This window comes from Nocardioides sp. DN36 (assembly GCF_055380375.1).
In genome coordinates this window covers 1,067,189-1,123,961 of sequence record NZ_AP043823.1, presented here as the reverse complement: position 1 = coordinate 1,123,961, position 56,773 = coordinate 1,067,189, and the positions used below count along the sequence as shown (strand labels likewise).

Genomic DNA, 56,773 nt, shown 5'->3' with positions numbered 1-56,773 from the left:
TGGGCAGCGCGGCCGCCGCCGCGGCCGGGACCTGGGTGCCGCCGGCCAGCGGAATCAGGGCCAGCCGGCCGTGCGTCTCCTTGCCGATCCGGGTGGTGTCGCTTCCGACCCACAATCCCTGGGGCGTGGCGAACAGCGCCTGGGCGCCGACGCCGCGGGCCCGGCCGGGGTTCCAGGAGAGCGGGAGCCCGTTGACGGGATCGAGAGCGGCGATGCCCTCCCGCGGCACGGCGCCCGGCCCGGCCTGGTCGCCCTGGAACGGGTTGTTCTCCCAGCGCATGTGGCCGCCGACGTAGATCGCGCTGCCGGTCACGGCGACGCCGTACGTCGTGTCGCCTCCGGTGTAGTCGGACCACGTGGGGTCGTCGCCGGTGCTGGCGACCTCCCAGCGGGAGACGGTGTCGCACAGGGTGCCGCTGCCCGCCCCTCCGGCGAACGCACCCGTCGCGCTGACGACGAAGTAGCTGCCGTCGGGCGAGAAGTCGACGTCCCGCGCGAACGTGTCGAACACCCCGGCGCAGGAGTTGTGCGGCCGGTCGTACCGGTCGGTGAACCAAGGCGCCACCGAGGTCGCGGCTCCACTGGTGTCGAGTACGGCGACCTGGGATCGGGTCTGGCCGCCGACCGAGGAGAAGTTGCCCACGGCCACGAGCCGGGACCCGTCGGGGCTGACGTCGAAGCGCTTGATGTTGGTCTGGCCACCGCCGTTGTTGTCGAGGTCGTACTTGCCGGCGAAGGGGACGTTGACCCCCGACAGCACGGCACCGGTGTCCGGGTCGAGCGCGGCCAGCGCGCCACGCGTGCTGGTGACGCCGCGCGACGCGACGCTCTTGAAGGCACCGCCGATGTAGACGCGCGAGCCCCGGGCGACCACCTCGTTGACGGCAGCGTTGGGGACCGCCTGGAAGCCGGAGACCACCGCTCCGGTGGCGGTCAGCTTGACCACCCGCTTGATCGCGGAGTTCCCGCCGACCGACGTGAACGCACCGCCCACGTAGATGGAGGTGCCGTCGGTGCTCAGCGAGTTGGCCTTGCCGCCGAGGTTGGGGTTGAAGGCGGTGTCGATCGCGCCGGTCGTCGCGTCGAAGGCGAAGATCCGGTTGCGCACCAGGTCGTCACCCTTGTTGGCGTACGTCCCGGCTGGACTCACGGAGGTGAACGTCCCGGCGGCGATGATCTTGTTGCCCACCTGGGTCATCGCGATCACCGCACCGTTCATGACGTGCGGGGTGTTGTCCGCCGGGTTCGCCGAGACCACCCGATCGCCGTGGTCGGCGTTCACGGCGCCGGCCGGCGAGACACCGTGCCCGAGCAGCAAGAGCGCTGAGGCCGTCACCGTTCCCAGGGCGCGGCGAAGCAGAGACGTGTGCATCAGGGTTCCCCCATCATCGCGCCTCGGGCTCGTGGCGGCCGGGGTGAGGCGTCGCGCGGACGTGTCCTCACGAACCTAGGCAGGCGGCGGCCGGTGGACATCACCGACGTTGGGGATCGATGCCGTGCTCAGGTGACGGGCAGGCCCGCGGCTCCGCTCGTCAGCCGCCCGCTCGGCTGGACCAGCAGTCGTCGTCCACCACGACCGGGGCGCTGCACGTGGTCAGCGTGTCCAGGTCGATGCGAGGGTGACCGGCAGTGGCCCTGTTCACCACGCGCAGGGTGTGCTGCCCGCTCCTGAACAGCCCCTGCCAGACCACGACCCGGTGCCTCGTCGTGGTGGCGTGGGTGTCGACGGTCTTGCGCAGCACACCGTCGACGTACACCGCCGCCTTGCCCCGGTCGGGCGCCTTCTCCATCACCAGCCCGATCGGCCCGCCGGCCCCGTCGAAGGTCGCCGTGAAGCTGTCCCCCGCCCGGGTGGTCCAGTGCGTCGATCCACCCGAGAAGCCGGAGAACCGGCTCGTGGACCAGGAGCCGTGGTAGCTGATGCCGGGCGAGCTGTCCTCACGAGTGCCGAACTCGCTGTCGGCGATGTTGCTGGTGGCCGTGTTCCCCGCACAGTCGGTGAGCCGGATGACCCACCGGTCCGGGATCCGCATCCAGTCCATGTCGTTCAAGCCCGTGCACGACGTGTCGCCGAGCCTTGGGGGCGACCTGGATGTAGCCGGTGTCGGGTCCGAGCACCGGGTCCTCGTCCTCCCCGCCGTAGTTCTCGTAGCTCTGCCAGGCCAGGGTCTGCGAGCAGATCCCCGAGGCGTCACTCGCTGTCCACGCCAAGAAGTCGTCGGCCTACCAGTACTCCCACCACGGGTCTGTCGAGTCCAGGCCGCCGTAGTCGGTGACGACCTGTGATCCGACCAGCGGTCGGGCCCAGGGGTCGAGCGACACCTTCGGCGGCGTCGTGTCGGCGGCTGCCGAAGCCGGAGCCGGGCTCAGCGGGCCGGCGCCCCCGAGCGCCACCGCCGGCGCGGTCAGGGCGACCAGTGCGGCCGCCGTGGTCATCATCGTGCGAAGTGTCTTCATGGCTCCCCCATCGGTACGACGGTCACCAGCAGCCGAAGTCGACGTGGTCGCCGCTGCAGGTGAGCAGCGTGTCCAGGTCGATCCGGGGGTGGCCCGCCGTCGCCTTGTTCACCACGCGCAGCGTGTGTGGTCCGCTCTTGAAGAGCCCCTGCCAGACCACCATCCGGTGCTGGGTCTTGCTGCTATGCGTGTTGACGACCTTGCGGAGGACGCCGTCGACGTACACCGCCGCCTTCCCCCGGTCGGGCGCCTTCTCCATCACCAGCCCGATCGGCCCGTCGGCACCGTCGAACGCCGCAGTGAACGCACTGCCCGCTGCGGTCGACCTGTGCGTCGTGCCGCCCGAGAACCCGGCGAACCTGCTCGTCGACCACGTTCCCCGGTAGCGGATGCCCGCGGAGTCGTCCTCACGCGTGCCGAAGCCCGCCCTGGCGATGCGGCTGACACCCTTGTTGCCCGCGCAGTCGCGGCTCCTGACCACGAACCGGTCCGGGATCCGCATCCAGTTCTCGGAGTTGGTGTCGAAGTCGTACCTGCGCGCGGTCGACTCGACGGGGTACTTCACCGTGTTCGGTCCGAGCACCGGGTCCACCGGCCCGCCGATGCTCTCGTAGCCCTGCCAGGCGACGCGCTGCCGGCAGATCCCGGACGGGTCGCTCGTGGCCCACTTCAGGAAGAACCCGCTCTGGAAGTAGCCGTAGTCGTAGTCGGTCAGGATCTGGGACCCCACCCGGTAGTGCGCCCAGCGGTCGAGCGTGACCGTCGGTGGTGTCGTGTCGGCTGCCGCTGAGGCGGCTGTCTGCCCGAACTGCGCCCCGACCGCGGACACGGTCAGGGCCATCAGTGCTGCGGTTGTTGCGGCGACGGCTCGCATCGACCTCATGTCTCACCCCGTCTGGTCGGTGGACCACAGCGCCTGCGTTGGCCCGAGTGACCGACACCCCCACGGCGTCGGTTCTCCTCGACGGTCGCCCCGCCGGTCGGCGCGCCCCCAGAGCAGAAGGTCATCGGGGGCGAGGACTTCCACGGCACGCCACGCGTCGGTGCATCCGGTCGTGGCACCCCGGCGCCTGCTCCCGTTCGCGGAGCGTTCGACAAATCGGCCGGTCCAGGTCATCCGGGGTCCCTACGTTTCCAGCACGGAAGAGGTTGCCGAGTGCAACTTGCTGATCGGTCCTGTCGACCACCTGAGAAAGGCCCACCTTGTACACGACCGCCGTTCGGGCGCGCGGTCTCACCAAGACCTTCGGCGACGTCATCGCCCTGGACGGTGTTGACCTCGACATCCCCGCCGGACAGATCCACGGCCTCGTCGGGCCCAACGGCGCCGGGAAGACCACGCTCCTGGGCCTCCTGCTCGGCCTCGCGTCGGCCGACGGAGGCACGCTCGAGCTCCTCGGGACCTCGATCGGCAGCGCACTCGCCGTGACCGGGGGCGTCGCGGGATTCGTAGACGGTCCGGGCCTCTACCCCACACTGACGGCACGCCAGAACCTCGCGGCCGTCGCCTCGCTGCGCGGCGGGCTCGGCGGACGTCAGGCCGAGGTCGACGAGCTGCTCGACCGGGTCGGGCTGCTGGAGGTGGCGGGCGACCCGGTCCGCGGGTTCTCCCTCGGGATGCGACAGCGTCTGGGGCTCGCCGTGGCCCTCCTCGGTGAGCCGCGGCTGCTGGTGCTCGACGAGCCGGCCAACGGCCTGGATCCCGCCGGCAAGCGGCAGGTCCACCGGATCCTGACCGACCTCGCCGAGGCCGGCGCGACCGTGCTCCTCTCCAGCCACCGGATGGACGACCTCGCCGAGCTCTGCCACGAGGTCACGCTGCTGTGCGCCGGGCGGACCGTGTTCTCCGGCCCGCTGCGCAAGCTGGCTGCCGAGAGCGGGGAGCTCGACTACCGGCTCCTCACCTCGGACCCCGAGGGCGCCCGCCGGATCGCTGTCGCGACGCCGTCACTCGAGCCCGTGGACGACCTCCGGTCAGCCACGAGGACGTACGACGACCGTCCCCTCGTCGTCCGCGGGTCCGAGGCGGCGGTGGACGACCTGGTCGTGCGCCTGGTCGTCGCGGGCATCGCGATCCGCGAGCTCGGACCGGTCGTGCCGCCGCTCGAGGCCGCGTTCCTCGCGCTGACCGGCGCCGCATCCGCCGGGCAGGAGGCCGTCCGATGACCGCCGTCGCCTCCCCCACCCCGGTGCAGCCGGTGGCCCTGCGCCGGGTCTGTCGCTTCGAGCTGGTCAAGCTCGCCTCGCAGTGGCGCCTCCGGCTCGTGCTCCTGGCCTGCCTGCTCGTCCCCGCCCTCTACACCGCCGTGGTCAGCCGGCAGACGTCGCTGCCCGCCGACGCCGTGTACGGCCGCTGGATGAACCAGTCCGGCTGGGCGGGCGCGCTGGTGGTCCTCGTCTTCATGGGCACCCTGGTGCTGCCCCTGCTCACCTGCCTCGTGGCGGGAGACGTCTTCGCGGTCGAGGACCGCACCGGCACCTGGCGACACCTCCTGGTCGCCGTGCGCTCGCCGCGTCGTATCTTCTGGGCGAAGGCGCTGGCCGCCCTCACCGTCACCCTGGCCCTGCTCGCCACCCTCGTGGTGTCATCGGTCGCCGGCGGCCTGGCCTCGATCGGGAGCCATCCCCTGCCCGGCCTCGACGGGCACCGCATGGGGTCCGGCGAGCTGGCCAGGACCACGCTGCTCGCCTGGCTGACCGTCCTGCCCCCGACGCTCGCCTTCTCGGCGGTGGGACTGCTCGGCTCGGTCGCCCTGGGGCGCTCCCCGCTGGGCCTGCTCATGCCGGTCGTGCTCGCCCTCGTGCTGGAGGGCGTCGCCCTGCTGCCGGTGCCGGTGGCGTTGCGGGTCGCACTGCCCCTGAACGCATTCCTGACCTACCGCGGCCTGCTCACGGAGCCGGCCCGGCCCGGCCCGATCTGGCTCGGCGTCGCCGTGAGCCTCTCCTGGGCGGCGCTCGCGACGTACCTCGCCCACCGGCTCTTCGTGCGTCGCGACTTCACCGGACCCGCCCACGACGGCTCGGGGCGCGGCTTCGTGGTGACGGGCCTGGCCCCGTTGGCCGGGCTGGTCGTGCTCACGGCCGGGGTGGTGGCCTCGACGACCGGAGCCACCGGCTCGGGCATCGACCGCGCCAAGCTCGAGACCGCGCTGGCGACCTCGTTCTCGCACCTCTACGTGCTGCAGACCGACGAGCTCCACCGGCCGGCGGTCAGCGAGCCACAGCTCCACACCGCGGCCCGGTGCGACAAGGGCGGAGGCCGGGTCGAGGACACCGGACCTGGGTCCGACTGGCGCTGCGTCGTCACCTGGACCCTGCCCGGGACGACCGCGACCGGCACCGCGACCTACCAGCTCGACGTGACCGCCGACGGGCGGTTCGTCGCGGACGGGGACGGCCCCAAGGAGGTCAACGGCAACTTCAGCGTCCGCACGCCCCGGGGCGACGCCCCGAACCCCTTGTGGCAGTTCGACGGCTTCGTCGACCTGCTCGACAACGCAACGAAAGGAACGCAATGAGTGTGACGCGCAACCGCGTGAAGCCCGCTCGTCGGCGCTTGTCCCGGAAGCTGCCGGTCGTCATCGCCGGCGGGTTGGCCCTCGCGGTCACCGGAGGCGTCGCCTACGGCACGACCGTCGGGTTCGGTGAGCACCAGGTCGGCACGGAGTACGCCGGCGGCCTGCAGATCTCCTCGAACCAGGCCCTGAAGCCGCTGGGTGATCGACTGATGACGCCGTACGGCAAGTTCATGGGCTCCACCGTCAGCCCCGACGGCCGGTTCCTGGCGGCCACCTCGACGGACCGTTCCGTGTCGCTCCAGGTCTTCGACCTGGCGTCGTACCGGCTGGTGTGGCGCGGCGGGACCGCCTCCGGCGTCGACATGCGCCTGTCGGACAACACCGTCGGCCAGGAGAGCCCGCTCTACTCCCCCGACGGCAAGTTCCTCTGGATGCCGAACGCGACCGGGCTGACCCGGTTCCCGGTCAACGCCGACGGCACCCTGGGGCCGGGCACCAGGGTCACGATCCCCACCGTGGGCGACCAGCAGGCGCTGACTGCCGGCCTGGCGTACTCCCCGGACGGCTCGACCCTGTACGCCGCCGTGAACGGCCAGAACAGTGTCGTCGCGATCGACCCGGCTGCCGGCACCGTCGAGCGCACCTGGGACGTGGGCGTGGCGCCGCGCCAGCTGACCTTCGTCGGCACGAAGCTCTACGTGAGCGACGAGGGCGGCCGCAGGGCGCGCTCGGGCGAGACCACCATGGACTCCTACGGCACCGCCGTCCCGGCCGATCCGGTGCGCGGCACCTCGACGACGGGCGTGCTCAGCACCATCGACACCGCCGACGTCACCGCCCCGGTGGGCGAGGTCGAGGTCGGCCTGCACCCGACCGCGATGCACGCCGAGGACGGCGTGCTCTACGTCGCCAACACCAACGACGACACGGTGTCCGTGGTCGACACCGCGACGGACGAGGTCGTCCAGACGATCGCGACCCAGCCGTGGCACGGCTCGAAGGTCGGGTACGCACCCGACGCCGTCACCGTCCAGGACGGCCGCCTGCTCGTCAGCCTCGGTCGCGCCAACGCCGTGGCGGTCTACCGGCTCGGGGAGAACGCCCTCGACCCGGTCAGCTACGTCGGCCTCCTCCCCACCGACTACTACCCCGAGGACGTCTTCCCCGTCGACGACCAGCTCGTCGTGGTCAACCGGCGCGGCATCGACGCCCGCGGTCCGCTGATCACCTCCAAGCAGGGCTACGGCACGACACCGGCGACCGGTCACGGCACGCACGGCACGACGGCCTCGCTGACCCGTTTCACGCTTCCCTCCGACGCGGCGATCAGGGACGACCACACCCCGACGGTCTTCGCCCAGAACGGCTGGGGCGACGCGGGCACCGACGTCAAGCACGCCAGTGGCAGCCGGGCCAGGCCTGTCCCGGTGCCCAAGCGCATCGGTGACCCGTCGACGATCAAGCACGTCTTCATGATCGTCAAGGAGAACCGGACCTACGACCAGGTCCACGGCGACATGCCCGAGGGCAACGGCGACCCGTCGCTGGCCCAGTTCGGCGAGCAGGTCACCCCAAACCTCCACGCGCTGTCCCGCCAGTTCGGCCTCTACGACAACACCTACGACATCGGCACCAACTCCGCCGAGGGCCACAACTGGATCATGCAGGCCGACGATCCCGAGTACACCGAGTCCAGCGCGGGCGAGTACGCCCGCAGCTACGACACCGAGGAGGACGTGCTCGGTCACCAGCGCTCCGGGTTCCTGTGGACCGCCGTCCAGGCGGCCGGCCACACGGCCAGGAACTACGGCGAGTTCATCTACACCGAGGGCAAGCCGGCCGGCACATGGCAGCAGTACTACTGCGCCGTCAAGAGCGTCGAGGAAGGCGGCGATCCGGCCCAGCTGACCTCTCCGGAGCTCAAGGGGAACTACGGCTCGGTGATCCCGTCGCTGAACGCGATCACCAATCCGCTGTCCCCGCCGTTCGACCTGACCATCCCGGACCTGTACCGCTACGAGATCTGGAAGCAGGAGTTCGAGCAGCAGGGCCCGGCCGACTTCAACATGATGTGGCTCTCCGACGACCACACCGGTGGCCCGGTGTCCGCGCGCGCGGAGGTCGCCAGCGGTGACCTCGCCGTCGGCAAGGTCGTCGACACGATCTCGCACAGCAAGTACTGGAAGAGCTCGGCGATCTTCGTGGTCGAGGACGACAGCCAGAACGGGGTCGACCACGTCGACGGTCACCGGGCCCCGATCCAGGTCATCAGCCCCTGGGCCGCGCACGGCAGGACCGTCTCGACGTACTACTCGCAGATCTCGATGGTCCGCACCATCGAGCAGATCCTCGGCGCCGAGCCGCTCAACCAGAAGGTCGCCGCGGCGACCCCGATGTTCGACGCCTTCCAGGGGAAGCCGGACGACACGCCCTTCACGGCGAAGCCGAACCGGATCCCGCTCACCGAGAACATCGCCACCCCTCCGGCGTGCGGGCTCGACACACCTGCCAACGGCGGCCCGGCGGCCAAGGCGGCGCCCACGCCGGCGGCGTACGTCTCCTACGCCGCGGCCTGGGAGCGGTGGGCCGACAAGCAGCACCTCAGCGGGAACCGGGCCCGACCCGACTTCGCCAACCCCGAGCAGATGAACCGCTTCACCTGGTACGACGCCCACCACTGGGACCTGCCCTACCCGGGCGACCCGAAGATCTACCTGCCCGGCGAGGTGCCCGGCGCGGCCCTGCCGGGCTCCGAGGCCGAGTGACCCAGCCCCGGGCCCGAACCGAAGGCGATCACGGGTCAGAGTGAAACAGCCCCTCACCTGCGGGTCCGCGGGTGAGGGGCTGTCTCTGCTGGTGGGCGATACTGGGTTCGAACCAGTGACCTCTTCGGTGTGAACGAAGCGCGCTACCACTGCGCCAATCGCCCCAGCTCGCACCGTGCGGGCGGGCCCGAGGTGCGGTCGCAGACTTTAGCGCATCACTTGCGTCCGCTCACATTCCGGGTCCTTGGTCCCTGTTGCGTCACGCCCCCGCGGGTGCACCGTCTTGGGGTCAAGACCGGTCACGGGGGCCGGTCGCGTGATCAAGGACGGGGCGAGAGCCGACGTGACCCAGCAGCCAATGTCTCGGACGCTCTCCCAGGAGCTGACCTTGCAGTGTGTCGACGCCCGCGGGCGGGGCATCGAGCTGAAGGCGAGCTTCGGGTACGACCCCTCCGACCCGTACGCCGTGTGGATCACGTTCCCCTCGTCCCAGGGCGACGTCCGCTGGGCGATGTGCCGCGACACCCTGCTCCGCGCACTCACCGACCCGGCCGGCCAGGGTGACCTGGAGATGTGGCCGAGCATCGACGAGGAGGGTCGGGCGGTGGTGGTCCTGGAGTTCCGCTCCCCCGGCGGCCAGCTGATCGCCCAGGCCCACACCCACGAGGTCTACCGCTTCCTCACCCGCACCCTCGCGGCCGTGCCGGCCGGCACCGAGAGCCAGCACCTCGACCTGGACGCCCTGGTGGCGGGCCTGTTGGCGCAGCCGCCGGCCTAACCGTCGACCTCAGAGACCGAGTAGCTCCGACTCGCGCTTCGACCACACGGCCGCCGCTTCCGCGGTGACCGGTCCGGGAGCGGGCAGCTCCAGGTCGTCCCAGGCGGACACGCCCTGCACGTCGCGCGTGGTCGAGACCAGGAAGACCTCGCTCGCCCGTCGCACCACCTCGATCGGCTCGTCCACCTCGACGCCGCCGTACCAGTCCAGCACCAGCGCACGGGTCACGCCGGCCAGGCACCCGCTGGCCAGCGTGGGCGTGCGCAGCTGGCCGTCCACCACGTAGAAGACGTTGGAGCCGGTGCCCTCGCACAGGTGGCCGGCCAGGTTGGCGAAGACGGCCTCAGTGGCGCCGCGTCGCTGCGCCTCGGCGAGGGCGACCACGTTCTCGGCGTACGACGTGGTCTTCAGGCCGGCGAGTGCGCCGCGCTCGTTGCGGGGCCAGGGCACGGTGGCCACCCGGGTCGTGGCCGGCCAGGTCGCCATCGCGTCCGCGACCACCACCAGGGTCGGCGGCTCGTCGCCCCGACCGGACCCCAGCGGCGCCGGTCCGCCCGTGTAGGTGATCCGGATCCGCCCCAGCGGGAGCTCCTGGCCGTCGAGGACGGCCGCGACCCCACGGCGTACGGCGTCGTCGTCGGGCTCGGGCAGGCCGAGGCCGGCCGCGGAACGCGCGAGCCGCTCGAGGTGGCGGGTCAGCGCGAACGGCAGCCCGTCCACGACCTTGATCGCCTCGAACACCCCGTCGCCCACGGTGAACCCGTGGTCGGTCACCCCCACCGCCGGGGCGCTCGGGTCGGACAGCAGCTCACCGTTGATCCACGCACGCATGGGGCTCACTCTAGGAGCCGGAAGCACCCCCGAACTGGGCCCGAACACGCCCACGGGGGGTCGATTTTGCACCCCCACAGGCATCGGCTACTGTTCTCACGTCGCCGCGGCCCGGGGAACCGGGAAGCGGAGAGACAAGCGGACGTAGCTCAGTTGGTAGAGCGCAACCTTGCCAAGGTTGAGGTCGCGAGTTCGAGCCTCGTCGTCCGCTCGGAGAGGTCTCTCTCACGGTTTGGCCTCCACGGTGGAGTGGCCGAGAGGCGAGGCAACGGACTGCAAATCCGTCTACACGGGTTCAAATCCCGTCTCCACCTCGAACGACATCGGTCCCACCTGTGGGATCGTTGTTGCTCAACGGGCGATTGGCGCAGTGGTAGCGCGCTTCCTTGACACGGAAGAGGTCACTGGTTCAAACCCAGTATCGCCCACCAGAGAAACCGCAGGTCAGACGACCTGCGGTTCTTCTTTTGCCCGGGACGCGCGCTCCTGTGCCCCGCGGACTCCCGGAGCTCCTCGCTGCGTGGTGAGCTCGCGACGAGGTCCTGCATGAGCGGGTCATGGGGGTCCCGGGCCGGCGTCGGTGCGCAGGATGCGGCCGGGGCGTCGGCGGCGGTGTCCTGGTCGGGGTGTAGGCGGTACACGTTCCTCGTCGAGGCGTGTACCGGGCGATGTTCGGGATGGGTCCGGGCGACCGTCCGGCCCCCTCGGCGGAGAGGACCTGGGAGTGGGCGGCGGCCGGTGCAGAGCGGGAACCTCCAGTGGCGTAGTGGTGCCCTGTTGCTTCTCGTGGCGACCTCCTGAGGGGTGCATTGTCGGCTGAGCGAAGGGGGCCGAGTCGTCGGCAAGCCGCGAGGCTCCGGTGTCGGCTCACAGGTCGAGGACCATGTCGTCGCGTGGTCGGCTGATGCAGATCAGAGCCTCGTCGGGCCCGGGCGGCTCCAGCGGTTCTGTGGTGTAGTCGACGGCTCCGGACATCAGAGATGTGACGCAGGTGTGGCACACGCCGCTGCGGCACGACCATCGGGTGGGCACATCGCACGCCTCCGCAAGCTCCAGCACGCTCGCAAACCCCGCGGACCAGCGCGTCGTCAGCCCGGTCCGCGCGAAGGTGACCGCCGGGCCGGTGCCGGGGGCGCCGGGCGGCTGATGGGCCGGGCGTGCGGGCGCCGCGACGACGCCGGGGTTGATCGACGAAACCGACCCGAACCGTTCGGTGCGGATCTTGCCCGGTCCCAGACCGGCGGCAACCAGCGCGTCGGTCATCTGGTCCATGAACGGTGTGGGTCCGCACAGGTAGACCGATGCGTTCCTCGGCAGCCCCAGGGCCGCGACCACGTCGGTGGACAGGCGGCCCGCCTCGAGTCCTGGCGGCAGCGGCGGCTGGTCGTCACTGAGAAAGAACCTGGACCTGGCTGTGGGCAGCAGCGCGAGCAGCTTCTCGACCTCGCCGGCGAACGCGAGGGTGTCACGGGTCTGGGTGGCGTGAATCCACCAGACGTCGCGACTGGTGCCGGTCTCAGCCAGCTCATGCAGCATGGCCAGGACGGGCGTCGCGCCGATGCCGGCTGAGATCAGCACGACCGGGTCGGGGCTGTCGTCGAGCACGAACTCGCCTCGCGGTGCCGCGACCTCGATCTCGTCCCCACGGAGGAGCTGGTCGTGCAGGTAGCTGCTGACCTGGCCGGCAGACTCCCGCTTGACGCTGATCCGATAGGTGGGCCCCCCACCTGTCGAGGGGCCGGAATCGTTGCCCGCTGCCATGACTGCCGAGAGTGAGTAGCTGCGTACCGGCGCTGGATCGCCGGCGCCGGTGACCCGGAGCGTCAGGTACTGGCCAGGTTTCGCCGGCGGGAGGGGCGCCCCGTCGACTGCGGCGAGGTAGAACGAGGAGACGAGCGGGGACTCGTGCACGACGTCTCGGACGACGAGCTTGCGGAAGCCGGGCCAGGCGGACCGGGTGCCGGCCGGCACGCCGCCCGGTGAGCGGGCACCGGGCCCGGCCTCGAGCATGTCGCGGAACGACCCGAGCCAGCCGGGGCTGAGTGCCGGGATATCGGCTGCGAGCTTCACCAGCTCCAGATCCGGGTTCGGCAGGTACAGCAGGGCGTCGACGGTGGCCACGCTCAGCTGGTGCCGTCCCCGTTCCAGCAGCGTGATCTCGTCGCCGGCGGCGACGTGCCCCTCTTGCAGAACCCGCAGGTAGAAGCCCGGGCGGCGGTGAGCGACCAGAAGCGCCGGCAGCTGTGGTTGACCGAGCCGCATCCCGACGCGGAAGCACGTCACCCGCGGCTGGGTGACCTCGAACTGGGCCTCCCCGATCGCGTACCGGTCGCCGATGCAGACCTCGTCGTCGGGCAGTCCGTCGACAGTGAAGTTCTCACCGAACGTGCCCGGCGGCAGGTGATCGACTTCGAAGTGCTTCTCCCAGTGGCGGTAGGAGTGGGACTGGTAGACCAGCACCGCGCGTTGCTCGCCGCCGTGACCGGCAAGGTCACCCTGCCCGTCGCCCTCGATGTTGAGCCGCCGCACCAGGCGACGTCCCTCCACCGGTTCCTTCCACACTCCGGTGCGTACGGTCCGACCGGACCAGTCGACGGGCTTCGGCAGGCCGACGTTCAGCGATACCAGCGAGACCATCGAGACTCCGTCTCCGGGCGGCCACTGCCCGCCCTCGTCGTGAGCATTCGTCCTCTCCCCCACAGCGCAGCCGACCGGCCGGTGCGTTGTCCAGACACCGCCGCAACGGCCAGAGGGAGCACGGCCACGGTCGACCTGACAGCAAGCACGGTGATGCCGGCGCTCACCGCTACGAGGACGGCGACGGCGCCTGCGTGCTGCGCGGGCGGCGGCGCTGCGGAGCGGGCGAGCCAGTCCAGCGCGAAGGCGGCCCCTGCTGAGTAGGACACGACCAGCGCCCACCAGCCGGCGCCGAACGGCGTCCGGCCGAACACCGGAACCAGGCACAACTGCACGCCCACCATCAAGCTGAGGTAGCCGGCCAGAGCGCCCACGACGAGCCCGCGCGGGTCACCGCCCAGGAGCAGCCAGGCGTCGGCCGCGGCGGCCGGCGGCGCGGCGAGGATGGCCAGGCTCGGCGTCAGCGCGGCCGGCAGCGGAGCTGCGAGGGTCAACCGGGCCAGCACGATGGCGACGATCGCGACCCAGCTGAGAAGGCCCCAGCCGTAGGCGAGGACTGCGAGGGTGCGGTAGCCGAGCAGCGCACCGCTGCCCGCGGCGACCAGCCCGCCGATCGCGGTCGGCAGCAGGTAGCCCGGATGCCAGCGTTCGAGCCGTACCCCGCCGACGATCCACCACCCGCTGAACCACGACCCCAGCGCCGCCAGGGACACCAGCCCGACGAGGAAGACCGCCCGACCGGCCTGCTCGGCGTGGGCGCCGAGGGCCGGTCCGTACACCATCAACAAGATCGGCGTGAGCGCCACGAACGGTCCCAAGATCGGGTCACGCGCCTCGGCGCCCAGGCTGCTGCACCGGCGAACGTCCGCGACGCACCCGCCTGCGATGAGGGCGGCGAGCACGGCTGAGCTGAGCCACCAGGCGTTCACCGACCACACCGGCAGCCCGGGGAGTACCTGGCGCGACGCGGACCAGCACTGCGCGACCGCCGCGAACCCCAGCGGCACCCCCATCAGGTCGAGTCGGACGCGGGCTCGTGGGCGACCGGCTCCGGATGCGTGCCCGTGTGGCCGCCCATCTGGCTGCCCGGGCTCCTGCTCTGCTGCCTGCGTGGAAGCAGGTCGGTCGGCTGTGGTGTCCTCGTCGGGCATCCTCTGCCCTCGTCTCGGGCTCGTCTCCGGCTCGTGTCCGGCTCGTGTGGGCTGGCTGCTGCCGGGGTAGTCGCCTCCGTGCGCGCCGCGGAGGGCCGGGGTGGCGCGCACGGATGGCGGGGACGCCCCGGTCAGGTGTGGGCGCCGAGGAACCCGCGGATGTAGCTGGAGATGGTGTCCAGCTGGCTCTCCAGCGCGAAGTGGCCGGCGTTGAGGAGGTGGATCTCCGCGTTCGGGAGGTCGTCCTTGAACGCCGGAGCTCCGGGGGCGCCGAAGATCTGGTCGTTGGCGCCCCAGACCGCCAGCAGCGGCACCTGCGTGTTGCGGAAGTACTCGTGCAGCGCCGGGTAGCCGTCGATGTTGTTGATGTAGTCGTGGAACAGCTGCAGCTGCACCTTGTCGTTGCCCGGCCGGTCCAGATAGGCCTGGTCGACGACCCAGCAGTCGGGATTGACCAGGTCGGGTTCGTGGACACCGTGCAGGTATTGCCACTTCGTGGCCTCGGCGCTGACCAGGAACCGCACGCCGGGTTCGGTGTCGGGGCCGGGGTTCTTCGCCCAGGCCCAGATCGGCTCCCAGAACTCCTCGACGAAGCCGGCCTCGTACCCGTTGCCGCTCTGGGTGACGATGGCGGTGACGCGGCCTGGGTCGGCGAGCGCCAGGCGCCAGCCGATGGGTGCGCCGTAGTCGTGGACGTACATGGCGAACCTCTCGATCTGCAGCGTGGCCAGCAGCTTCGAGGTCACGTCAGCCAGGGCGTCGAAGGTGTAGGGGAACTCGTCGACCGACGGCATGGCCGACTCCCCAAACCCGATGTGGTCAGGAGCGACGACGTGGTAGGTGTCGGCCAGCAGCGGCATCAGGTTGCGAAACATGCGCGAGCTGGTCGGGAAGCCGTGCAGGAGCACGAAGGTGGGTGCGCGCGGGTCGCCGGCTTCGCGGTAGAAGACGTTGAGGCCGTCGATGTCGACGGTGCGGTGGTGGACGGGGACCATCGGTCTTTCCTTTCGAAGAGCTGATGTGGAGAGGTCTCGACGTGGGCGCGCGACTTGCCGCGCTCAGGCATCGACCGAGGGCTTGGCGGCCTCGGTGACCATCTGGACGATGTCGTTGGGGTGGGAGATCCCCACGACGTGCGAGGCCCCGGGAACCTCGAGGGTGTGTTGGGAGTTCGCTCGCTCGGCCATCACGTGGTGAGCGCCGGCCGGGATGTTGCGGTCCAGCTCGCCGAAGACGAACCAGCTCGGTACCGACCGCCACAACGGCGTCGCGCCCGATGGCTCCGAGAGGGCCGCCTCGGTGATCGGACGCTGCGTCACCGCCATGAGGGCCGCCTGGTCCGGTGAGAGGTCGGCGGCGAACTGGGCGTGGTAGCGGTCCTGGAGGATGTACATGTCGACGCCGCCGTCGGTCAAGGGAACCGGCTGCAGGGTCTCGGCCAGGGTGCTGCCTGGCGCGAGGGAGGCCGCCTCACCCGCGCTCTCGTTCTCCGCGAGCGCGAACCCGGCGACGTAGACGAGCCCGACGACGTCACCGGCGTCGGGCGGGACATTCGTCATGACCGCGCCGCCGTAGGAGTGGCCGACGAGCAGGACGGGACCGTCCAGGCTGCGCACCAGGGAGGTGAGCGCTGCCGCGTCGCCGGCTACGCTGCGCAGCGGGTTCGCCCAGGCGATGACGCGGTGCCCGGCTCCCCGGAGCTTGGGGATGACACCATCCCAGCTCGCGGAGTCGGCGAAGGCGCCGTGGATGAGGATGACGTTCGTGTTCATGCGTTCTCCTTGAGGCTCAGGCGAGGCTGCTGGCCGCGGGGACCGAGGCGGGCAGCCACTTCGCGTCAGCGAGTCGATTCCCTCGCAGCGTCGCGGCCTGCGAAACCGCGAGCATCGGCTGATCGACTGCGAGGTCGGCAGGTCGCGGGCGAGTCCGGCAGGTTCCGCTCGGCCCAGGCGGTCAAGGCCTCGGAGGTCGGCCCACGTGCGTCACAGGACGCGGTCAGCCGGTCGGTCACGGCGACCGGTGGCTCGGAGCTGACCGCGCGTTCGCAGAGCCCTGCCTCGGTGAGCTCTGCGAACCGGTCGGACAGCATCGAGTCGCTGATGCCGGGCAACGAACGCTTCAGCTCGGCGTACCCGGCAGGTCCGGTGAACAGGACGCTGAGCGACAGGCCGTTCCACCGCTTGTCAAGAAGGTTCGAAACGGGTGCCACGTCGAATCGCGCCGGATCATCAGGGCGAGGCGTCGGCTCGGGGAACGGCTGCGCTACTCGACGAGGGTTGCGACCGGCTGACCGGACTCGACGATGTAGGTCGAGAGCATCTCCCCTGCACCGGGGCCGAGGTCGACGGCGTTGTGCGGCGTGCGTGGTGGGATGAGGAAGCCCTCGCCCGCGTGCAGCGTGATCGTGGGCCTGTCTGCGATCTCCATCCGGACCGTTCCCGCGAGGATGAACCCGACCTCCTCCCCGGGGTGGGTGTGCCACCCGGACTGCACACCTTCGGGGATGACGGTGAGGACCTGGACGATCTCCCGCCCGGGGATGGAGGAGTCGCTGCGCTGCAGCTCGGTGCGTTGCAGGGTGCCGGCGAGCTGGTCGGTGCTCTGCTGTTCGTGGCGGTTGGCGCTCATGATTCTCCCTTCGGGAGCCGTCCGACGTGGACGGCTCGAATCGGCACGAGCAGGGTCAACGGCATCGCACTCCCGGCTCCGGGACGCCGCATCCGTCACATGACTGTGCGGGAGCCGCCGCCCGCCGCCACATGTGTGCCAGCCCGGCGGTCTGCCGCTGGCCGGGCGATGCAGTCACCTAGCCGATGGCGTCGACCACCCGGTTGGCCCACACTCGGCCGGAGAGCAGCCCCAGCCAGACCCCGCCGCTGACCCGAGAGGAATCTGATGAGCCGCGACTACTACGCCATCGCCTTCACCTCGGCCGTCCGCGATGCGCAGGTCCAGTACGGCAGCCGGGCAGCACAAGACCGCCTCCACCAGGTCACGGGGGCGGACGACGGCCCGACGATCGACCCACCGCACTTCGGGACGCCGGTGCGTGCACGGATGCCGCATGACCCGTTGGGTGAGGCCGAGCGCGCCTTCATCGCCGAGCAGGACGGGTTCTATCTCGCCACGGTGTCGCAGAGCGGCTGGCCCTACGTCCAGTTCCGAGGCGGCCCGGCCGGCTTCGTCACCACACCCGACGAGCACACGCTCGCGTGGCCGGACTTTCGCGGCAACCGGCAGTACGTCACCACCGGCAACCTCGACGGCGAGTCGCGGGTGGCGATGATCTTCCTGGACTACGCCCGTCAGGCCCGGCTGAAGATCTTCGGCGTAGCCCAGGTCCGCGACGTCCTGCACGACCCCGCCGCGGCCCGCGCGATCACGCCTGCGCACTACCCGGCGCGGGTCGAACGCGAGGTGCGCGTCCGGATCAGTGCATTCGACTGGAACTGCCCGCAACACATCACGCCGCGGTACACCGCCGAGGAGTTCGAGTCGGCCATGGCACCGCTCCAGCGGCGCCTCAAGGAGCTCGAGCAGGAGAACGCCAAGCTGCGGCGCTCGGCGGCACCGACGGCCCCCTGGGTATCGAGTCCAACCGCAACCAGCGAAGGGTGAGGCACGCGCCATGGACGACGACAACATCTTGGACCGAATATCCACACTCATCGCCCGCGAGCACCACCTGCGAGCCAGCCGCGAGACCGGTGGGTTGACCGCCGAGGCGGAGACGGCGGAGCTGAAGGCCGCCGAGGTCGAGCTCGACCAGTGTTGGGACCTGCTGCGTCAGCGGCGGGCGCGCCGCGAGTACGGCGAGGACCCGAACGACGCCACCGCTCGGTCCGAGTCCGTGGTGGAGAACTACTGGCAGTGAGCGCCTGCATCCGCTCCGAGGCCGCCGCCGGGGTTCGTCGGCCCCCTAGCCTTCTCCATCCTCGTCGTCGGCGCTGACGCTGGTCGGCTGCTCGAGGGGCAGGCGGACGAGGAACGCCGTCCTCCCTGGACGCGAGGTCACCGTCAGGTCACCGTGATGACGGTGCACCACGATCCGGCAAGCGACGTCGAGACCGAGGCCGCTCCCCTGACCGAACGGCTTGGTAGTGAAGAACGGGTCGAAGATGCGTTGCTGCTGTCCCTCGGGGATTCCGACCCCCGAGTCCTGGACGGTGATGAGCACCCGGTCGTCCTGGGCGAGCGTGGTCACGGTCAGGACACCGCGACCGGACATCGCGAAGATCGCGTTGTCGATCAGATTCGTCCACACCTGGTTCAGCTCTTGCACATACCCCGCGACGGCGGGCAGCGCCGGGTCGTAGGCCTTCACGACGGAGATGTCGGCGAGGCGGTCTGCGAACATCGTCAACGTCGCATCAAGCAGCTGATGCACGTTGACCGGCTCGGCGGATCCGCGGCCGAGCCGGCTGTACTGACGAGCGTCGGCGACGAGCGCGGAGATCCGGGCGGTGGAGTCCTCGATCTCGCGCATCAGCAGCTCGGTCTCGACCGTGTAGTTCAACCATCGAAGGGCGTCGTCGAGGAGTCGGGTGTCGATGCCGTGCGCGACCCGGTTCACGAAGTCCAGACCTAGGCCGGCTTGCACGAAGGTCGGGGCGAGGTCCCAGCCGTCGGCGATCTCGTAGGCCTCGAACCACTGGAACAGCTCCTCCTGGGCGTCGGCGGCCTCGAGGGAGCCGAGGTGGGGCGCGCTCGCGACGCAGGCGATCGCGACGTCCTCGAGCTGGACGAGGGTGCGCAGGTCGTCTCCGGAGTAGTGGCCGTCGGCGAGCACGGCGAGCTTCTCGCGGGTGCGCCACAGCCGGTTGCGCAACGCCGCGACGGCCCGGGTGGCGGCCGCGGCCGGGTTGTTGAGCTCGTGGGTGAGTCCGGCGGCCAGCGAGCCGAGCGCGACCAGGTGCTCGCGGTGCGCGATCGCCTCGTGCCGCAGCTCGGTTCCGGTGCTGAGCCCACCGAGCAGATGCACGGCCATCGGGAACCAACGCCGCATGAAGGTGGCGAACGCCCGGGCCGGAAGGCAGAAGAAGCGCGAACGCGAGTTCACCCGCACCGAGTGCGGGTACACCTGTGCGCGTCGGTCCTCGAGGTAGGCCTGAATGGCGCCGCCGTAGGTTCCGGGGTGGTCGGTCCGTCCGGTCTCGACCTCGGTCGCGCCGGTGCCGGTCGTGATCGCGACCTCGCCGGCGAGGAGCACGTAGAGCCACTCCGCGGGGTCGCCCTGCCGGCACAGCAGGCCCGGCTCCACGGTGCGACAGGTGCCTTCGGCCGCCAGCCAGTCGAGCTGCTCACCGGTGAGATGCTCGAACAGGAACAGGCCGGCCAGTTCCTCGGGGCGGCAGCGTTCGGCGGTCACGACTGCTCCAGGTAGCGGTGGATGAGCATGACGGCCATGGCGCCTTCACCGACGGCGGACGCGACGCGTTTGCCGGAGTTCGCGCGGGCGTCACCGGCGGCGAACACCCCGGGCACGCTGGACTCCAGGTGGTAGGGCGCTCGGGTCAGCGGCCAGCTCCGCTCGAGGTTGGGGTGGTCGATGAGGTCGGGTCCGGTGACGATGAACCCGTGCCCGTCGCGGCAGACCTCGGGGCCGAGCCAGTCGGTGCGGGGCTGAGCGCCGATGAACAGGAAGAGCCACTGCGCCGGCACCCTCTCGGTGACAGCAGCGCGCCGGACGGTGAGGGTGAGCTGCTCCAGGTGCGTGGCGCCCGACGCTGCGACGACCTCGGTGCTGGTCCGCACCGCGATGTTGGCGGTGCCGGCGATCCGGTCGATCAGGTACTGCGACATGGACGCGGCCAAGGTGGGCCCGCGCACCAGCATGGTGACCGACCGGGCCCGGCGGGCGAAGTGGACCGCCGCCTGGCCGGCGGAGTTCGCGCCACCGACGATGAAGACGTCGTGTCCAGCACATTCCTCGGCCTGCTGGGGGCTGGCTCCGTAGAAGACGCCCAGGCCGGTCAGCTCGTCCACGCCGGGGATGTCGAGGGTGGTGTAGGAGACCCCGGTGGCGAGCACGACCGCGTGCGCGGCCACCGAGGTGCCGTCGGCGAAGGAGACGGTGTGGGCGGCGCCGCGGCTCTCCAGACCAGTGACCGCTCGGGTGGTCACCATCTCGACGCCGAACTTCCCCGCCTGCCGCCGGGCCCGCTCGGTCAGCTGCGCGCCGGTGACCCCGTCCGGAAAGCCGAGGTAGTTCTCGATGCGGGAGCTCTGCCCGGCCTGACCGCCGGCGGTGGACCGCTCCACGAGCAGCGTCCTCAGCCCCTCTGAGGCGCCGTAGACTGCGGCGGCCAGACCGGCCGGTCCGGCGCCGGCGATGATGAGGTCGTAGTCCGTGTTGGCCGGCGCCGTCGCCAGGCCCAGGCAACGGGCGAGGTCGGCCTCGGTCGGTTCGACGAGCACCTCTCCAGTGGCGGTGATGACGGCCGGCAGCCGGGCGGGGTCGAGACCCGCTGCCGCAGCGAGCCGCTCGCCGGCCGGTTCGTCGATCGGGAACCAGGCGTAGGAGGCCTGGGCGCGGACAAGGAAGCTGCGCACGCTCGCCGTCGCCGCCGACCAGCGGTGCCCCACCACCTGCAGCTCGGCCAGCTGCGCTGGTCGGGCGTCGACCCACTGGTCGAGCAGGTCGTCGAGCACCGGGTACAGCAGCTCCTCGGGCGGGTGCCAGGGCTTGAGCAGGTAGTGGTCCAGGTCGACGACGTTGACCGCGTCGATGGCCGCCTCGGTGTCGGCGTACGCGGTCAACAGCACCCGGCGCGCCTTCGGGTACAGCTTCAGCGCCTGCTCGAGGAACGCTATCCCCGACATCGCCGGCATCCGGTAGTCCGCCAGCAGCAGGGCCACCGGGTCGCCGCGGACGGCCAGCGCGCGCAGTGCCATCAGCGCTTCGTCGCCCGACTCCGCTCGCATCACCCGGTACTGCTCGCCGTAGCGACGCCGCAGGTCGCGGGCTACCGACCGCGACACCTGCGGATCGTCGTCGACGGTCAGGATGACCGGTCGTCGCCCGGAGTCGTCCGTGTCCACCTCGTAGTCCTTCCCGCGTGCCTGTCCCGGTCGTGCGAGCGGCCGGCACGAACATTGCTCAGATTCGCGCGGCGGTCGGCGTCGAAGAATCGGTCAGGTGACTGCACCCGCTCGTCGAGGGCCGCCGGCCCTCGGGGGCCTGACTCGGCGCCCGACGTGCGGCCCGGCTGGGTGCTGTGGCGCTGCTCGGCTCAGTCCTGTGCGCAGTCGGATGTCCGATGCGGGCGGGGCCACAGACCCGCGAGACTGTCGCCGATGCCTCTCAGTCCCGCGCACCAAGCGTGGGCCGAGCGGTCTCGAATCGCGACCGGAAAGGATAGGGAGGACGCAATGACCGGATCGGGTGCTGACGACGAGTACTCGCCCTTGGCGCCGGATGGGATCGATGTCTTTGCCGTTCCGTCCGGCGAGGGGTGCGCCGACTGCGAGGCTGCGCAGCCGCCTGGCTGGTGGTTCCATCTGCGCCGTTGCGCGGTGTGCGGGCACGTCGGCTGCTGCGACTCCTCACCCGCTCAGCACGCTCGCGGGCATTTCACCACCACCGGCCACTCGGTCATTCAGAGCTTCGAGCCCGGCGAGGACTGGTTCTTCGACTTCTCGAGCAACCGGATGTTTCGCGGCCCGCACCTTGCGGCGCCCTCCGCTCATCCCGAGAGCCAGCCTGCGCCCGGACCCGCCGGTCGGGTCCCGGCCACCTGGAGGAGCCTGCTGAACCGGTGATCGCTCGGTGATCATCCGAGCCGCGCCGCGGCGTCGGGCGTCCCGGGTACCTGCGGCGCCGCCTCACGAGCGCGTCCGGGTGGGGTGAATCAGCTCTGGTCTCTGACCGGTTCGCGCGGCAGGAAGGTGCCGTTCCAGACCCCGGCCAAGGAGCGGACTGCGAGCGCCACGATGGCCACGGTAACCACCACCAGGACCATGACAGCCAGGACGGTCTGCGCGGCATCGGGCAAGTCGGTCAGCGGCAGCCAGCGGATCCCGAACGCCGCAACCGCCGCGTAGGAGAAGGTCAGCGCCCACCACCCCGGACCGAACGGCACGCGGCGGAACTGGGAGACGAGCCCGATCTGGACGCCCACCATCAGCACGCCGTAGCCCGTGATGACGGTCAGCAGCAGGTCGCGCTGTTCCCCGTTGATGGCCAGCCAGGCGGCACCGGCGACTGCCGGCGGAGCTACTTCGATCGCCAGGGTCGGGAGAAGTGCCGTCGGTAGCGGCGGCCCGAGGAACAGGCGGCCAAGCACAATCGAGCCAAGCACCAGCCAACAGATCATCCCGTAGCCGAACATCAACTGCGCGAGTGTGGTGAAGCCGAGTGTCGCCGCACCGTTGGCTGCGATCAGCCCACCGGCGACCGTCGGCAGGAAGTAGCCGGGGTGCCAGTGGGTCACATTCAGGGTCTCGATGATCCACCAGGCGCTCATCCAGCACCCCGCCGTGACGGTGAGGGCGAGCCCGACGAAGTAGACGGTCTTGCCGAGCGTGGGGACGTGGGCGGCGAGTGCGACACCGAGCATCACCGGAAGGATCACACCGAGTGCGGTGAAGGGGCCGAAGACGGGGTCGCGCAACTCTGCGGCTAGGCGATGCTGCCCAGCCATGTTCCGCACGAGCGCCCCGAGCACCACCACCCAGGCGGCCGCCGACAACAGCCAGCAGACGTCGATGATTCCCTGCGGACTGTCGAGCACGGTGCGGGAGGCCGCCCAGCACTGCGCCAGACCAGCGAGACCGAACGGGATCCCGAGCAGGTTCGCCCGGAGGAGAAGCGGGGACCGCTCGGTGGTTGCGGGGGCGGGGGCCAGCTCGTTGGGCATGGTCATCAGGTGTCCTTCCGTCGCGCGAGCGTCGTTCGGCAGGCGGGCAGGAGCCGCCGGTCCGGGCTCGGCGCCGCTGGTGCCGGCACCTCAGTCGACGAGTCAGCTCTCGCCGGGCCGGCCGCCCTCATCCCCGCTCCTGTCATGTCGCCGGCTGCCGTCGAGAGCTCTCCTCGCCGTGCCTGACCATGGATCGGGGGGCTCGCCCGTCGGTCTGGTGGTCGCCCCGACGGCTTGGTGCTCGCCTCCTCGAGTCAGTGCTCCTCGGTCTGCCCTCGCAGCGTGCGCCCGGCCGGGCACTCAGGCATCCGCCGAATGACTGCTCTCTCGGGTGTCGGCCGGGGCGACGGTGTCGGCGGTCGGTGGTTCGGCAGCGGCGGAGACGTTCTTCAGCGCCTCGGTGAGCTGCGCCCGCGAGGTGACGCCGAGCTTGGGGAAGACCCGGTAGAGGATCGCGCCGATGGTGCGGTGCGAGAGGAAGAGACGCTCGCCGATCTCCCGGTTCGTCATGCCCGCCGCGGCCAACCGGGCCACGTTCAGCTCCCGTTCGCTCAGGGCGCCGTCGCTGGAGGTCGGCACCTCCACGGCCCGCTCACCGCTGGCGCGCAGCAGGTGCTGCGACCGGCGGACCCACGGCTGAGCGGCCAAGGACTCGAACGCTGTGAGGGCTTCGCGTGCGTGGATGCGGGCCGCGCCGGGGTCGTGGTGGCGATGCAGCCATTGGGCGTAGCTGAGCTGGATCCGTGCGCGCTCGAACGGCCAACGTGCTCCTTCCGGCACCCCCAGGGCAGCCTGGTACGCCACTGCTGCGTCATCCCCCGCACCGACCAGCGCTGCGCAGCCGGCGCTGACCATCGCCAACCGCGGCGAGATCCGTCCCACCTGCGCGGCGGCCATCGCCTCCACGTGGCGCCGACCTTCCTCGGGCCGTCCCACGCGCACACAGGTCTCCACCGTGTCGAAGAGGACCCAGAGCACGTGCGGTGCGTACGGCGGCAACGACCCCGGGACGCTGATCTCGCGCAGATGCCGGTACGCCTCCTCGTAGTCCTCCCGCACGATCGCCCGCAGCGTCTCGAGATGGTGAGCGAACGTCATGGCCATGCCCGCGCCACGGCTTGCCGCCCACCGTGACATCTCGGCGGCGATCTCGGCGCCGTCGGTGGTGTCGCCACGGCACACGTGGACCAGTTGCCGGATGTAGCCGCCGAGGATCACCGAGTAGCGGCGGTAGCCGTACTCCTCACACATCCGCAGGCCCTCGTCGGCGAGCTCCACGGCCTCATCCCACTGCCCGGTCAGCCAGTCGTCGACGCAGCTGGAGACGAGTGCGTTGATCGCCAGCGCAACCGCGCCGCCCTGCCTTCCGTCCCGGATGACGCGCCACAGCGGTTCGCGGCATCCGGCGAGCCGGTCGGTGTAGACCCCGGCAAGGGCCACGCGGGTGATGGTGACCGGATCACGCTCCTGCGCGACCGTCTCCAACATCTGCTCCAGCTGCGGAATCGTCTCCAGAGCCTGGTGGACGGGGTCGCCGAACATGCGGTGAACCACATCCACGCCCTCGGCGACGTGGGCCCCGAACCGGTCCATGCCCTCCAGAAACGGTGTCCACAGCGCTCGGCGGCCACCGAACCAGCTCATCATCAGCAAGCTGTGCATGGCGTCGGTCAGTACACGGCTGTCCTGTGCCCCTTGGGCGGCGTGGGCTCGCAGCGCTTCGGCCAGCAACCGGTGCGCGGTGCCGACCTCGCACTCACCGTTGAGCAGGACGTAGGAGGCGGCGACCGCGGCCGGCAGCGACGCCGTGATCTCCGGTTGCAGGCTGTCGGCGTCTTTGAGCAGCTCGATCGCCCGGTTCAGGTCACCATTGACGTCGGCGCCGATGAACGCCGCCTGAACTTGCCTCCTGGCACGCCCCTCGCGGCTCGGGGTGAGATCCGCGGCCGTCTGCAGGGCCTCCATCGCTCCAGCGGCATCACCCATGCTGAGCGTCGTGATCGCATACTGCTCCAGGGCGTCGGCCAGCGGCTCATCCGGCGCCGAGGCCGCCTGCACCCGATGCCTCATCGCGGCGTCCGGGTCGTCCCCGGATGCGGCAGCGAGCGCCCGGTGAGCCGAGCGGCGCTCGTCCTCGCTGGCCAGTCCGACCACGGTGGCTCGTATCAGCGGATGGGTGAACCTCACCGCGTTCGATGTCTCATCGACCCGCACCAGCCCCGCCCGCTCCGCCTCACCCAGTCCCGCCAGCTCCGGGTCGTCATCGGAGCAAGCCAGGTGAAGGTGCCGCAGGTCACCGCCCGACCCCTGCAACGCTGCGGTCAGCAGCTGGCGCCGAGCCGGCGCCGACAGCGCCGTGACCCGGTCACCGAACAGGTGCATCAGGCGCCGTCCCACCGGCAGGACGGCCGGCAGCGGGGCCTGCCCACCGCGCTGCCTGCTGCCCAAGGACAGTGGCAGCTCGAGCAGGGCCAGCGGTAGCCCGTCGGCCTCGTGCACCACTCGGTCCCGCACATCCATCGGCATCTGTGGGTAGCGGGCCGCCAGCAGCTGGTGAGCGTCGGCCCGGCGCAGCGGGCGCACCACGTGCTCAGGTAGCCCCGCCAACGCGAACAGCCCTCCGTAGCCGATCCGCCGAGTGGCGAGGACACCGATCCGGTTGCCAGCGGCCCGCCGCGCGGCGTAGGCCAGAGCCTCCGCGCTTCCGGCGTCGAGCCAGTGCACGTCATCGACAACAACCAGGAGCGGGCGCCGAGCCCCTTGGGTCCGAAGCAGGTCAAGGACCGCCGCGTGCACCTGTTCGCGGCGCGTCACCGGCCCGGAGCGCAGACCCAGCGCCACCCCAAGGGCGTCCCGGGCCGGGGACCCCACCTGGGTGTGGCCGGAGAGCAGCGGCCGCAGCAGACCCGCAAGCATGGCGAACCGGTCGCCGGTGGCGAACTCGACCCCGGTCGTGCCCAGCACCGCAAACCCGGCCTGTTCGGCAAGCCGGGCCGCCTCGTGGAGCAAAGCGGTCTTTCCCACCCCGGCATCGCCCACCAAGACCAGGGAATCCCCCACCGATCCGACTGAGGACACGAACGAACGCAGCAGCGCCTCCTCCGGCGTCCGCCCGATGAGCGCGCCGCCCGCGGGCGCCGCGCTCGGCCCCATGTCGCTCATGCCTGGCCCTCGGTGCCGTACTCAGGCCGGCCGCGATCCTGATGCCGGCCTCCGGACCAGGCTCCCGGCCAGCCATCGTGCCATTCTCGCTGTCCGCTTCCCATCGGCCCTGGCGTGGCGTCCGACATGCCGGGACGCGTCAGGGCAGCCGCCAGCATCGCGCGGTTCTTGACGCCCAGCTTCTCGAACACGTGGTGCAGGTGCGCCCCCACGGTTCGCGCCGAGATCTGAAGGCGCTCGCCGATCTGTGCGTTGGAGAGCCCCTCGGCGGCCAGTTCGGCGACCCTCGCCTCCTGTGCGGTGAGCGCCGGCCGAGCGGACCCCGCAGGCTTGAACTTGCTCGGGTTGGTGGCCAGCAGCTCCGCTCGGGCCTGCTCGGCCCACGGGGTGGATCCCATGCCGTCGAACAGGTCGAGCGCCACCTCCAGGTGCCGACGAGCAGGCAACGTCTCACGGACCCGACGCAGTCGCTGCCCGTAGCGCAGCTCGATGCGGGCCCGGTCGAACCAGAACTCGGCAGCCGCGGGCAGCGCCAGCGCCTCCTCGTACAGCCCCTCGTCGAACGGCTCAGCGCGCAGTGCTCGTGCTCCTGCGACCAGCAGCTCGGCATGTGGCGACGCCGCCTCGACCTTCGCGCGCCGGTACCTGGCCACGACGTGTTCGGCCAGCTCGTAGTCACCGTTCAACACGGCTGCCTCGACCGGGTCCAGCAGGTGGAGAAGGTCTCCCGGCGCGAGGGGCGCCTCGAAGAACGGCCGGACGTGGTGACTCGCCGCTCGATAGTCACAGCGAGCGAGAGCGGCGAGGGTTCGAGCATGGGCGACAGCCCGTTGCACGTAGCCGACGTTGCGCGGACCGGACCAGGTCGCCATCTGCGCACACGTCGCGTTGCATCGCTCCACGTCTCCGCGGCCGGCCGCGACAAGTGCGGTCGCAAACCGCGAGGCCACGGCGTGGACCACGTGATCGTCGGTCTCGCTCATCTCCACGGCGTCATCCGCCAACCGGGTCGCCTCGTCCCACTCACCGGTGAGGAATGCGTGTACCGACAGCACGCGCACCGCCACCGCTGCCGGCATCATCGGTCCACCTTCGCGGGCTTCGAGGACAAAGCGGGCCAGCGCGGACCGCATCTTCGCCGACAGCGGGATGGCGAGCCCCAGTGAGGCGAAGTGCATCGCCTGGGACGGATTAGGCTCTGCCGGCAGCGCCGCGAGCTTCCGCTGGATCTCTGTGCCGACGACGCGAGCATTCGTCAGCGGATCAGCAAACAGCGAAGCCATCAACGTGAGCGCCGGGTTGGTGACGCCAAACCGGCGCATCAGGTCCAGGCACCCTTCGCCGTAGTCCGGCCGGCTCGCCCATCCACACACCATCAGCAGCCCCTGGAAGGCGTCGGTCACCGCACCTTCGTCCTCGAGCTCGGACACGCTGGCATGAGTCAGGGCGTCGGTGAGCAGCCGGTAGGAGGTATCCACATCGCCGACCCGGAGGACCCTCAAGATGACGTCGGTCGTGGTGGCGCGTAGCCCCGGTCGGCCCTCGACGTGGCCCGTTGCTCCGCGCAGCAGCGCATCGGCCTCCTCGAGACGTCCCATGACAAACGCCTCGAGGTGTGCGGCCCGAACGAGCGGTGCTCCTCGCTGGTCCGCAGTAGGCGCGAGCGTGGCCGCGCGCAAGAACCCGCGCATCGCCTGGTTGGGATCTCCCTGACCCAGCGTCTCGTCCGCGGTCGTCATGACCGAATGCGCGACCACCGGGTCAGGGGCCAATGTTGCGGCGGCCCGGTGGGATGTGCGGGCTCGCTCGTCGACTTCCGCGTTCTCCGCCAGCAACCTGTGGACCGTGCGGCGCTCTGCGCTCTCGGACATCTCGATGATCACGCGGCGAGCTACTTCGTGACAGAAGGTGAACGCGCCATCGGCGGCGACCGTCACCACGCCTGCATGGCGCGTGACCTCGAGATCGGCTGCCATGAGCTCGCCGGCGGCGCGGAGGCGACCAGTTGGCCCGGGCGGTGCCAGCGCAGCCATCAGCAGGCTATGCCTCCCCTGCGGGGAGAGCTCCGCGCATGCTGCGGCATACCGTTCCTTCAGCCGTGCCGGGACCGGCAGCTGACCGTCGGCGACCGCTTGGGCGAACCTGGAGGGGTCGATGCTGGCCTCCAGCGCCAACTCGCGCAAGACGAGCGGGTACCCACCCGAACTCGAGACCACCGCACCCACCGAGCTCGGAGGGAGATCCGGGTAGGACCGCGTCACCAGGATTCGACTCAACGAGGGAGCCAAAGCCTGCAGAGTGTGCGCCGGTATCGTCTCCCACCCGCCAGCACGGGCTTGGTCCTGCCCGGCCACGATCAGCGAGCAACCCGGCTGCCACTGCCGCGAGAACAGGTTCAGCAACACCGCGGTGCTCATCGCGTCGGTCAGTTCCGCGTCGTCGACCAAGACGAGCAGGGGCCGCTGGGAGCTCAGCCTCTGGGTCACACGGGCGAGCGAAACCGCGACCTCCTCGGGCGCGCACGGTCCACCTGGCGGATCGACAACCCCGTACAGCGCGTCTGTGACTCGCTGCGGCAGCCGCGCGACGTGGGGGTAGACCGGTTGTAGCACTTGATTGAGTGCGGCGTATGCCACCTCAGATTCGTTCGACGAACCGGCTGCCCGAAGCACAGCGAACCCTGATTCGCTGGCTCGTGCGGCCGCGTAGTGGAGCATCGCGGAGCGTCCGAGACCACACGGGCCGTACAGGCCGAGCGCGCCTCCTCGGACGGGCAGGTCAGCGAGCGTCTGGTCCACCAGCGCGGTCTCTGCTTCCCGGCCGAACAGCGCGAGCGCCTCCCCCCGCGGCCGTTCGTCCTCCAGCATCGCCCACCTCATCTACGTGAGACGCCAGCACATGACCACGGAACGCCCACCGCTCGTCCCAACTAGCGGGGCGAGTGGGGTCGACCGATGGTTGCGTGCCCCGAGATCGGCGTCGCTGCCGTTCGATCTCTGCTCGAGTCGCCCTTTCGGCCCCCCTCTGACGTGAATCATCGCCCGATAGGCCATCGTCGTCCCGTCCTGAGAGCCCGTCCATGGCGGATCGCTTCGCATTGTGAAGTGACGCTGCACAGTCGAAGCGCCCAGCGCTGCTCCGAGTCCCTCTTGACCGAGCAGCACCCCGTCCGGGCTGGTCAGAGGGGATGTTGACGGGCTCACCCGGGCGCCTCCATGCTGGATAGGCGACCGAAGGGAGGGTGGCCGGTTGCCATGGAGTCCGACCCGAGCTTCGCGCCAGGCCGACTGGACGCCGCACCGGAGCGAGGTGCCCCTCGGGTCGACGACGACGCTGCCCTCGACGGCATCGAGCCGAACTCGGTGCTCGACCTGCGGCGGGTGCTGTACTTCGTCGCCGTCGCTCAAACCCTCAACTACTCCCGTGCCGCGGAACGGTTGCGCCTGTCGACCTCAGGCCTCTCTCAGCAGATCAAGATCCTCGAGCGGGAACTGCGCGTGGAGCTGTTGGAGCGAGACACCCGGCATGTCAGCCTCACCGCCGCCGGCACCGAGCTGTTGGAGTGGGGCTTGCGGATGCTCGAAGACAGCCGTTCGGCGGTGACGGCGACGCGTTTCGCCGGCGGCGGGGAGGCCGAGCTCCGTGTCGCCCTGGTCAGCGGCGTCGAGACGGCCGCGGGGTCGTGCCTCCGGATGGTCCAAGACCAACATCCCAGCCTGCAGGTCGTCACCACGATCACCAAGCAGGCCGAGGCGATGCGGCGCCTCCTCGACGGGTCGATCGATGCCGCCATCACCTGGTCCTACCTGCTGGAGCGGCAACCGACCCCGGGGATCGTGTGGCATCCGATCGGCAGCGACGAGGTCCTGGCGGGACTGCCGGCCCACCTCGCGCCCGACGAAGGAGCGAGGATCGTACGCGGGCAGGACGCCGCGCTCGCGGCCCCTCTGATCCTGTTCGAGCGCCGGTTCTCTCCCGTGGCCTACGACTACGCGGTCGAGAACGTCTTCGGCGACCGGCCCCTCGACGCCGCGGCCGTCATTCCGGTCCCGGTTGTCGTCCGTGCGTTGGAGTCGATGGCGCACAAGGCCGTCGAACTGGGCGCCATCGCCCCCCTGGTCCGCTCTGTGGCCGACGAGCTCGGCGACATCTTGGAGTACCGCTCTTTCGACCCGCCCTGGCACATGGAGATGGTCTGCGCGTGGGTCGAACGAGGCGCCGTCCAGATGCATCTGCTGCCGCTCATCGACCTGACTCGCAGTTGGGCCCGCAACAGCCACCGCGAGCCGCATCACCTCAACGGCTCCCGGCCGCGTTGACCGACCGGACTCGGGTCGACGGCGCCTGACTCGAGCAGCGCGGCCCGCACATCGTCTGCGGGAGCTGCGCCAGGCAGCCGCAGTCAATCGACCGATGGCCACGCGGGCCCGGAAGAACACCCTGTGGTCACGTCCCGCTCGCCAGCTCAGGTCCAGTCAACCAAGTGTCGCGGGCGGGGCGGTCACCCCGACCCAGCGACCAGAGAGCAGAGCCGATGTCCACCGACAAAGTCGAGCTCGAGGATGCGGCCCAGGCCTTCGCCGACGCGAACGCCAACCCGCCCTTCACCCACCAGTTGCCCATCGACCAGGTCCGCGAAGCGATCATCGCCATGCAGACCGAACCGATCGACGCCCCCTACGCCGACACCAGCGACCTCATGGTCCCCGGTCCCGGTGGCGACGTCAGCGTCCGGGTCGTCCGGCCCCCCGGCGCCCACGGACCGCTGCCGGTCATCTTGCACATCCACGGCCTCGGGTGGGTCTTCGGCGGCAAGCAGACCCACGACCGGCTGATGCGCGAGCTCGCGGTCGGCGCGCACGCTGCGGTCGTCTTCCCCGACTACAGCCTCTCGCCGGAGGCGAAGTACCCCACCGCGATCGAGGAGATCTTCGCCGTCGCCCAGTGGGTCACCAAGTCCGGCGCGGAGCAGAACTTCGACACCTCCCGGTTCGCCATCGTCGGCGACTCGGTCGGCGGGAACATGGCGGCGGCGACCACGCTGCTGGCCAAGGAGCGGGGTGGGGTGCACTTCGTGCAGCAGGTGTTGTTCTACCCCGTCACCGACGGCACCTTCGACACTCCGTCCTCCCACCAGTTCGCCGAGGGCTACTTCCTGCGCCGCGACACGATGCTGTGGTTCTGGGAGCAGTACATCGACGACCCGAAGGACCGCGCGGCACCGACCGCGTCGCCGCTGCAAGCCAGCCTCGAGCAGCTCGCCGGCCTCCCGCCCGCGCTGATCATCGTGGGCGAGGCAGATGTGCTGCGCGACGAGGGTGAGGCGTACGCCCACAAGCTTCGCCGCGCCGGCGTCCCCGTGGTCGCCGTCCGCTACCAGGCAGCGATCCACGACTTCGTCGGTCTGAATCCACTCCGGTCCACGCACGCGGCCCAGGGCGCACTGACCCAAGCCATCGCGGTCCTGCGCACGGCCCTGCGCACCGACTGAGCCCCCAGCCCTTCCGTCATCCCCGCTCCGCCCATGCCCGGGCGGCGGAGCACCACCGAACTTCCACGCATCAACCAATCCCAGGAGCAGCGATCATCATGACCAACAAGAGCAACGACACCGGCACCCATGTCGCCCTCGTCCACGGCGCCTTCGCCGACAACTCCGGCTGGAACGATGTCGTCACGAAGCTGCAGGCCGCCGGGGTCACCGTGCACTCCGTCGCGAACCCGCTGCGCGGCATCGCCGAAGACGCCCGCTACGTCGCGAACGCGCTCGAGCAGATCGACGCGCCCGTCGTCGCCGTCGGTCACTCCTACGGCGGCGCCATCATCAGCAACGCCGCCACCAACGTCGACAACGTCGTCGGTCTCGTCTTCGTCGCCGGCTTCGCCCCCGACGAGGGCGAGGTACTCGGCGAACGGGTCGGTGACTCCAAGGACAGCGTGCTGAACTCCGCGCTCGTCGCGCTGACGTACCCGACCAGCGGCGGCGGCAGCGCAACGGAGTTCGCCATCGACCCCGCTGCGTTCCACGACGCGTTCGCCGGCGACCTGCCCCGCGATGTCACGGACGTCATGGCGGTCACCCAGCGGCCCGTCGCGGAGGCCGCGTTCACCGAGCCGTCCGGTCCTCCGGCCTGGAAGAAGGTCCGAAGCTGGGCGGTGGTCTCGACCAAGGACACCGCGGCCGGCAGCGACGTCGTCCGGTCCATGGCCCAGCGCGCAGGCGCCACCATCACCGAGGTGGACGGCTCGCACGTGATCATGATGTCGCAGCCCAAGGCGGTCGCCGACGTCATCCTCGACGCGGTCCGAGCCAGCCGCTGAGAACGCGGGCACAAGGGATGCTCGTGCTGGATGTTCGTCCGGGCGTCATCTACTCCTCCGCCGCCGGCTCGGTGCACCGGCTGGCCGACGCGTTCGCTCAGGGGGCGGCTGAAGCGGGCGCGGAGGTCCGGGTCCGGCGCGTCCCCGAGGTCGCAGCACGGCTCGCGCTGCAACCCACGCACTGACCCGCGCAGCCGCTCTCCGGTCATGAACGACTCCCTCGATTCCCAGCGTGGCCCTGTCGATGCGTCTGGCGCCGACGTCGCCTACAGGCCCGGCTACGAGCAGGTCACGGCTGGCGACGCGGTGCTGCGCCGGATCGCGGAGCAGCACGGCTACCCCAACCCGTACACATGGGTGGGCGGGGCACCGGCCGGGGCGAGCTATTTCGCGGCCCTCGTGCTGCACGTGGTCAGTCAGCAGGTCACCGCCGCGACAGCGAGGGCCGTCCTCGACCGGGTGACGGCGGCTGCCGGCGGGGACCCCACACCGCACGATCTTGCGCGGCTCACTCGACGTGACCTCAGGCATCTCGGGCTCTCGGAAGCCAAGGCTGCGACGGTGCTTGACCTCGCCGACCGCCAGCTGTCGGGAGCGCTCGATCTCGATGCCCTGGACTTCGATAGCGACGAGGACGTGATCGCGGCCCTGCGCGTCGTGCCCGGCGTCGGCCGGTGGACGGCGCAGATGTTCCTCATCCACCAGCTCCGCCGGTCCGACGTGCTTCCGGCCGGGGACCTGGCGATCAGGCATGCGGTGCAGCAGAACTACGGCTGGCCCCACCTGCCCAGCATCCGGGAGGTGGACGCGCTCGGGACGCGGTGGGCCCCGCACCGGACCTTCGCGGCGGCGTTGCTGTGGCGATCGCTCAGCTGGGCCTGACCACCGTGACCCCGATGACGACCAACTGAGGCGAGACAGTCGGATGACAGATGTATCGGCTGCCGCCTCCCCAGATCATCTCAGGCACCGCATCCCCCAGTGATGAAGGCCGTGGCGCAACAGACGAGACCTCGCAACGTCACCGCCCCACGACCGTCGCGGCTGCGCCACCGAGTGCAGGCGCTGGCCGATCGGCTCCCCTCTTGACGAAGGATCACCATGAGACTGACTTCACGCACCACCTGCTACCTCGGCGCGCTCCTCCTCGCGCTCCTGCTGCCCCCGTTCACGCCGGCCTCGTCCCACACCGCCACAGACTCCCGCGCACACTCCGTCGCGGCGAAGACCCACGGGGCGACTCGGCCTACTGTCGTCCTCGTCCACGGCGCCGACGCGGAGTCCTCCTCTTGGCTCGGCGTCATCGAGAAGCTCCAGAAGCGCGGCTACCCCGTCACCGCATTCGCGAACCCGCTGCGGGGGGTGGCCAGCGACTCCGCGAACCTCAAGGCGCTGGTGGACTCGATCCCTGGCCCGGTCGTGTTGGTCGGTCACTCCTACGGCGGCATGCTGATCTCTGTCGCCGCCGCCGGCGACCCGAAGGTCAAGAGCCTGGTGTTCGTCGACGCCCAGATCCCGCTGCCCGGCGAGAACGCCGCGGAACTGACCAACAAGTTCCCCGGCAGCAAGTTCGGAGACGCCCTCGTGAAGCGGCCCTTTGTGCTTCCCGACGGAAGCACCGGCACCGACCTGTACGTCGCCCAGTCGAAGTACCGGTCGTTGTTCACGGGCTACAAGGTCTCCAAGCGTGAGTCACTCGCGCTGGCGGCGGTGCAGCGACCGATCGCAGAAAGCGCCTTGACCGAGCCGGCCTCCGCTGCGGCCTGGAAGACGATCCCGAGCTGGGACGTCATCGGCACCAATGACACCGCGATCCCGCCGGCGTCGCAGTACTTCATGGCCCATCGGGCTCACGCCCACATCACCGCCATTCCGGCGCCGCACGCCTCCATGCTCAGCTTCCCCGGCCCGATCGCCCGGGTCATCGAGGCGGCGGCACGCCACAGCCGGCACACCTCCTGAGCCCCTCTGGCAGCACCGGGGCTCCGGGGGTCCCTCAGGGCGGAGCCCCGGTGTCATGCCGCTGTCCGTGTCTCCGACGCCTCCCAATCCTGCCTCGACGACGCCCGCGCGTCGAACCTGCCGCGTTCGAGTCCAGCGGCACCCGTCGAGGCCCCCGACAGCTGTGACATCCGGTCTCGACTCGCTTCGTGCAGGAGTGCTCGTGCGACCAGGTTCGCCGTCGCGCCGGCTGAGGTGCAGCCGGCCGGATTCGTCGTGGAACTGGTGGAAGACACCTCACTCGCGGCTCCGACGGGTGCTCGCCGGCGACACCAACGTTCCGCCTCCGCGATCGCGTCGCAAGGGCTGGTCTGGTTCAGCTCCTCGTGTCGAACGGCCGATGCTCCGGCGCGGTCGCGCCCCAGGGAAGGGTGCGTCGGCAAGCGTGATGGGTTCCCCGGCGGACAGCCCTCGCGGGGTGTCCATGCCGCGCTCGACCGGCACTCCAGGAATCATCCGCAAAGCAGCAGCCCGGGAGGCCATCGTGAGAACCGCACCGGCATCGCCAGCCGAGACGTCACCGGCAGTCGCCCCCGAACGTGCACCGGAAGCCGTCACGCCTCCGGCTGCGGCCGCGTCGCAGGTGCAGCCGACACGGGATCTGCTTGGCGTGCCCGGTGACCGGACCGCCCGCAGCGCACCCGAGCACGCGGCGGCCGGCACAGACACGGGAGAGGAGGAGGTGGCCGGCGTCCCGTCGTTCGAGGAGGTCTTCCGGCAGCATCGGCATCGCGTCCACCGGCACGCGCTCCGCCTGACCGGCGACTGGTCGGACGCCGACGACATAACCCAAGACGTGTTCATCAACGTCTTCCGCAGCCTGCCCGGGTTCGATCCGCACTTGGGCACCATCGAAGGTTGGCTCTGGCGGATCACCAAGAACTGCTTCCTCAACGACGTCGCGAAGCGGCGGAGGGTTCGGCCGCAATCAGGAGAGGAGATGGAACGGCGCCCGACCTCTGAGCCAGGCCCCGCGGACATCGCTGACCGCGTGGCCGCCACCGCCGAGCTCCGAGCGGCGCTGCGAGTCCTGCCCGACTCGCAGGCCCGAGCGGTCCTCCTTTACGACATCTACGGGATGGACTACGCCAGCATCGCCGCGGAGATGGACGTGCCGCGCGGCACCGTCGGCAGCCGACTGTTCCGGGCGCACGCCAAGCTGCGGGCTGAACTGCAGCGGTCACACATCGACCGGTCGTGAGGTCTCGTCGTCGTGACCGGCAGTCCAGACGTCCGGGCCAAGCCGTCGACGATCAAGAAGGCGGACCACCTCGAGGGCAACCGCGGGCGAGAGGCAGCAGCAGATCCTGAAGGGCGGGTGACCATCTCCCCGGGGCACGCGGTCGCCCAGCTCGTCCGGACGACCGAGCCCCTGGCCCGCGAAGGTAGCGGTCGGGGGCCTTTCTCGTTGCTGCAGCTCTAGCTGCTCTCCGCCGCCGATCCGCTCAGGCCGGGACCTGCTCCGCCCAGGCGACGTCATGGTCGTAGCCGGCGGCCAGGAGCAGCAGGAGCTCGCAGCTGTCGCCCTCCCGGTGACCGTCGAGGTGCTCGAGGACGAGCAGTCGCCGGCTCTGGCACGCGGTCATCGCCCCCTCGAGGACCCGCCGCAGCACCGGGTGCAGTGCGTCGGTCCTGGTGAGGTGGGCCCGCAGGACCGCCTCCTCCTCCTGGATCCGCGCGAGCAGGTACTCGCCGAGCCGCAGGTTCTCCGCTGCGTTGCAGGTCGAAGTCTCGTGGAAAACCATCCCCATCATCCCCACCTTCATCCTCGAGATCTGCGACGACCGTAGGACCGGAGGCTCAAGGGACACGCAAGATGGACGCAACGACACCGCTGGTTACCCGCCGGGCTACGACGCGGTCATCACCCGCACCTTGAGCGGCCGCTCCTCCTGCTCCCAGAGCACGACCACGTCACCGTCGGGCGCCGTCGCGGCGAAGCTCTCCTCGAGCACCTCCACGCCGGAGTCGGGCGAGATCGTGGCCTGCCGACCCCAGACACCGTCGCGCGGGCGGTACTTGCCCCACAGCGCGTACAGGCCGTACCCCACGAACGTGTCCCCGGCTTCGTCGAGAGCCACCAGGACGTCGCCGACCGTGTTGCCCCGACCTACCACCCGCACCGGCGTCGACCACCGACCGTGCGGCGGTCGTCGGACCAGGTCCACCCGTCCGTTGCCGCGCGCCATGGCGACCAGCGCCTTGCCGCGGCCGTTCATCGCCAGCGCGTAGTCGTTGATCGTGATGCCGGCGGGCGACAGCGCCCGCGCCGGACCCCACTGCCCGCCGACGGGCAGGCGCGCGGCCCGGACCCGGTTGAAGTCGCGCGTGAAGACCACCACGGCGTTCCCGGCGAGGTCGACGGCCAGCGAGGGGTCGTACCCTTCGTCGGCCACCACCGTCGGCTCCGTCCATCCGCCTCCCACAGGTCGCTGCCGCGCCCGCAGCACCTGGGGGTGCCCCACCCGCTGCCGGGCGTAGAGCAGCACGACGCCACCCTGCGCGTCGATCCCCACCTGCGGGGAGCCTGCGCCGTTGGCGGGCGTGACGTCCTCCGCCTGCGTCCACGACGCACCCGCCGCCTGGTAGGCGGACTGCACGCGGGAGGGCTCGCCGAGACGATCGCTCGCCCAGGCCCAGGCGACCACGACGGCGCCGGCCGGGTCCACCGCCAGCCGGACGTCGGAGGCCCCGTTCACGTCCTCGCCGCCGGGGACGTAACCGGGGACGCTCCGGTCCCGGGTCAGCGGCACCGGTTCGGACCACGGTCCGCCGACCGGGCGACGCACGGCGACCACGCCGTCGGTCGTGCCCCGGTGCTGGGTGAGCCACACGACCGTGACGTTCCCCTCGGCGTCGGCCGCGACCTGCGGGGCGTACCCGTGGCCGATGATCCTCTCGGCGCCCCAGTCGCCCGCAGGCGTGCGTCGCAGCGCCTTGATCTCCCGCGGCGGGTCGGCGGTCGCCCACACGACCGTCGTGACGCCGCGCGCGTCGACGGCCAGCGACTCGCCCCGGGTGCTCGTGTCCAGGCGCCTGACCGGCCCCCAGGTCGTGGCCGCCGCTGCGGCGTTCCGGCCCTGGGCGGCAGCGGTTGTCGTGACGGCACCGGTCGGGTCCGTGACCAGGGACTGCGCCACCATGGCCGCGGTCGTGACGGCCACCGCGATAACCCAGGATCGGACGGACATGGGCAACCTCCCCGGCGGGCGGCCCCTTGTGGACCGCTTCACCCACGACCCTCCGCCCGCCGAGGCCGACCCTGCCACGGCTGATCGACCCGCACCGACGGAACCGTTGGTCCCGGGCGCCTCGCCGTGGACGGGTCAGACGCGTTCCTCGGCCACCGAGTTGCCACCGTCGACCACGAGGCACTGGCCGGTCGTGTAGGAAGCCCCCGGCGAGCACAGGAACGCGATGGCGGCCGCGACCTCGTCGGGGGTGGCGCTGCGCCCGACCGACGTACGTCGGGCCTGGCGGACCTCGTCGGCGGTCTGGCTGCCAGTCCGGATCCAGCCGGGCGCCACGGCGTTCGCGGTGATCCCCTCCGCGGCGTGGTCCACGGCGACCGAGCGGGCCAGGCCGACCATCCCGGCCTTGGCCGCGGCGTACGCCGCCTCGCCGCGCATCGCCATCAGCGGACCCGTCACCGAGGCGACCATCACGACCCGCCCCCATCCCTGCTCGCGCATGCCGGGGAGCAGCTCGCGGGTGACGAGGAACGCGGTGTCGAGGTTGCGGTTCAGCGAGCGCCGCCACTGCCCGTAGGTCATCGAGCCGGCCGTTCCTGACTCCCGGCCTCCCGAGGACGTGACGTCGACGGCGGGAGCACTCAGGCTGGTCATGCCGGCGTTGTTGACCAGCACCGTCGGCGGGCCCAGGGCCCCGACGACCTCGGCGACGGCGCTGCGCACCCGTTCCTCGTCCGTCAGGTCGGCGACGACCCCCACGGCACGGACTCCTGCGCCCTCCAGCTCGGCTGCGCGCTCGTGCACCCGCTCGGTGGTGGCGGCGACGGCGACGGCGGCGCCCAGCGCACCGAGCAGCCGCGCGGTGGCGAACCCGATGCCGTCCGCGGACCCGGACCCGGTGACCAGGGCGACCCGGCCGCCGAGGTCGAAGGGCGCGGGCAGCATGCGGTGACCCTGACGTGCCCCGGCGGGGCGGTCAAGCCGCCACGGCGTCAGCCGACCAGCTCCCGCACGCGCTCGACCTGCGACTCGGGCACCATCGCCATGACGGTGATGTCGGGGTAGCAGTCGGTCTCGACCCAGATGCGGGTGGCGCCGACCTCCAACAGGGCCGCCTCGACGGCGGTCAGGAGGGCGTCCGTGACGCGGTCACCCAGCGGCGGGTGCAGCGTGAGGATCTTGCGCGGACTCGTCACGAGGAGCTCACTTTCGGCGCGGGGACGTGCTGCCGGGACAGGCAGCCGAAGCGAACAACGAGCGCGGGCACCGATAAGTCATGCCGGGCCGGAAATATGAGGAACCGCCGGCGTCTCGGGTCACCGGCGGTTCGATAGGAACAGTAGCCCGGCCAACCTGAAGGTGAACATCGGGAAAGCCGCAAGATTTCCTCAAGGACGCCCGGACGACCCGGTTCCCCCTCGGGATCGCCCGTTCGCGGCCCCACCGACAGCCACGTAGGTTCGCACCCATGAGCTCCAGCGCAGCCCTGGCCGTCGCCGTGCGGCGGCCGCCCGGAGGCGGACACTTCCTCTTCGGCCTGCGGCACGCCTCGCCGTGGGTGCTGCTGCTCGTCCTGGTCGTGCTGGTCACGCTGGCGATCGTGCTGAGCCGACGACGCTGAGAAGGTCCGGACATGAGGGAACCGCTGGTGTCTCGGGTCACCAGCGGTTCCACTCGAATACTAGCCTCCGGCAGGCGGCGCTCAAGGGCGTCGGCGAGGTTCCACGAGGTGGTCCAGTCCGGTCTCTCACGAAACCTTTACCCCCACCCCCAGCGGAACGGGCGAAGGGGGCGTACCGTCGAAGACAGCCGGGAGCACTTCGTGTCCCGCCAACCAAGGCGCCTCCGTTTCCGGCTGAGATGGACAGACCAGACGCCGGCGATGCCGGCGCCAGGAATCAAGGCCCCATGCAGTTCTCGATCCGCTCCAGCCACACCCCTCCCGTCGTACGCCTGACACTCGACGGTGAGCTCGACATCTTCACCGCGGGGCAGGTCAGCCGCGCCGTCAGCCAGGCGCTGTGGTCCGGGTGCCGGCGGGCCCAGCTCGACGCGACAGGCGTCACCTTCGTGGACGCCTCCGCCCTCGGTGTGCTGGTCCGGGCCCGGGACCTCGTGCGCTCGTGCGCCGGGTCGCTGGAGGTCGTCGCATTCAGCCCCGTCTTCCTGCGGCTGTGCGTCCTGACCGAGCTCGTCTCGCTGCTCACCATGCCGCAGACGGAAGAGCGGCAGCTGGAAGGCGCCGGCTGAAGCGTCCCTCTCACCGTCCCCGACCCCCCGTGGTGCGGGGACGGTGAGTCACGCGTCGAGCACGGAACGGCACCATTCTGGAGGCTCGTCGCAAAGCCGGGGCACACCCGGAAGGATGAAGCTCGTCGCGCTCAGCCGACCTGGGCCACCGGTCCGGCGCCGGTCTCGGCCACCAGCCCGGAGACGTCAGGTGTCACAGGCTGCGTGGACGCAGCCGGCGCGGGGACGCTCGGACGCACGTACGCCGGCAGGGTCAGCTCCATGACCGTGCCCCGTCCCGCAGGGTTGTCCCGCGCCACGATCGTGCCACCGTGCCGGGTCACGATGCGACGACAGATCGACAGGCCCAGTCCGCTGCCCTCGTAGTCACGATGGTGTGCCCGGTGGAACTCCTCGAAGACGCGCTCGTGCTCTCCCTCGGGCAACCCGATGCCGAGGTCCGCGACCCGGACCGCCACCAGGTCCCCCACGGTCCGTCCGGACACTTCGATCCGGGGCCGGTCGCCGGGGGCGACGTACTTCAGCGCGTTGCCGATGAGGTTGTCGAACACCTGACGGAGCAGGACCGGGTCCCCCGCGACGGGCGGGATGCGCTCGCACGTCACCAGCCCCTCGGCGTGCCGGGCGGCGGTCACCTCGTCGACCAGGCCCGCGACGTCCACCCGCGCCTCGGAGATCTCCCGGGAGCTGCTCGTGGCGTGGGCCAGCAGGTCGCGGATCAGCTCCCGCATCCGGCGTGAGGAGGAGCGCACCCGCGACACGAACTCGCGCGCGACGTCCTGCTGCAGCTCACCGGCCTCGAGCTCCTCGGCGATGAGCTCGGTCCAGCCGTCGATCGCCGCCAAGGGGTTGCGCAGGTCGTGCGCCACCACCCCCGCGAACGACGCGAGCTCCTGGCGCTGGGCGTGCTCGACCGTCGTGTCACGGGCGAGCATCAGGGCCCGCGCCCGCCCGCTGTGGTCATCGCGCGGCAACGGCACCGCCGACACGGCCAGCACCCGGGGCGACCCGTCCGGCAGTGGCAGCAGCACCTCCATCTCACGCACGCTGCCGCCGTGCAGCGCCTGCCAGGACGGACGCTCGTGGTCCTGGAGCGGCGACCCGTCCGGGTGGCAGGCACCGACACCGAAGAGCGTCCCGCCCGCGGACCGGCGGCCGAGGATCTCCCCCGCCGCCCGGTTGGCGACCAGCACCTCACCGGTCTCGTCGATCACCACGACCCCCTCGGTCATCGACCCGATGATCGCGTCGCGCAGGCTGGACTGGTAGATCGCGTCTGCCCGGCTGCGGCGCAGCTCCGCCGCGAGCGCCTCGCGCTCGTCGCGTCCCGTCGAGACCGCAAGTGCCGTCACGACGATCGTGGTCACGTAGAACTGCGCCAGCAGCGCGCCCAGCTCGGGGTTGTCGACCAGGGCGAACGGTCCGACGTCGTGCAGGGTCAGCGCCACCGTGGCAACGCCGATCAGGGTCGCGTGCGCGGCGCTCACCAGGGTCGCGAACCGGAGTGCGACCCACGCGGTCACCGCGAGCAGCGGGAACGCGAGCGGCAGGTCCTCGAAGGCGAAGGCGAGCACGTACATCGCCACGGTGAGCAGCATCGCGCTCGCCAGCTCGGCCCGGGCCGTGCGACCCGGGCGGACCAACGGCGTACGCGGCCGGCCCGTCGAGCGCCACTGGCCGGCCAGCAGGCCCAGGGTGGTCACCGTCAGCACGCTGCACAGGTTGCGGCCGAACCAGAGCGCGCCGCCCACCCAGTCGGCCTCACCCCGGACGACCCCGAACGCCAGCGTCCCGACCAGGGCTCCCGCGGCCGTCGCGGCCGCGCCCGCAGCGAGGTAGCGGCTGAGCGTGCGGGGCGAGTCGAGCGCACCCTCTCCCCCGCACCCCCACATCCCCGGGCACCAGCGACGCAGCAGCCCCACGGCCAGCAGGGTCTGCAGCAGGTTGGTCACCACGAGGACGACGCTCGCCGACAACGGCGCACCGGTCGTCGAGTTGACGCCCACCACGGCCGCCGCCAGCAGCACCGTGTCGATGCTCCGGAACCCGGCGCCGCGCACCAGGAACCACAGCACCGCGAGTCCACCAGCTGGCCAGACCAGCGCGAACGTCTCCCCGTCGACGGTCGTCGCCCGACCCACGAATCCCAACACGACGTACACCAGCACGAAGCCGAGCGCCGTTCTCAGCGTCGGTCCCGCGCCGGGACGCGTCACGCTCCCCGGCATCAAGCACCCCTCACTGGGCCCCCACCCACTCGGCTCGAGGCTAGCGGGACCGGGCCACCGATGGAGGCGAAAACCGCAGGACGGACACGGCCCGCCCCGGGGGTCCTGCCTAGGCGTCCTCGCTGGCGAGGTCCTCACCGTGGGTGCCCGGGCGCGGCGCCCAGGGCAGCTCCTTGGCCGGGCGTACGACGATGAGCCGGTCGCCGCGCGCCAGCTGAGTCACGACGGGGTCGAAGTAGCGGTAGACCTTCTCGTCGCGCACGACCGCGATCACCTGGTCGGGCAGGGACTGGGGCTGCTGCCCGACCTCGGAGACCAGCAGGTCGCGCTCGGCCACCTCGAGGCCCTCGCCGTAGGTCAGCAGGTCCTCCATCACCGATCCGAGCGTCGGCGAGAGCGAGGAGAGCCCGAGCAGGCGGCCCACCGCGTCGGAGGAGGTGATCACCGAGTTGGCGCCCGACTGGCGCATGAGCGCAACGTTCTCCTGCTCGCGCACCGCCGCCACGATCCAGGCGTCCGGGTTGAGCTGGCGCACCGTCAGCGTCGCGAGCACGTTGGAGTCGTCGCGGTTGGTCGTGATGATGACCTGGTTGGCCGTGGCGACGCCGGCCCTCCGCAGCACCTCGCGCCGGGTGGCGTCGCCGGTCACCACGGCCAGGCCGTCGGCGTGGGCGTCCTGGAGCGCAGCGGACCCGGGGTCGACGACCACGATGCCCTCGCGGTCCTGCCCGTTGTTGACCAGCGTCTCGACGGCGCTGCGACCCTTGGTGCCGTACCCGACGACGACGACGTGCTCTCCCATGCTCTTCCTCCACCGGGCGACCCGGAACATCTCACGGCCCTGGGAGGCGAGCACCTCCAGGGTGGTCCCGATCAGCAGCACCAGGAAGGCGATGCGGGCGGGGGTGATGACGAACGCGTTGACGAGCCGGGCCCGCTCCGAGACCGGCGCGATGTCGCCGTACCCGGTCGTGCTCAGCGTGACGGTCGTGTAGTAGATCGAGTCGACCAGGTTCACGCCGTACGTCGGCGGGTCGTTCGCGTCGCGGTAGCCCTCGCGGTCGAGGTACACGATGAGGACGGTGCCGACCAGGATCGCCAGCGCCGCCAGCAGCCGCCGGCCCAGCTCCCACCAGGGGGACCGCACGGTGTCGGGGAGCGACACCTTGCCGCGGGAGGACCCCGGGCTGAGGTCGAGCTGGTCGTCGGGCACGGAGCGAATCTAGTCGACCGGGTGCCGGTTCAGTCGGAGCGGTCCCGGACCGTCATCGAACGCAGCCGCTGCATGAGCTCCAGCCTGGCGCGGGTCGTGCTCTTCTGGGGGAAGACGGTGTCGAAGGAGGCGTTGACGGCCGCGCCGATCAGCACCGCGATCGCCACCAGGTAGAGCCAGATCAGGACCGCGATCGGCGCGGAGAGCGGCCCGTAGATCGACTTCGAGTCGGCAGCCGTGGCGGTGAGGAACCAGCGCAGCAGGTAGGAGCCGGCGATCCACACGACCAGCGAGAAGGTCGCCCCGGGCAGGTTGAAGCTCCAGTTGGTCCGCACCGGCACCGACACGTGGTACAGCGTCGCCAGGAAGCAGATGCACACGACGATGACAGTCGGCCAGTAGAAGTTCATGACGAAGTCGAAGCGCGGTGGCAGCCAGTCCCCCACCAGCGAGGGCCCGGCGACGACCAGCGGGACGGTGAGCACGCCGGTGACCATCGCGAGGACGTAGAGGGCGAAGGAGAGCGCCCGGGTCTTGATGATCCCCCGGTGCCCGCCCAGGCCGTGCATGATCGTGATGGTGTCGACGAAGACGTTCAGCGCCCGCGAGCCCGACCAGAGGGCCAGCACGAAGCCGAGGGAGATGACGTCGAACCGGCCGCCCTTCAGCACGTCGTCGATGGTCGGGATGATGATCCGGTTGACCGCGCTCTCGGTGAGGGCGCGCTCGGACAGGTCGATGACCGCCGCCCGCACGTCGGCGATCTGGGCGGGCGTGAAGCGGTCGGTGACGTAGCCGATCGCGCCGGCCATCGCGAAGATCAGCGGCGGCACCGACAGCACGGCGAAGAACGCCGCCTCGGCCGCCAGACCGGTCACCCGGTAGCGCAGGCACGAGCTCACCGTCGTCACGATCAGCCGCCAGATCACCTCCCGGGTGCTCTGCACCCAGGTGACGCCCGGAGTCGCCGCGGACGGGCGAACCTCCGGATGAGCCATGGGGCCTACGGTAGCCACATGACGCGCCACACTCCGGACGACATCCGGGTCGTCACCAATCAAGCTCCCCCGCTCGTGGGCCACAACGTGGTCACCACCGACCGGGCACTGGTCGAAGGCGTCGTACGACACGCCTCGGAGGAGGTCGTCGCCGACCTCGCCGGGCTCGGGGAGGAGGCCGGTTCCGCCGAGGCGCGCGAGCACGGCATCCTCGCCAACGAGTTCCACCCGCAGCTCACGCCGTACGACCGGTACGGCAACCGGATCGACGAGGTCCGCTTCCACCCCTCCTGGCACTGGCTGATGGAGCGGGCGGTCGGGCACGGCCTGGCGGCGGCGCCGTGGGAGTCGGAGTCGCCGCACGCCCACGTCCGGCGCGCCGCGGGCTTCATGGCCTGGTCGCACACCGAGCCCGGGCACGGCTGCCCGATCTCGATGACGTACGCCGCGGTCCCGGCGCTGCGGGCCGACGACGCCCTGGCCAAGGAGTGGACGCCCCTGCTGGCCTCCACCTCCTACGACCCGGGCGTCCGGCTCGCCTCGGCCAAGCGAGGCGCGCTGGCCGGCATGGGCATGACCGAGAAGCAGGGCGGCTCGGACGTGCGGGCCAACGTCACGCGGGCGCGGCCCACGTCGGTGGACGGCGAGTACACGCTGCACGGGCACAAGTGGTTCACCTCGGCCCCGATGAACGACGTGTTCCTGGTGCTGGCCCAGGCCGACGGAGGCGTGACCTGCTTCGTGGTGCCGCGCGTGCTCGCCGACGGCACCCGCAACCGGCTCGACGTGGTGCGCCTCAAGGACAAGCTCGGCAACCGTTCCAACGCCTCCTCGGAGCTGGAGTTCGCCGGCACGGTCGCCCACCGCCTCGGTGACGAGGGCCGCGGGGTGCGCACCATCATCGAGATGGTCGCGGCCACCCGGCTCGACTGCGTGCTGGGCTCCACCTCGCTGATGCGGCGGGCCCTGAACGAGGCGTCCTGGCACGCCGCCCACCGCTCGGCGTTCGGCTCGCTGCTCGCCGACAAGTCGCTGATGCAGAACGTGCTGGCCGACCTCGCGGTCGAGACCGAGGCAGCCACCGCGATCGCGCTGCGGCTGGCGGCCGCCGTGGACCGGCTCGACGACCCGCACGAGGCGGCGCTGCGCCGGATCGCGCTGCCGCTGGCGAAGTTCTGGGTCTGCAAGCGGACGCCGTTCATGGTCGCCGAGGCGCTCGAGTGCCTCGGCGGGAACGGGTACGTCGAGGAGTCCGTGCTGCCCCTGCTCTACCGCGAGGCACCGCTCAACTCCGTCTGGGAGGGCTCCGGCAACGTCAACGCGCTCGACGTGCTGCGGGCGCTGCAGCGCGAGCCGGAGGCGCTCGACGCCTGGATCACCGAGGTCGGGCTGGCCCGGGGCGCCGACTCCCGGCTGGACCGGGCGGTCGACGACACCCTGGCCCTGCTCGGGGAGCTGGGCGACCCGGTCGCGATGGAGGGCTCGGCCCGCCGGCTGGCCGGGCGCATGGCCGCCTGCCTGCAGGGGTCGCTGCTGGTCCGCTTCGCTCCCCCCGAGGTGGCCGACGTCTTCTGCGCCTCCCGCCTCGGCACGTCGTACGACGGGACGTTCGGCACCCTCGCCGGCGGTGACCTTCGCGCGATCATGGAGCGTGCTGCCCCGACCGTGTGACCGGCCCCCGGACCGGCACCTGCTGTTCACCCGCGTCCGGAAGGGTGCGCTCCCGTGACGACGGCCGGACCGCAGCTGCTCCCGTCCCTCCTGTCCTCGGACCGGGCCCCGGCACCACGCACCCTGGTCGAGATCTTCGGGACCACCGCGGACCTGCACCCCGACGCGGTGGCCGTCGACAGCGGCGTGGAGGTCCTCACCTATGCGGAGCTGCGCGAGGCGGCGACCGAGCTCGCCGAGCGGCTCGCCGAGGCCGGGGTCGCGCGAGGTGACAAGGTCGGCGTGCGGATCAAGTCGGGCACCACCGACCTCTACGTGGCGATCCTCGGGACCCTGTTCGCGGGCGCGGCCTACGTCCCGGTGGACGCGGACGACCCGGACGAGCGGGCCCGTGTCGTGTTCGCCGAGTCCGACGCGGCCGCCGTCATCGGCAACGACCTCGCGATCGCGGCGCGCCGCTCCGGTTCGCCCGCCGAAGCCCCCGCCGAAGCCCCCGCCGAATCCCCCGCCGAAGCCCCCGGCGAACGGCTGCCGCGGCCGCAGGACGACGCGTGGGTCATCTTCACGTCGGGCTCGACCGGCACCCCCAAGGGAGTTGCGGTGACGCACCGCAACGCGGCCGCGTTCGTCGACGCCGAGTCGCGGTGGTTCCTGGCCGACGCCCCGATCGGCCCCGAGGACCGGGTGATGGCCGGGTTGTCGGTGGCCTTCGACGCCAGCTGCGAGGAGATCTGGCTGGCCTGGGGTCATGGCGCCTGCCTGGTCCCGGCGCCCCGGTCGCTGGTGCGCTCCGGCGTCGATGTCGGCCCGTGGCTGGTGGCCAACGACATCACCGTCGTGTCGACGGTGCCGACCCTGGTCGCGCTGTGGCCGCTCGAGTCGTTGCGGACGATCCGGCTCCTGATCATGGGGGGCGAGGCCTGCCCACCCGAGCTCGCCGCGCGGCTGCAGCGGCCCGGACGGGAGGTGTGGAACACCTACGGCCCGACCGAGGCGACGGTGGTGGCCTGCGGCACCATCCTCGACGGCAGCGACCCGGTGCGCATCGGCCTCCCGCTCGACGGCTGGGACCTCGCCGTCGTCGACGCGGAGGGCCACCCCGTGCCCGAGGGGGGCTCCGGTGAGCTGATCATCGGCGGTGTCGGGCTCGCGCGCTACCTCGACCCCGCCAAGGACGCCGAGAAGTACGCGCCGATGCCCACCCTCGGCTGGGAGCGGGCCTACCGGTCCGGAGACGTCGTGCGCAACGACCCCGCCGGGCTGGTGTTCGCGGGGCGCGCCGACGACCAGGTGAAGCTCGGCGGCCGCCGCATCGAGCTCGGGGAGATCGACGACCAGCTGCTCCGGTTGCCCGGGGTGACGTCTGCCGCTGCCGCGGTCCGCTCGACCAGGTCCGGCAACAAGCTCCTGGTGGGCTACCTCACGGTCGGCGAGGAGTACGACGCCGCCGCCGCGATGGAGCTGCTCCGGCACCGGATGCCGGCCGCGTTGGTTCCTCGGCTGGCCGTCGTCGAGGGCCTGCCCACCCGCACCTCCGGCAAGGTCGATCGCGATGCCCTGCCCTGGCCCCTCCCCTCCGGCGCTCCCGGCGGCGTCGCCGCAGGAACGGGACTCACCGGGGTCGAGGCGTGGGTCGCAGGCATCTGGAGCGACGTGCTGGGCGCCGAGGCGACGTCCACGAAGGACGACTTCTTCGACTTCGGTGGCGGCTCGCTGACGGCGGCCCAGGTCGTGAGCCGGCTGCGGGAGCGCTACCCGGAGGTGGCCGTGGGCGACCTCTACGCGAACCCGACCGTCGGCGCCCTCGCGGCGGCCCTCGACGAGCTGGGCGGCACGACGGTGCGGACCGACCGTCGCGTCCCGCCCATCCCGCTCAAGACGCAGACCGGCCAGCTGGTCGCCCTGCTCCCGCTGCGTGCCCTGGCGGGCGCCCGGTGGCTCGCCTGGCTCGCCCTCGGCTCCACCGTGCTGTCGGGCTGGCTGGCCTGGCTGCCGTCGTACCCGTGGTGGGTGCTGGTCGTGACCAGCTGGTTCCTGCTCGTCGCCCCGGGCCGGATGATCCTGGCCGCCGTGATCGCCCGGGTGCTCCTCCGACGGGTGCGGCCCGGGACCCATCCACGCGGCGGCAAGGTCCACCTCCGGGTCTGGCTGGCCTCGCGGGTCCAGGACGAGCTCGCGGCCACCGGGCTGGCCGGCGCGCCGTGGTTCCTCCTCTACTCCCGGCTGCTGGGGGCGCGGATCGGGAAGGACGTCGACCTCCACAGCCTGCCCCCGGTGACCGGCTTCCTCCGTCTCGGCGACGGCGCCGCCGTCGAGCCCGAGGTCGACCTGTGCGGCCACTGGATCGACGGGGACGCCTTCCACGTCGGCGAGATCCGGATCGGCAAGCGCGCCCGGATCGGCGCGCGCAGCATGCTGGCCCCGGGAGCGGTCGTGGGCAAGGACGCCGAGGTGGCTCCCGGCTCGCTGGTCCTCGGCGACGTCCCGGCCGGCGAGTACTGGTCGGGGTCACCGGCGGAGCTCATCTCGAGCCGAGCACGCGGACCGCTGCCTGCGGACACCCCGCCGCGCGGACCCGTGTGGTTCGGGGTGTACGGACTCGTCGCCCTCGTCGTGGCGGCCCTGCCGGCGGCCGCCATCGCCGCGGGTGCCGGGGTGCTCGCGCCGGTGCTCGACGACAGCACGTCGTTGCGCGACGCCCTCGGGTCAGGGCTGGGGTGGCTGCCGCTGGCGGGGCTGGTCGGGTACGCCGTGCTGGCGCTGCTCGTCCTCGTGCTGGTGCGGGTCCTCGCGATCGGCATGACCTCCGGCGCACACCCGGTCCGGTCCGGCGTGGGGGTGCGGATCTGGGGCACCTTCCGGGTCCTCGACGAGGCCCGGACCTGGCTCTTCGGGCTCTACTCGAGCGCGCTGACACCCCTGTGGCTGCGGCTCCTCGGCGCCCGGATCGGCAAGGGTGTCGAGGCGTCCACGGTCCTGCTCATCCCCAAGTTCGCGCAGGTCAACGACCACGCCTTCCTGGCCGACGACACCCTGCTGGGCTGCTACGAGCTCGGCGGGGGCCAGATCCGGGTCGAGCGTGTGAAGGTCGGCAAGCGGGCCTTCATCGGCAACTCCGGCATGGCGGCGGCCGGGCGCAAGGTCCCCAAGGCGGCCCTGGTGGCGGTGCTGTCCGCGGTCCCTCGCCGGGCCAAGGTCAAGGCCGGAACGTCATGGATGGGCAGCCCGCCCACGAAGCTGCGCCGGACCACGGACGCGGCCGACTCGAGCCGCACCTACGACCCGCCACGGCGGCTGCACGTCTATCGCGGCATCGTCGAGACCGGCCGGCTCATCCCCATGCTGCTCGGGGTGCTGCTCCAGGTATCCGTCGGCGCCGCGCTCCTGGCGCTGCTGCTCCGCAACCCGCTGCTGGCCGTGGTGCTCGCCGGGCCGGTGATGCTGCTCGGCGGGGTCGCGGCAGCCCTGGTGACGGCCGCCGCCAAGTGGCTGCTGGTCGGACGACACCGGACCGAGGAGCACCCGCTGTGGTCGGGCTTCGTGTGGCGCAACGAGCTCGCCGACACCTTCATGGAGGTGCTGGGCGCGCCGTGGTTCGCCTCGGTGACGCAGGGCACGGTCGCCCTCAACGTCTGGCTGCGCATGCTCGGCGCCCGGGTCGGGCACGGGGTCTGGTGTGACACCTACTGGCTGCCCGAGACCGATCTGGTCGAGCTGCACGACGGCAGCACCGTCAACCACGGGTGCGTGGTCCAGACGCACCTCTTCCACGACCGGGTGCTCGCGATGGACCGCGTCGTGCTCGGCGCCGGGGCGACGCTGGGCCCGAACAGCGTGATCCTGCCCGCGGCCACGATCGGCCGGCACGCTACGGTCGGTCCGGTCTCCCTGGTGATGCGCGGGGAGGCCGTCCCGAGCCGCACCCGCTGGATCGGCAACCCCATCGGGCCCTGGGAGGCGGAGGAACGATGACCGGCACGGATCCCTACGTCCCCGGGCACGGCGACGCGTCGTACCACGTCGCGCACTACGACCTGGACCTCGCCTACAAGCCCGACGGCAACCGGCTCGACGCCGAGGCGACCCTGCGCTGCGTTGCGCTCGAGGAGATCTCGCTGCTCCGGCTGGACCTGCACGCGCTGCGGGTCGCCCGGGTGACCGTCGACGGCAGGGCGCCCGCGCGCTACACGCACCGGAACAGTGCCCTCGCCGTGTGGCTGGCCCGACCGGTCGCCGAGGGTGACGAGTTCGAGGTCCGGGTCAAGTACTCCGGCCAGCCGAAGGTCCTGAAGTCCCGCACGCTCGGGGACGCCGGGTGGGAGGAGCTGACCGACGGCGTGATCGTCGCCGCCCAGCCGCACGGCGCGCCGACCTGGTTCCCCTGCAACGACCGGCCCGACGACAAGGCGACCTACGGGTTCGCCGTCACGACGCCGACCGGGTACCAGGTGGCGATGAGCGGAGAGCCCGTCGACACCACGGCCCGCGGCTCGTCCGTCGTGTGGCGCTACCGCCAGGACGCCCCGATGGCGACGTACCTGGCCACCTGCCAGATCGGGCGCTACGCGATCATCGACCAGGACTCCTCGGTGCCGATGCGCGTCTTCGCGCCGACGGACGTGGACGAGGACGGCTTCGACGCCACGTTCGGCCGCCAGCCGGAGATGATGCGGTTCTACGAGAGCGTCTTCGGCCCCTACCCGTTCGCCTGCTACACGACCGTCATCACCGACGACGACCTCGACATCCCGCTGGAGTCGCAGTCCCTCTCGACCTTCGGGCGCAACTTCTGCGCCGACGAGTGGGACACGGTGCGGCTGGTCGCGCACGAGCTGGCCCACCAGTGGTTCGGGAACGCGGTGACGTTGCGGCGCTGGCAGGACATCTGGCTGCACGAGGGCTTCGCCTGCTACGCCGAGTGGTTGTGGTCGGAGGAGTCAGGCTCCGACACCACCGACGAGCGCGCCCGCCACTACCACCACCGCCTCGCGGGCAAGTCCGATGACCTCGTGCTGGCCGATCCGGGCCCGGAGCTGATGTTCGACGACCGGATCTACAAGCGAGGTGCCCTGACGCTGCACGCGCTGCGCGCCGAGGTCGGGTCCGAGGCGTTCTTCGGCCTGCTGCAGAGCTGGGTCAAGCAGCACCTCGGCGGGTCGGTCACCACCGAGGAGTTCGTGGCGCACTGCCAGCACGAGACCGGGCGCAACCTCACCGGTCTGTTCGACGCCTGGCTGTTCCAGACGGAGCTCCCCGACCTCCCCTGAGCGAGGCGACCGCGGCCACGTGGCCGGGCGGGGCGGGTACGTCGCTCAGGTCACCCTCGAAGTCGGCGAGGACGAGCCGGTCCATCGGGTGGTCCAGGCCGACGCCGTACGACTTGAGCACTGCTTCCTTGCGCACCCAGGTGCGCGCCCGCTCCTCGTCCGTGTCGGCGCGCTCCCCGACGGCGAGCACCAGGGCCGGGTCCCAGGCCGCTGCCACCGCCGCGACCGACTCCACGTCCACGCCGACTGATCCGGTCACACCGACCGCGGTGACCAGATGCGGTCGCGACCGGGAGAGCGAGACCGGGACCAGGACCGAGCCGCGCCGCGCCCAGGGCCGCCCGTGCCGCGCCGACCCGCAGCGCGGGCACAGCCGCCCGGTGCGGACCGGGTCCCGACCACGGCCGCGGACGTGAGCAGCCAGTGCCGAGTCCGCGTCCGAGTCCACGTCCGCGTCCGGGGTCCAGGGGTGCCAGACCAGGTCGACGTCCACCCCACCATTCTCGTCCCCGAGGGTCGGTCCGCCCCCACCCCGATGTTGAACTGGGCCGGATTCGGGCGCGAGATGGGCCTCGTTCATCGAACGAGGCCCATCTCAACGCCGATTTCGGCCCAGCTCAACGGGTCAGACGGGCTGGCGCTGGGGTTCGTCGACCACGGGTGCGGCCGGCACGGCCGGCGCGGCCAGTACGTCGTCGTCCTCGTCGAGCATCGTCGTCTCGTCGAAGGGCTCGGAGCCGGCGAGCACCCGGTCCAGGCGGGGGAGGTCGAGGCCGCCGGTCCAGTGGGCGATCAGCACGGTCGCGATCGAGTTGCCGGCGAAGTTGGTCAGCGCGCGGGCCTCGGACATGAAGCGGTCGATGCCGACGATCAGGCCCACCCCGTCGAGCAGCTCGGGGCGGTGCGAGCTGAGGCCGCCGGCCAGGGTCGCCATGCCGGCGCCGGTGACGCCCGCCGCACCCTTGGAGGCGATCATCATGAACAGCAGCAGCGAGACCTGCTCACCGATGCTCAGCGGGTCGCCGAGTGCAGAGGCGATGAACAGCGAGGCCATCGTCAGGTAGATCGCGGTGCCGTCGAGGTTGAACGAGTAGCCGGTCGGAACCACGACGCCCACGGTCGGCTTGTCGACGCCGGCGTGCTCCATCTTCGCGATCAGACGGGGCAGCGCCGACTCCGACGACGACGTCGACAGGATCAGCAGGAACTCCCGGCCGAGGTAGCGGAACAGGCTGAAGACGTTCACACCGGTGACCACCTTGAGCAGGGTCCCGAGCACCAGGAAGACGAAGAGCGCGCAGGTGATGTAGAAGCCGAGCATCAGGACGGCCAGGCTCTTCAGCGCGTCGACGCCGGTCTCGCCGACGACGGCGGCCATCGCGCCGAACGCGCCCACCGGAGCGGCCCACATGATCATCGACAGCACCCGGAAGACCAGCCGCTGGACGTGGCCGACGCCGCGCAGGATCGGCTCGCCGGTCCGGCCCATCGCCTGCACGGCGAAGCCGATGAGCAGGGCGACCAGCAGCGTCTCGAGCACCTCACCCGAGGTGAGCGCGGAGAACAGCGAGGTCGGGACGATGCCGAGCAGGAAGTCCGTGGTGGTGCCCGCACCCTCGGCCTGGGCCGCGCCGGCGCTCGCCACCTCGTCGGTCAGGTGGAGACCGGAACCCGGGTGCAGGATGTTGCCGACCACCAGGCCGATGGCCAGCGCGACCGTCGACATCGCCACGAAGTAGACGAGGGCGAGGCCGCCCACCTTGCCCACCCGGGCCGCACTGCGCACCGACCCCACGCCGATCACGATCGTGCAGAAGATGACCGGCTGGATCATCATCTTGATCAGCGCGACGAACGCGGTGCCGAGCGGCTTGAGCTGCACGGCGAAGTCGGGGAACAGCAGCCCGACCGCGATGCCGAGCACGACGGCGGCGATCACCGCGACGTACAGGTAGTGGGTCCGGTTGCGCGGCTGCTGCCTCGTCGCGCCGCGGGGTTCGGGGACGGTCACGCTCATGGGTTCCTCCAGATGGTCGCCGGGGGTCCGGCCGGTCGGACCATCGTGGGACGCGCTGTGACGGCCGTCACCGTTGTGGTCGTTGAGTTCACACCCGTCCCGGTGAGGGACAATCCCGCCATGCGCTGGCGCCGCTCCACCCGGGAGCCCTCGGTCGCACGGCAGATCCTGCTGCTGCAGGTCCTGGTCGTCGTCGTGCTCGTAGTCAGCGCGCTCGGCCTGGCGGCGTACGATGCCCGGCACAATGCGCGCTCGACCGCGACCGAGCGGGCGGTCGCTGTGGCCCGGACGCTGGCGGACTCCCCCACCCTGGTGGACGCGCTGGACGACCCGGACCCGAGCGCGACGATCCAGCCGCTGGCTGAGCGGGTGCGGCGCGACTCCGGGGTCGACTTCATCACCGTGATGAACCTCGACCTGATCCGCTACAGCCACCCCGACCCGGACCAGATCGGGCGTCACTTCGTCGGCGACGTCGGCAACGCGCCGCAGGGGGGCACGTTCACCCAGGAGTACGCCGGGACGCTGGGTCCGTCCATGCGGGCCGTCGTGCCGGTCCGCGACGGCTCGGGGTCGGTGGTCGCCCTCGTCTCGGTCGGCATCACGATCGAGCGGATCGATCGCGGCCTGCGCGACGACGTGCTGCTGATCGGCGGTGCCGCGCTGGCCGTGCTCGGGGTGGGTCTGGCCGGCACCTGGCTGGTCGCCCGGCGGCTGCGGCGCGCCACGCACGGACTGGGCGAGCGCGAGATCACCCGGATGTACGAGTACTACAGCGCCGTCCTGCACGCCGTCCGCGAGGGACTGCTCCTCATCGACGACCGGGGCCGCGTCCAGCTGGTCAACGACGAGGCCCGCCGGCTGCTCGCACTGCCCGAGGACGTCGTCGGCCGACCGGTCTCCGACCTCGGGCTGCCGCCGGGGCTGGTCACCGCGGCGCTGGGCCGCACCAGCGAGGCCGACGACATCTACGTCGCCGGTGAGCACGTGCTGGTCGTGAGCTCCTCCCCCGCGACCTGGCAGGGACGCGAGGTCGGCGCCGTCGTCAGCCTGCGCGACCACACCGAGCTGCGCTCGGTCACCGGCGAGCTCGACGTCGTCCGCGGCCTCACCGAGTCGCTGCGCTCGCAGAACCACGAGGCCGCCAACCGCCTGCACACCGTGGTGTCCCTCATCGAGATGGGACGCCCCGAGCAGGCCGTCGCGTTCGCCACCGAAGAGCTCGAGGTGGCCCAGCACCTCACCGACCGGATGGTGGGCCAGGTCGGCGACCCGGTGGTCGCCGCCCTGCTGCTCGGCAAGAGCGCCGAGGCGGCCGAGCGGGGCATCGAGCTCACCGTCGAGGGCGACCTGCCGACACCGGGGCCCGCCGTCGCGCCGCGGGACCTGGTCACGGTGCTCGGCAACCTCGTCGACAACGCCCTCGACGCGGTCGCCGGGCGACCGGTGCGCCGGGTGGCGGTGCGCCTGGGCGGTGACGCGGACACGCTGCTGGTCACCGTCGGTGACAGCGGGCCCGGACTGACCGAGGAGGAGGCGGCCCACGTGCTGGACCGGGGCTGGACCACGAAGGCCTCGGCCGACGACCTCGGTGGCCGGGGCGTCGGGCTCGCCCTGGTGGGGCAGGTGACCAGGCGGCACAGCGGCGAGGTGGAGATCGGCGGGTCACCCCACGGGGGCGCCGAGTTCACCGTCACCCTGCGGGCGGCGTCGGTCCGGGCGAGGCGGGCGGACGCATGAACGTCCGGGTGCTCGTCGTCGAGGACGAGGCGCTCGCGGCGGAGGCGCACGCGGCGTACACCTCACGCATCGAGGGGTTCGAGGTCGCCGGCATCGCGCGCTCGGCCGCCGAGGCGGCGCGCTTCCTGAACCAGGACCGTCGCGTCGACCTGGTGCTCCTCGACATGCACCTGCCCGACGGCCACGGCCTGGGGCTGCTGCAGCGGCTCCGCGGCGCCGGCCACCGCTGCGACGTGATCGCGGTGACCTCCGCGCGGGACGCCGACGTGGTGCGGCACGCGGTCGCCCAGGGCGTGGTGCTCTACCTGCTCAAGCCGTTCACGTTCGCGACGTTCCGCGCCAAGCTCGAGCAGTACGCCGCCTACCGCGCCCGGCTCGCGGCCGCACCCGAGGAGGTGGTCCAGGACGAGGTGGACCAGCTGTTCGGCTCGTTGCGGCCCGCGCCGACGGCCCCGAAGGGCATGAGCGCGGAGACGCTGCGCGACGTGACGGCCGCGCTGCGCGACGCCGACTCCCCCCTGTCGGCGAGCGAGGTGGCCGCCGCGGTCGGGGCCTCCCGGGTCACCGCGCGGCGCTACCTCGAGCACCTCGCCGAGACCGGCCAGGCCGAGCGCCGGCCCCGGTACGGCGGCAGCGGCCGCCCCGAGATGGAGTACGCCTGGCGCTGAACGGGTCGTGCGGCCCGAAGTGCGCTCCGGCGCACCCTGGACCGCACGACCCGGTGGGACTCAGCTCAGCTCGAGCCCGGGGTAGAGCGGGTGCTTGTCGAGCATCTCGGCGGAGGCCGCCTTGACCTTGTCGGCGACCCCGTCACCGAGGACGTACGACGCCTTCGACGGCCCACCCGCCTTGGTGGTGCCGGGCTGGGTGTTCGACAGCACGTGCACGATCAGGTCGGCGACGGTGTCGAACTCGTCGTGGCCGAAACCGCGGGTGGTCAGCGCCGGGGTGCCGAGGCGGATGCCGGAGGTGTACCACGCACCGTTGGGGTCGGCCGGGACGGAGTTGCGGTTGGTCACGACACCCGCGTCGAGCAGCGCCGACTCGGCCTGCCGGCCGGTGAGGCCGAAGGACGACACGTCGAGCAGCACGATGTGGTTGTCGGTGCCGCCGGTGACCAGGTTCGCGCCGCGGGTCAGGAACCCCTCGGCGAGCGACTTGGCGTTGTCGGCGATCTGCTGGGCGTAGGTCTGGAACGCCGGCTGGCGGGCCTCGGCGAGCGCCACGGCCTTGGCGGCCATCACGTGCGAGAGCGGGCCGCCGAGCACCATCGGGCAGCCGCGGTCGACGTCGGCGGCGTACTCCTCCTGCGCGAGCACGAGGCCGCCGCGCGGGCCGCGCAGCGACTTGTGGGTCGTCGTGGTCGTGATGTGGGCGAACGGGACCGGGTTCTCGTCACCGGTGAAGACTTTGCCCGCGACCAGACCGGCGAAGTGGGCCATGTCGACCATCAGCGTCGCGCCGACTTCGTCGGCGATCTCCCGCATCTTGGCGAAGTTCACGCGGCGCGGGTAGGCGGAGTAGCCGGCGATGAGGACCAGCGGCTTGAACTCGCGCGCCTTGGCGGCGACCGCGTCGTAGTCCAGCAGCCCCGTCTCGGGGTCGGTGCCGTACTGCTGCTGGTGGAACATCTTGCCGCTGATGTTGGGCCGGAAGCCGTGGGTGAGGTGGCCGCCGGCGTCGAGGGACATGCCGAGCAGGCGCTGGTTGCCGAGGTCG

Annotated in this window: 48 protein-coding genes and 4 tRNA genes (2 of these 52 cut by a window edge); 25 read left to right on the top strand and 27 right to left on the bottom strand. The window is 71.3% G+C overall.

Translation table 11 applies throughout. The annotated features are described in order from the left end of the window. The 4 genes from ACZ43H_RS06335 to ACZ43H_RS06320 form a co-directional block, all read right to left on the bottom strand. Window positions 1–1,372: the 5' portion of a malectin domain-containing carbohydrate-binding protein gene (locus ACZ43H_RS06335; protein WP_464588652.1), read on the bottom strand. It extends 1,112 nt beyond the left edge of the window; 1,372 of the gene's 2,484 nt are visible here — the first part of the coding sequence; its start codon is at window positions 1,370–1,372; its stop codon lies off the left edge, out of view. A gap of 160 nt (window positions 1,373–1,532) precedes the next feature. Next, window positions 1,533–2,042 (bottom strand): hypothetical protein, encoded by a 510-nt coding sequence (locus ACZ43H_RS06330; RefSeq protein WP_464588651.1) that lies wholly within the window; start codon window positions 2,040–2,042, stop codon window positions 1,533–1,535. A 181-nt stretch (window positions 2,043–2,223) separates the two neighbouring features. Beyond that, window positions 2,224–2,457 carry a hypothetical protein gene (locus ACZ43H_RS06325; protein ID WP_464588650.1) on the bottom strand — a complete coding sequence of 78 codons (234 nt, stop codon included), beginning with the start codon at window positions 2,455–2,457 and terminating at the stop codon, window positions 2,224–2,226. 22 nt (window positions 2,458–2,479) lie between these two features. Then, complete coding sequence (locus ACZ43H_RS06320) at window positions 2,480–3,340, bottom strand: hypothetical protein (protein ID WP_464588648.1); 861 nt, start codon at window positions 3,338–3,340, stop codon at window positions 2,480–2,482. Window positions 3,341–3,660: 320 nt separating this feature from the next. Here ACZ43H_RS06320 and ACZ43H_RS06315 point away from each other — a divergent pair, with 320 nt between their 5' ends. The 3 genes from ACZ43H_RS06315 to ACZ43H_RS06305 are packed head-to-tail and all read left to right on the top strand — an operon-like array spanning window position 3,661 to window position 8,740. Then, entirely contained in the window at window positions 3,661–4,623 is a 963-nt protein-coding gene (locus ACZ43H_RS06315) for an ABC transporter ATP-binding protein (RefSeq protein ID WP_464588646.1), read from the top strand. Beyond that, entirely contained in the window at window positions 4,620–5,975 is a 1,356-nt protein-coding gene (locus tag ACZ43H_RS06310; protein WP_464588645.1) for an ABC transporter permease, read from the top strand. Before ACZ43H_RS06315 ends, ACZ43H_RS06310 begins: the two co-directional genes overlap by 4 nt. After that, window positions 5,972–8,740 carry a bifunctional YncE family protein/alkaline phosphatase family protein gene (locus ACZ43H_RS06305; RefSeq protein WP_464588643.1) on the top strand — a complete coding sequence of 923 codons (2,769 nt, stop codon included), beginning with the start codon at window positions 5,972–5,974 and terminating at the stop codon, window positions 8,738–8,740. Before ACZ43H_RS06310 ends, ACZ43H_RS06305 begins: the two co-directional genes overlap by 4 nt. Window positions 8,741–8,829: 89 nt before the next feature. Here ACZ43H_RS06305 and ACZ43H_RS06300 read toward each other — a convergent pair. Continuing rightward, a tRNA-Val gene (locus tag ACZ43H_RS06300) sits at window positions 8,830–8,904 on the bottom strand. A 179-nt stretch (window positions 8,905–9,083) separates the two neighbouring features. Between ACZ43H_RS06300 and ACZ43H_RS06295 the strand changes: the two genes are divergently transcribed. Next, window positions 9,084–9,518 carry an SsgA family sporulation/cell division regulator gene (locus ACZ43H_RS06295; protein ID WP_464588641.1) on the top strand — a complete coding sequence of 145 codons (435 nt, stop codon included), beginning with the start codon at window positions 9,084–9,086 and terminating at the stop codon, window positions 9,516–9,518. Between the two features lie 9 nt (window positions 9,519–9,527). Here ACZ43H_RS06295 and ACZ43H_RS06290 read toward each other — a convergent pair whose 3' ends face one another. Continuing rightward, a complete protein-coding gene (locus ACZ43H_RS06290) occupies window positions 9,528–10,349 on the bottom strand; it encodes an aminotransferase class IV (RefSeq protein ID WP_464588639.1) in 822 nt (273 codons plus the stop codon). Window positions 10,350–10,487: 138 nt separating this feature from the next. Here ACZ43H_RS06290 and ACZ43H_RS06285 point away from each other — a divergent pair. The 3 genes from ACZ43H_RS06285 to ACZ43H_RS06275 all read left to right on the top strand — a co-directional run bounded on the left by ACZ43H_RS06285 (window position 10,488) and on the right by ACZ43H_RS06275 (window position 10,780). Further along, a tRNA-Gly gene (locus tag ACZ43H_RS06285) sits at window positions 10,488–10,560 on the top strand. Window positions 10,561–10,592: 32 nt separating this feature from the next. Further along, window positions 10,593–10,663: transfer RNA gene (locus ACZ43H_RS06280), tRNA-Cys, on the top strand. A 42-nt stretch (window positions 10,664–10,705) separates the two neighbouring features. Further along, a tRNA-Val gene (locus tag ACZ43H_RS06275) sits at window positions 10,706–10,780 on the top strand. Between the two features lie 436 nt (window positions 10,781–11,216). On the opposite strand, the gene ACZ43H_RS06270 is transcribed toward ACZ43H_RS06275, so the two are convergent. The 6 genes from ACZ43H_RS06270 to ACZ43H_RS06245 form a co-directional block, all read right to left on the bottom strand. Then, window positions 11,217–12,986: an MOSC domain-containing protein gene (locus ACZ43H_RS06270; RefSeq protein ID WP_464588637.1), complete on the bottom strand. Its 1,770-nt coding sequence runs from the start codon at window positions 12,984–12,986 to the stop codon at window positions 11,217–11,219. Further along, on the bottom strand, window positions 12,965–13,999 hold the full coding sequence (locus ACZ43H_RS06265; protein ID WP_464588635.1) for an SLAC1 family transporter: 1,035 nt from the start codon (window positions 13,997–13,999) through the stop codon (window positions 12,965–12,967). The genes ACZ43H_RS06270 and ACZ43H_RS06265 overlap by 22 nt, the downstream gene beginning before the upstream one ends. Before the next feature lie 269 nt (window positions 14,000–14,268). After that, window positions 14,269–15,132: an alpha/beta fold hydrolase gene (locus ACZ43H_RS06260; RefSeq protein ID WP_464588634.1), complete on the bottom strand. Its 864-nt coding sequence runs from the start codon at window positions 15,130–15,132 to the stop codon at window positions 14,269–14,271. A gap of 63 nt (window positions 15,133–15,195) precedes the next feature. Further along, a complete protein-coding gene (locus tag ACZ43H_RS06255) occupies window positions 15,196–15,909 on the bottom strand; it encodes an alpha/beta fold hydrolase (protein ID WP_464588633.1) in 714 nt (237 codons plus the stop codon). A gap of 65 nt (window positions 15,910–15,974) precedes the next feature. Continuing rightward, window positions 15,975–16,346, bottom strand: a complete 372-nt coding sequence (locus ACZ43H_RS06250; RefSeq protein WP_464588632.1) for a winged helix-turn-helix transcriptional regulator — start codon at window positions 16,344–16,346, stop codon at window positions 15,975–15,977. A 53-nt stretch (window positions 16,347–16,399) separates the two neighbouring features. Then, window positions 16,400–16,765 carry a cupin domain-containing protein gene (locus ACZ43H_RS06245; protein ID WP_464588630.1) on the bottom strand — a complete coding sequence of 122 codons (366 nt, stop codon included), beginning with the start codon at window positions 16,763–16,765 and terminating at the stop codon, window positions 16,400–16,402. A 267-nt stretch (window positions 16,766–17,032) separates the two neighbouring features. On the opposite strand from ACZ43H_RS06245, the gene ACZ43H_RS06240 reads away from it, so the two are divergent. Next, window positions 17,033–17,755, top strand: coding sequence for a pyridoxamine 5'-phosphate oxidase family protein (locus ACZ43H_RS06240; protein WP_464588629.1), 723 nt, complete (start codon window positions 17,033–17,035; stop codon window positions 17,753–17,755). Window positions 17,756–17,765: 10 nt separating this feature from the next. Then, complete coding sequence (locus ACZ43H_RS06235; protein ID WP_464588627.1) at window positions 17,766–18,011, top strand: DUF2630 family protein; 246 nt, start codon at window positions 17,766–17,768, stop codon at window positions 18,009–18,011. A gap of 45 nt (window positions 18,012–18,056) precedes the next feature. On the opposite strand, the gene ACZ43H_RS06230 is transcribed toward ACZ43H_RS06235, so the two are convergent. Continuing rightward, the gene (locus ACZ43H_RS06230; RefSeq protein ID WP_464588626.1) at window positions 18,057–19,505 is read right to left on the bottom strand and encodes an ATP-binding protein; all 1,449 of its coding nucleotides are present in this window, start codon (window positions 19,503–19,505) and stop codon (window positions 18,057–18,059) included. Beyond that, on the bottom strand, window positions 19,502–21,178 hold the full coding sequence (locus ACZ43H_RS06225; protein WP_464588624.1) for an NAD(P)/FAD-dependent oxidoreductase: 1,677 nt from the start codon (window positions 21,176–21,178) through the stop codon (window positions 19,502–19,504). The genes ACZ43H_RS06230 and ACZ43H_RS06225 overlap by 4 nt, the downstream gene beginning before the upstream one ends. Before the next feature lie 330 nt (window positions 21,179–21,508). Here ACZ43H_RS06225 and ACZ43H_RS06220 point away from each other — a divergent pair, with 330 nt between their 5' ends. After that, entirely contained in the window at window positions 21,509–21,898 is a 390-nt protein-coding gene (locus tag ACZ43H_RS06220) for a UBP-type zinc finger domain-containing protein (protein ID WP_464588623.1), read from the top strand. A gap of 89 nt (window positions 21,899–21,987) precedes the next feature. Here the strand turns inward: ACZ43H_RS06220 and ACZ43H_RS06215 are convergent, their stop codons facing one another. From ACZ43H_RS06215 to ACZ43H_RS06205, 3 genes are all read right to left on the bottom strand, one after another. After that, complete coding sequence (locus tag ACZ43H_RS06215; protein WP_464588621.1) at window positions 21,988–23,001, bottom strand: SLAC1 family transporter; 1,014 nt, start codon at window positions 22,999–23,001, stop codon at window positions 21,988–21,990. Between the two features lie 294 nt (window positions 23,002–23,295). Then, entirely contained in the window at window positions 23,296–26,157 is a 2,862-nt protein-coding gene (locus ACZ43H_RS06210; RefSeq protein ID WP_464588619.1) for an AAA family ATPase, read from the bottom strand. Continuing rightward, window positions 26,154–29,024: a helix-turn-helix transcriptional regulator gene (locus ACZ43H_RS06205; RefSeq protein WP_464588617.1), complete on the bottom strand. Its 2,871-nt coding sequence runs from the start codon at window positions 29,022–29,024 to the stop codon at window positions 26,154–26,156. The genes ACZ43H_RS06210 and ACZ43H_RS06205 overlap by 4 nt, the downstream gene beginning before the upstream one ends. Window positions 29,025–29,411: 387 nt before the next feature. On the opposite strand from ACZ43H_RS06205, the gene ACZ43H_RS06200 reads away from it, so the two are divergent. The 8 genes from ACZ43H_RS06200 to ACZ43H_RS06165 all read left to right on the top strand — a co-directional run bounded on the left by ACZ43H_RS06200 (window position 29,412) and on the right by ACZ43H_RS06165 (window position 35,902). Continuing rightward, on the top strand, window positions 29,412–30,476 hold the full coding sequence (locus ACZ43H_RS06200; protein ID WP_464588615.1) for a LysR family transcriptional regulator: 1,065 nt from the start codon (window positions 29,412–29,414) through the stop codon (window positions 30,474–30,476). Between the two features lie 215 nt (window positions 30,477–30,691). Further along, window positions 30,692–31,648, top strand: a complete 957-nt coding sequence (locus ACZ43H_RS06195; protein WP_464588613.1) for an alpha/beta hydrolase — start codon at window positions 30,692–30,694, stop codon at window positions 31,646–31,648. 98 nt (window positions 31,649–31,746) lie between these two features. Then, window positions 31,747–32,478 (top strand): alpha/beta fold hydrolase, encoded by a 732-nt coding sequence (locus ACZ43H_RS06190; RefSeq protein WP_464588612.1) that lies wholly within the window; start codon window positions 31,747–31,749, stop codon window positions 32,476–32,478. A 23-nt stretch (window positions 32,479–32,501) separates the two neighbouring features. Further along, complete coding sequence (locus ACZ43H_RS06185) at window positions 32,502–32,663, top strand: hypothetical protein (protein ID WP_464588610.1); 162 nt, start codon at window positions 32,502–32,504, stop codon at window positions 32,661–32,663. 22 nt (window positions 32,664–32,685) lie between these two features. Next, complete coding sequence (locus ACZ43H_RS06180) at window positions 32,686–33,360, top strand: DNA-3-methyladenine glycosylase family protein (RefSeq protein WP_464588609.1); 675 nt, start codon at window positions 32,686–32,688, stop codon at window positions 33,358–33,360. Between the two features lie 219 nt (window positions 33,361–33,579). Further along, a complete protein-coding gene (locus ACZ43H_RS06175; protein WP_464588608.1) occupies window positions 33,580–34,440 on the top strand; it encodes an alpha/beta fold hydrolase in 861 nt (286 codons plus the stop codon). Window positions 34,441–34,903: 463 nt separating this feature from the next. Next, entirely contained in the window at window positions 34,904–35,680 is a 777-nt protein-coding gene (locus tag ACZ43H_RS06170) for an RNA polymerase sigma factor (protein WP_464588606.1), read from the top strand. Between the two features lie 12 nt (window positions 35,681–35,692). Further along, the gene (locus ACZ43H_RS06165; protein ID WP_464588604.1) at window positions 35,693–35,902 is read left to right on the top strand and encodes a hypothetical protein; all 210 of its coding nucleotides are present in this window, start codon (window positions 35,693–35,695) and stop codon (window positions 35,900–35,902) included. A gap of 22 nt (window positions 35,903–35,924) precedes the next feature. On the opposite strand, the gene ACZ43H_RS06160 is transcribed toward ACZ43H_RS06165, so the two are convergent. The 4 genes from ACZ43H_RS06160 to ACZ43H_RS06145 form a co-directional block, all read right to left on the bottom strand. Beyond that, on the bottom strand, window positions 35,925–36,224 hold the full coding sequence (locus ACZ43H_RS06160) for a hypothetical protein (RefSeq protein ID WP_464588603.1): 300 nt from the start codon (window positions 36,222–36,224) through the stop codon (window positions 35,925–35,927). Window positions 36,225–36,329: 105 nt separating this feature from the next. Further along, window positions 36,330–37,670: a hypothetical protein gene (locus tag ACZ43H_RS06155; protein ID WP_464588601.1), complete on the bottom strand. Its 1,341-nt coding sequence runs from the start codon at window positions 37,668–37,670 to the stop codon at window positions 36,330–36,332. A 135-nt stretch (window positions 37,671–37,805) separates the two neighbouring features. Further along, entirely contained in the window at window positions 37,806–38,615 is an 810-nt protein-coding gene (locus ACZ43H_RS06150) for an SDR family NAD(P)-dependent oxidoreductase (protein WP_464588599.1), read from the bottom strand. Window positions 38,616–38,662: 47 nt separating this feature from the next. Beyond that, window positions 38,663–38,866, bottom strand: coding sequence for a hypothetical protein (locus tag ACZ43H_RS06145; protein WP_464588598.1), 204 nt, complete (start codon window positions 38,864–38,866; stop codon window positions 38,663–38,665). 272 nt (window positions 38,867–39,138) lie between these two features. Between ACZ43H_RS06145 and ACZ43H_RS06140 the strand changes: the two genes are divergently transcribed. Both ACZ43H_RS06140 and ACZ43H_RS06135 read left to right on the top strand, forming a co-directional pair. Further along, entirely contained in the window at window positions 39,139–39,291 is a 153-nt protein-coding gene (locus ACZ43H_RS06140; protein WP_464588596.1) for a hypothetical protein, read from the top strand. A gap of 287 nt (window positions 39,292–39,578) precedes the next feature. Next, window positions 39,579–39,920 carry an STAS domain-containing protein gene (locus ACZ43H_RS06135; RefSeq protein ID WP_464588594.1) on the top strand — a complete coding sequence of 114 codons (342 nt, stop codon included), beginning with the start codon at window positions 39,579–39,581 and terminating at the stop codon, window positions 39,918–39,920. 131 nt (window positions 39,921–40,051) lie between these two features. Here ACZ43H_RS06135 and ACZ43H_RS06130 read toward each other — a convergent pair whose 3' ends face one another. The 3 genes from ACZ43H_RS06130 to ACZ43H_RS06120 all read right to left on the bottom strand — a co-directional run bounded on the left by ACZ43H_RS06130 (window position 40,052) and on the right by ACZ43H_RS06120 (window position 44,359). Continuing rightward, window positions 40,052–42,148, bottom strand: a complete 2,097-nt coding sequence (locus ACZ43H_RS06130; RefSeq protein ID WP_464588592.1) for an ATP-binding protein — start codon at window positions 42,146–42,148, stop codon at window positions 40,052–40,054. Window positions 42,149–42,257: 109 nt separating this feature from the next. Next, the gene (locus ACZ43H_RS06125) at window positions 42,258–43,361 is read right to left on the bottom strand and encodes a potassium channel family protein (protein WP_464588591.1); all 1,104 of its coding nucleotides are present in this window, start codon (window positions 43,359–43,361) and stop codon (window positions 42,258–42,260) included. A 29-nt stretch (window positions 43,362–43,390) separates the two neighbouring features. Beyond that, a complete protein-coding gene (locus ACZ43H_RS06120) occupies window positions 43,391–44,359 on the bottom strand; it encodes a YihY/virulence factor BrkB family protein (protein WP_464588590.1) in 969 nt (322 codons plus the stop codon). An 18-nt stretch (window positions 44,360–44,377) separates the two neighbouring features. Here ACZ43H_RS06120 and ACZ43H_RS06115 point away from each other — a divergent pair, with 18 nt between their 5' ends. The 3 genes from ACZ43H_RS06115 to ACZ43H_RS06105 are packed head-to-tail and all read left to right on the top strand — an operon-like array spanning window position 44,378 to window position 51,297. After that, window positions 44,378–46,030 carry an acyl-CoA dehydrogenase family protein gene (locus tag ACZ43H_RS06115; protein WP_464588588.1) on the top strand — a complete coding sequence of 551 codons (1,653 nt, stop codon included), beginning with the start codon at window positions 44,378–44,380 and terminating at the stop codon, window positions 46,028–46,030. A gap of 54 nt (window positions 46,031–46,084) precedes the next feature. Continuing rightward, window positions 46,085–50,002, top strand: coding sequence for a Pls/PosA family non-ribosomal peptide synthetase (locus tag ACZ43H_RS06110; protein ID WP_464588587.1), 3,918 nt, complete (start codon window positions 46,085–46,087; stop codon window positions 50,000–50,002). Beyond that, window positions 49,999–51,297, top strand: coding sequence for a M1 family metallopeptidase (locus ACZ43H_RS06105; RefSeq protein ID WP_464588585.1), 1,299 nt, complete (start codon window positions 49,999–50,001; stop codon window positions 51,295–51,297). The genes ACZ43H_RS06110 and ACZ43H_RS06105 overlap by 4 nt, the downstream gene beginning before the upstream one ends. On the opposite strand, the gene ACZ43H_RS06100 is transcribed toward ACZ43H_RS06105, so the two are convergent. Beyond that, complete coding sequence (locus ACZ43H_RS06100) at window positions 51,242–51,790, bottom strand: 4'-phosphopantetheinyl transferase family protein (protein ID WP_464588584.1); 549 nt, start codon at window positions 51,788–51,790, stop codon at window positions 51,242–51,244. The two genes, ACZ43H_RS06105 and ACZ43H_RS06100, sit on opposite strands and share 56 nt — an antisense overlap. 132 nt (window positions 51,791–51,922) lie before the next feature. Beyond that, the gene (locus tag ACZ43H_RS06095; RefSeq protein ID WP_464588583.1) at window positions 51,923–53,314 is read right to left on the bottom strand and encodes a cation:dicarboxylate symporter family transporter; all 1,392 of its coding nucleotides are present in this window, start codon (window positions 53,312–53,314) and stop codon (window positions 51,923–51,925) included. A gap of 120 nt (window positions 53,315–53,434) precedes the next feature. On the opposite strand from ACZ43H_RS06095, the gene ACZ43H_RS06090 reads away from it, so the two are divergent. Together ACZ43H_RS06090 and ACZ43H_RS06085 are read left to right on the top strand one after the other, a co-directional pair. Next, a complete protein-coding gene (locus tag ACZ43H_RS06090) occupies window positions 53,435–55,054 on the top strand; it encodes a sensor histidine kinase (RefSeq protein WP_464588581.1) in 1,620 nt (539 codons plus the stop codon). Next, on the top strand, window positions 55,051–55,722 hold the full coding sequence (locus ACZ43H_RS06085) for a response regulator (RefSeq protein WP_464588580.1): 672 nt from the start codon (window positions 55,051–55,053) through the stop codon (window positions 55,720–55,722). Before ACZ43H_RS06090 ends, ACZ43H_RS06085 begins: the two co-directional genes overlap by 4 nt. Before the next feature lie 60 nt (window positions 55,723–55,782). Here the strand turns inward: ACZ43H_RS06085 and ACZ43H_RS06080 are convergent, their stop codons facing one another. Next, window positions 55,783–56,773, bottom strand: partial view of a glycine hydroxymethyltransferase gene (locus tag ACZ43H_RS06080; protein ID WP_464588578.1) — the 3' portion only. The gene runs 446 nt beyond the window's last position; 991 of the gene's 1,437 nt are visible here — the last part of the coding sequence; its start codon lies off the right edge, out of view; it ends in the stop codon at window positions 55,783–55,785.

Bases quoted from the DNA above. Each gene is read 5' to 3' on its own strand.
- ACZ43H_RS06215 (WP_464588621.1), bottom strand. From the start codon at position 23,001: ATGACCATGCCCAACGAGCTGGCCCCCGCCCCCGCAACCACCGAGCGG.
- ACZ43H_RS06320 (WP_464588648.1), bottom strand. From the start codon at position 3,340: ATGAGGTCGATGCGAGCCGTCGCCGCAACAACCGCAGCACTGATGGCC.
- ACZ43H_RS06305 (WP_464588643.1), top strand. From the start codon at position 5,972: ATGAGTGTGACGCGCAACCGCGTGAAGCCCGCTCGTCGGCGCTTGTCC.
- ACZ43H_RS06195 (WP_464588613.1), top strand. From the start codon at position 30,692: ATGTCCACCGACAAAGTCGAGCTCGAGGATGCGGCCCAGGCCTTCGCC.
- ACZ43H_RS06205 (WP_464588617.1), bottom strand. From the start codon at position 29,024: ATGCTGGAGGACGAACGGCCGCGGGGGGAGGCGCTCGCGCTGTTCGGC.
- ACZ43H_RS06260 (WP_464588634.1), bottom strand. From the start codon at position 15,132: ATGGTCCCCGTCCACCACCGCACCGTCGACATCGACGGCCTCAACGTC.
- ACZ43H_RS06160 (WP_464588603.1), bottom strand. From the start codon at position 36,224: ATGGTTTTCCACGAGACTTCGACCTGCAACGCAGCGGAGAACCTGCGG.
- ACZ43H_RS06255 (WP_464588633.1), bottom strand. From the start codon at position 15,909: ATGAACACGAACGTCATCCTCATCCACGGCGCCTTCGCCGACTCCGCG.
- ACZ43H_RS06180 (WP_464588609.1), top strand. From the start codon at position 32,686: ATGAACGACTCCCTCGATTCCCAGCGTGGCCCTGTCGATGCGTCTGGC.
- ACZ43H_RS06140 (WP_464588596.1), top strand. From the start codon at position 39,139: ATGAGCTCCAGCGCAGCCCTGGCCGTCGCCGTGCGGCGGCCGCCCGGA.
- ACZ43H_RS06265 (WP_464588635.1), bottom strand. From the start codon at position 13,999: ATGGGGGTGCCGCTGGGGTTCGCGGCGGTCGCGCAGTGCTGGTCCGCG.
- ACZ43H_RS06135 (WP_464588594.1), top strand. From the start codon at position 39,579: ATGCAGTTCTCGATCCGCTCCAGCCACACCCCTCCCGTCGTACGCCTG.
- ACZ43H_RS06130 (WP_464588592.1), bottom strand. From the start codon at position 42,148: ATGCCGGGGAGCGTGACGCGTCCCGGCGCGGGACCGACGCTGAGAACG.
- ACZ43H_RS06325 (WP_464588650.1), bottom strand. From the start codon at position 2,457: ATGAAGACACTTCGCACGATGATGACCACGGCGGCCGCACTGGTCGCC.
- ACZ43H_RS06095 (WP_464588583.1), bottom strand. From the start codon at position 53,314: ATGAGCGTGACCGTCCCCGAACCCCGCGGCGCGACGAGGCAGCAGCCG.
- ACZ43H_RS06270 (WP_464588637.1), bottom strand. From the start codon at position 12,986: ATGGTCTCGCTGGTATCGCTGAACGTCGGCCTGCCGAAGCCCGTCGAC.
- ACZ43H_RS06235 (WP_464588627.1), top strand. From the start codon at position 17,766: ATGGACGACGACAACATCTTGGACCGAATATCCACACTCATCGCCCGC.
- ACZ43H_RS06310 (WP_464588645.1), top strand. From the start codon at position 4,620: ATGACCGCCGTCGCCTCCCCCACCCCGGTGCAGCCGGTGGCCCTGCGC.
- ACZ43H_RS06240 (WP_464588629.1), top strand. From the start codon at position 17,033: ATGAGCCGCGACTACTACGCCATCGCCTTCACCTCGGCCGTCCGCGAT.
- ACZ43H_RS06210 (WP_464588619.1), bottom strand. From the start codon at position 26,157: ATGAGCGACATGGGGCCGAGCGCGGCGCCCGCGGGCGGCGCGCTCATC.
- ACZ43H_RS06155 (WP_464588601.1), bottom strand. From the start codon at position 37,670: ATGTCCGTCCGATCCTGGGTTATCGCGGTGGCCGTCACGACCGCGGCC.
- ACZ43H_RS06175 (WP_464588608.1), top strand. From the start codon at position 33,580: ATGAGACTGACTTCACGCACCACCTGCTACCTCGGCGCGCTCCTCCTC.
- ACZ43H_RS06220 (WP_464588623.1), top strand. From the start codon at position 21,509: ATGACCGGATCGGGTGCTGACGACGAGTACTCGCCCTTGGCGCCGGAT.
- ACZ43H_RS06150 (WP_464588599.1), bottom strand. From the start codon at position 38,615: ATGCTGCCCGCGCCCTTCGACCTCGGCGGCCGGGTCGCCCTGGTCACC.
- ACZ43H_RS06120 (WP_464588590.1), bottom strand. From the start codon at position 44,359: ATGGCTCATCCGGAGGTTCGCCCGTCCGCGGCGACTCCGGGCGTCACC.
- ACZ43H_RS06105 (WP_464588585.1), top strand. From the start codon at position 49,999: ATGACCGGCACGGATCCCTACGTCCCCGGGCACGGCGACGCGTCGTAC.
- ACZ43H_RS06085 (WP_464588580.1), top strand. From the start codon at position 55,051: ATGAACGTCCGGGTGCTCGTCGTCGAGGACGAGGCGCTCGCGGCGGAG.
- ACZ43H_RS06090 (WP_464588581.1), top strand. From the start codon at position 53,435: ATGCGCTGGCGCCGCTCCACCCGGGAGCCCTCGGTCGCACGGCAGATC.
- ACZ43H_RS06190 (WP_464588612.1), top strand. From the start codon at position 31,747: ATGACCAACAAGAGCAACGACACCGGCACCCATGTCGCCCTCGTCCAC.
- ACZ43H_RS06245 (WP_464588630.1), bottom strand. From the start codon at position 16,765: ATGAGCGCCAACCGCCACGAACAGCAGAGCACCGACCAGCTCGCCGGC.
- ACZ43H_RS06330 (WP_464588651.1), bottom strand. From the start codon at position 2,042: ATGGACTGGATGCGGATCCCGGACCGGTGGGTCATCCGGCTCACCGAC.
- ACZ43H_RS06115 (WP_464588588.1), top strand. From the start codon at position 44,378: ATGACGCGCCACACTCCGGACGACATCCGGGTCGTCACCAATCAAGCT.
- ACZ43H_RS06170 (WP_464588606.1), top strand. From the start codon at position 34,904: ATGCCGCGCTCGACCGGCACTCCAGGAATCATCCGCAAAGCAGCAGCC.
- ACZ43H_RS06200 (WP_464588615.1), top strand. From the start codon at position 29,412: ATGGAGTCCGACCCGAGCTTCGCGCCAGGCCGACTGGACGCCGCACCG.
- ACZ43H_RS06290 (WP_464588639.1), bottom strand. From the start codon at position 10,349: ATGCGTGCGTGGATCAACGGTGAGCTGCTGTCCGACCCGAGCGCCCCG.